This window comes from Cryobacterium sp. M91 (assembly GCF_002929615.1).
Classification (GTDB): Bacteria; Actinomycetota; Actinomycetes; order Actinomycetales; family Microbacteriaceae; genus Cryobacterium; species Cryobacterium levicorallinum.
In genome coordinates, this window is sequence record NZ_PJJT01000083.1 from 1 (window position 1) to 57,671 (window position 57,671).

Consider the following 57,671-nt stretch of genomic DNA (forward strand, 5'->3'; position numbering starts at 1 on the left):
GCTTAACCGCTGCCGGCATCTTGTTCGGTGCAAATCTGACCATTGGTTTCTCCCTGCTCGGGATTCGCAACGACCAGTAGAAACTGCCCACCCTATGGAGAGGTATTTATGACTACGACCGCCACGCGATCGCCTGACGAACCGATGCAGCCCCCTGCTGCACATCCGAGCAGCACGGCCGCGCGCCTCATCGACCAGCACCTGCTCACACGCCGCATCACCGTTGCATTGTCGCTCGCCGTCATCGGGGCGATTCACATCCTCGACCTCCCCGGCAAATTCGCCGAGACTCCATATCTGGCCTTCGCGTACATCGGCATCATCATCGCTGTGGCCGTATTGATCGAACGCGTTCTCGTCGTCGGATCGAGAATCGACTTCCTCGGCGCTGCTGCGCTGTCTGCGGCCGTCATCGTCGGCTTCGTCATCAATCGCACCGTCGGCATGCCGATGGCCATGGGCGACATCGGAAACTGGCTGGAACCGCTCGGTCTGCTGTCACTCGTCGTCGAGTTTTTCGCCATCTGGCAAGCGCTCGTCGCCGCTCTGGTTTACCACCGCCGGGCACGCTGAACGCCTCGTTTCGCAGCCGTCCAGGGCTCGTACTCCGCCCCCGGTCCATCCCCGAACGCGGGCCCAGTCTAAAAACTGGGCCCGCGTTCAATGGTTCCGGGTGTCCGCTCGGCTAGAGCCGGGTGCGCCGGCGGCGGCATCCGCTCCGGAGGCGAGAGCGAACGAGGTCGTCGTGGCGGGGTTTGCGCCGAGCGGGGTCGTGGCGGGAACGAGCTGCCGACCAGGTTGAAGCCGCTGGCGGCGAAGCTGCCCCGAGCGAACTCCGAGTCGTTCCAGGCCGCCAGGGTGACGGCGGCGCCGAGGCCCAGTACGAGGCCTCCGGCCAGAACGGCGCGAATTCGGCGGTTGCGCTTTTGGCGGCTGTCGACGAACTGCTCCGGTGCCTGGTGCGCCATGGTGGCACTCCTATATATCGGCGCGATCGTGTCGCACTTTTGGACGGACTCAATGGACGCTTCGTGAAAGTGCTCAGCGTTTACCACGAGCCAAACAGGGACTCCTGCCCTACACCGGTGCGCTTCAAGTGTCGTTGACCTCAAGGCCAGTAGTTCCGGGTGTGCGGTTCGATAGCAAGTTCGTATCGACCCAGTGTCGTGTCAGTGGGCCCCAGTAGGTCTCGGCAGAGCACTGGGATTCATTGGCAATCCCTACCACGCACCCCTAAACGATGTAAACATTGTGGCATTTGCCGTATAAAAGGTCTAACGGCTAAATGTGCCAGTACAAACGAGGGTGTGCACGATTGGAACGAACGTTCGGAAGTAGACAACGCGCTGCCGCTACCCCCCGCCTGATCGGCCGAACAGCCCACGGCATTGTTGAAACCCTCAGCGGCAACCAGAGTGTGGTGATCTTCGCCCCGCTCGGCTACGGAAAAAGCGTGCTGTTCGAGTCCATCGCCCTCACCCTGCGCGCGCTCGGCAGAGAACCCTTCAATATTGCGGTAAATCCCCTCGTGCACTCCGTTCCGTTCGGGTCGATCCGGTCACAGCTCGGCCTCGCAATGTCCCCCACCGATGGCGAGTTCAGCACGGCGACTCTGCTGAGCTCGGCCCAGGCCCAAACAGGGAGCAGCCACCCGGTCATCATGGTCGACGATGCCCACCTGGTCGACCCGCAATCGATGGACAGCCTGTACCAGCTTGCCGCCGCGCGGTCGGTCGTCTTGCTCGTCACTAGCGATCTGGTACCCGCGATCGATACCCCCACGACCGACGCAGCCACCATTCGTCTGCTGGACGAGCTCTGGATCAGGGGCGGCGCCGAACGCATCGACCTCGAGCCGCTCAGCCCCGTGCAAACCGGGCAGCTCGTGCGGGAATTCGCCCCGACGACCCAGTTCGATCGGGTCACGCTGGCGTTGCTGCATTCCCGCAGCGGTGGATCCCGGCTGCTACTGAGGGAATTGACCAGCGAGGCCGTGCGCCAGCAGCCCCGGCCCGATGACCGCGATCGCACCGCCTTTGCCCTGCACACACCGTCGCAGCGCATCCTCGACCTCCTCGCGCATCAGCTGCGCGGCCTGACCGCGAACCAGCTGGTCACTCTCGCTCTGATCGGCTCCCTGACCGGCATCTCCACCGGCCGTGCGTCAATGATCTGTGGCGCCGGTGAACTCCGCGACTTGATTCGTCGCGGATACGTGTATCCGTGTGTCGAACGTTCCGGTCAGTTGCAGGCGCGCACACTGCTCGCCGACGTGGCACTGACTATCTGCGATGCCGAGCAGCTGCGCACCCAGCAAGCCCTGGTCGTGTCGATTTTGCTGACCGACCGACACTACGGCTTCACCACCACCCCGGCCGAGTGCATGACCATTGCCGACAGCTGGACGGCGTCAGGAAATCTGCCTCCGAGCGTGGTCGACGAGTGGGGAAGCAGCGTCGTTGCCGACGTGTTGCTGGTGGCGGCGCGGCGCAGCCGTCGTCTCGGCCTGACCGAGAAGGCTCTCCTCTATTCGGCATTCACCCTGTGCCTGGAACCCGGCCTCAAGGCCACGATCGAGTATTCGCGTGCTCTCGCCAGCAACGAGCGCTATTCGGCCGCGCTGGCCGTTCTCGCGAACACCGAGGAGTTGCTGCACACCCCCGCCGATGGCGTCAAGCTCGCGCGCTGGCACATGTCGCTGGCCAAGTTCACCACCATGACAGCGGATGATTTCACCGCGTTGCGCACCCGGGCCGCCAGTTGGTTTCCCACCAGCACGATGATGCACGGTGAGGTGGATTTCGTTCGTCTGACCCAGTCTGTGCAGGACGTGGACTGGCCACGCGTGGCCGTTGACGGGGAAAGCATTGCGCGCAATGAGGACTACGACGTCATCACACGCATTCGTGCCGCCTGCCTGAGTGGTGTAGGCCACGCCTACGACGGCCGCACGGCGCAGGGGCTCGGCATGTTTGACCTCGCGACCACCCTCAATCGGCGCGACCTAGCGCAGCGCGACGCCGACATCTATTCCGGTGAGGGGCTGGCGCTCGAGATCTTCTACTGCAACGCCGCCGTGCGTTGCCTGAGCGGGTTCGGGGTGCCGGTCGTCGCTGACGAGCTTGACGAGTGGATCAGCCGATCGATCATCAATCACGATCTCGGCAACCTCGGCTTTCTCGGCTTTGTCGCGGCCGAACTCTCGCAATTTCGTGGTGACGTGGCCGGCACCGAAGCCGACCTGCGTGCCGCCGACGCTCACTTCGCACGCTCGGACCCCGACGCGTGGCGCACGTGGATTCAGTGCCTGCATGCCAGCTCCCTAGCCCGAATGGGTTTAATGGATGCCGCCCGCGCCAAGATTTCAAAAATACGCGTGCTGCATGAAGAAATGACTGCCCGCTATCAATTCGAGACCACCCGCTCGACCCTCAAGGGCCTGCTGACCGCGGGCAGCACGGATGGTGCTCGCCTGGTCGCCTCTCAGCTGTATGAATCGGCGGAGGCGCAGACTCCCGTGATGCGGGCCTGGCTGCTCGACGTTCTCGTGGGGCTCGGCGAGCCCCCCAATGATCTTGTGCACATTCTCGACCGCGCGGTGGCAACGAACGACGCGCCGATAGTCGCCGCACTGGCCCAGCGCACGCGCGCTGTGGCCGCCCAGGACGCCGCAGCACTCGACCTCGCGGCCGGACAGTTGGCCGACCTCGGCGCCTACGGAATTGCCATGACGGCGAGCAACGAGGCCGCAGCATTGCACGAGCTGCACGGCCAGAGCGACTCCGCCGACCTCAGCCGCTTACGGGCCGACGGCTTCTCGCTGGCCAGCCGCCAGCTGCCGGTGAACGTGCCGGCGTCGCTCCTGATCGAGCCGGTGCTGCTGACCGAGCGCGAGCGGGAAGTCACGTCGCTCGCCACCCAGGGCCTGAGTAACCGGGACATCGCCAAGAGTCTGTTTCTCTCGGTGCGCACGGTCGAATCGCACCTCTACCAGGCGCGCATCAAGACCGGGCAAAACTCTCGCGGAGACCTCACGAGCGTGTAGCGGGGGCTGAGGCCGCCACGGCGGCATCCACTCACCGCGTTGATGATCGGCTCTGCGGCATTACCAGTGCCAGTAGTGCGACATGAGCACATCTCATCCCTGATGCGCAGGAATCCCAGTAGTCGGTTTATCGATCCCAGTAGCCCACGGAGTCACCGCCGGATCGATACCCCTCGAAAGTGGGTACTATAACGTTCAACATCATTTTTGACAGGTCATGGCGCAAGGCGGTATGCATCGGCCGAACCGGGGGAGACGTGGACGGCCAAAAGCACCAGGATGGGCAGCGGATGCCGGTCGACGCTCCCGCGACTGTTGGTCGCAATGCTCGGGGAATCGCCGACATCGTGCAGTCGGGGCGCAGCGTCGTCATCTTCGGGCCGCCCGGTTACGGCAAATCCCAGTTGCTCGGGTCGGTGACGACGATTCTGCGCACGGATGGCGGCGACCCGGTCGAGATCGCGGCCACCGCGCTCTCACACACGGTGCCGTTCGGGTCGATCAGTAACGGCTCCAACCTTCGTCTGGCCCTCGCGCTCGGCGGAACCGAGCCGGTCACCGCTACTCGGCTGCTGAAGTACGCCCGCGATCACGGCCAGTGTGAGCGGCCGGTGATCAGCGTGGACGATGCGCACCTGCTGGATGCCCAGACCATGGACTGCCTCTACCGGCTGGCCGCCGGGGGCGAAGTGGTCTTGCTCGTGGCGAGCGATCTGCTGGCGACCGGCTTGACCACCGAAACCGACAGCATCACGGTTCGGTTGGTCGACGAGCTCTGGGTCAAGGGCTGCGCCGACCGCGTCGATATGGAGGCACTCACCCCCGCTGAATCGTCGGCTCTCGTGACCCACTTCGCTCCGACCGGTCAATTCGAACGCGGCGCTCGTGCGCTGCTGCACGCACGCAGCGGCGGGTCTCGAATGCTGCTGCGTGAGCTCACGGCCGAAGTCATGCGCCAGCAGCAGCCGCCCGACGACCAGGAACTGGTCTCCTTCTCGCGATTCCCGCCGTCGCGGCGAATTCTCGATGTGGTGTCGCATCAGTTGCGCGGTCTGACACCCCACCAATTCGCCGTGCTCGCCCTAATCGGCCGGCTGGACGGCATTTCCTACTCGCACGCGACCCGGCTGTGCCGCCCGGTAGCCCTGCGAGACCTGCTGCGTCGGGGGTTTCTGCATCGGCTGCCGGCCGGTCTGCTGCATGCCCCAACCATGTTCTCCGACGGAGCGCTGGCCGACTGTGAACCCGACCTGCTGCGGAACATGACGGCCCAGATCGTCGACCTGCTGCTGTTGGATCGCACGCACGGCGGCGTGACGACCCCGGCCGAGAGCCTCGTCATCGCCGATAGCTGGACGACCTCAGTCGCCCTGCGTCCCGAAGTGCTCGACGCGGTGCCCGCCGAAACCGTCGCCGACATTCTGCTCGTTGCGGCCCGGCGCAGCCGCACGCGGGGGCTCACCGACCAGTCGGTGCTGTTGGCGGGACTTGCCCGGCAGCTCGAACCGGCGCTATCGTCGATGATCGAGTACTCCCGGGCACTGGCCGGCGATGGTCGTCCGGCCGCAGCGCGGGCAGAATTGGTCGACGCGGAACAGTATCTGCGCACGCCGGCCGACGGCGCACTGCTACTGCGCTGGTTGCGGGAACTGGCCACGTTCGGCGTCATGACCGGTGCCGACTTTGCCAAATTGCGTGCCAGGGCGGCTGGCTGGTTTGTCGGCGACCCCATAATGGTCGGCGAGTTGGCCTTCATCGGACTCACCGAAACGGTGCAGAATCGGCAGTGGGCGATCGCGGCCGCGCGCGGCGAGCGCCTCGCCCGCACGGCCGACTACGACACCGTCACCCGCATTCACGCGGCCTGCCTCACCGGTCTGAGCCTGGCCCACCAGGGGCGTCCCGCTGACGCGCTGCGCCTGGTCGATCTCGCCACCAGCCTCAATGAGCGCGACCGGGTGCCGCGCGCATCAGACGTGTATTCCGCCGAGGGGCTGGCCCTGGAGATTTTCCATACCGGTGCCGCCATTCGTTGCCTGACCGGGTCAGACCGGACCGTGGCCCTCGGCGAGGTGAACGAGTGGATCGCCAGCGCCATCCAGATGGGGGACCTCGGCAGCCTGGCCCTGCTGGGCTTCGTCGGCGGGGAATTGGACCGGCCGGCCGGCAATGGTTCGGCGCAGCCGAATCGCTGGCAGCCCTGGCTGCAGTGCCTGCGCGCGAGTTCGCTCGCCCGGCTGGGTCTGATGGCAGCGGCATCCGCTGCCCGCCGGTCGAGCGCCGACCGCTTCGATCTAGGGTTTCTACTGAGCTCCGGCACCGACAGCGCCCAGCTGCTGGCCGTCTACCTGTACGAAACCGCCGGTAATCGTTCCCCTGTGATTCGCTCCTGGCTGATCGAAATCCTCGTGCAGCTTGGGCAGCCCGCCGGCCACGTGACGCGACTGCTCGCCGAGCGAGACGGTGAAACGGATGCCCGCGACGCGTCGATCTCGTCCGCTCCGGTCGCGACTGCTCACGTTGGGGGAACGCCGGTCACGGGTGCTGCGGTCTCGGACGCTCCGGTTGGTACGACGAGCGTTTCACACGTGGGCTCGAGCATTCCGAACGGCGCAGCGACCCAGCCGGCTTCAGTTCCAACCGACAGCGGGGAACGCGCTGAGTCGTTCGTGGCCTTCGCCGGCGCTTACCTGTTGACCGGGAGGGAGAAGGAAATCACCATACTGGCCGAGCGAGGCCTGACCAACCGACAGATCGCGACTGCACTGTATGTCTCGGTGCGCACGGTTGAGTCCCACCTCTACCAGGCGCGAGTCAAGACCGGGCAGAGCCCGCGAGCCGGGCGCGCGCCCCTTGCCGTGTTGATCCCCGAGGACTCATCCACCGATCTGAACGACGAGATCACCGACTCCGTAGCCTGACCCCGCAATCCGTTCCGGGCCGGCGCATCCGCTTGACTAGAGCCGGGCGAGCCGCTCGATGTCTTCGAGGAACTCGGCGGCGACCTCGGCGGATACGGTGCGGCGGGTTTCGGAGATCGCGAGGGCATAGTCTGCGGTACTGGGTCCGTTGATGACCGGTCCGTCACCGGTCTGGTACAACGCCTTTTCCAGGGCATGCTGGGACGCCCGATGCGCGGCATACTCAACGTCAGCGGGCGAGAATCCCTCGCTCTTTTCGACCAGCACCGCGAGGTCGACCTCGTCCGTCACGCCTTGCGGAATGTACCGCTCCCAGATAGCTTGGCGAGCGGCAACATCCGGCAGCCCGATCGGCACGACGTAGTCGAAGCGGCCGTGGCGGAGAAAGGCGGAGTCGAGCGCACGAATGAAGTTGGTCGCACAGACCAGCAGGCGCCCGGGCTGGTCACGGAACGCCGGGATGATCTTGAGCAGTTCGTTGGTCACGCCCTGCATCGCCGACGGGGGTTCGCCCGAGCGCTGGGACGCGATCTCTTCGACCTCGTCAATGAACACCACCGCGTGTTCCAATTCGGAAATCTTGAGGAAGGTTTCGCGCAGCGCCCCGGCCAGACCTTGCGGGTCGGCAGCCAGGCGCGACGGGAACACCTCGATGAATGACCATTCCAGGCGAGAAGCGATCGCCTTGGCGAAGGTGGTCTTTCCCGTGCCGGGAGGGCCGAACAGAACGACCGCCTTGGGCGGAGAAACACCGTACTGCTCGGCCAGTTCCGGCTTGGCCAGGGGCATAACCAGGCGGCGTTCGAGCAATTCCTTCTCGCGCGCCATGCCGCCGACCTTCTGCCAGAGGTCGCGCGGCAGCACCCGGCCGCCGAGTTCGCCGAGCAGCTTGAGTTCCTCGCGTTGCACGGGAATATGCCGTTCGAAGTAGCGCAGGTTCTTCTTGACCTCGAAGCCGCGGTTGATAAAAGCGTCGACCTTGGTCTCGGATTCGGGCATGAGCGCCGACAGCTTGGTCATGCCGTGCGGGGCCATGCGGGCCTCGAGCGCGGCGAGCATTGCCGTACCGATGCCCTGACTCTGCCACTTTTCCGCGGTCGCCAGAAAGACGATCCAGCCCTGAGCGTGCGCGGCGCGGCCGACGGCGGCACCGATCACCTCATCTCCGTGCAGGGCCACGATGGCATGGTCCTTCTGGCAGGAGGTGAGCACCTCCGACAGGCCGTAAACCGGCTCGGTGTCGGCGGCCTTGATCTCGTCCCACAGGCGCAGAATGCCGTCCAGATCGTCGGAGTGAAAATCGCGCAGTCGCCAGCCAGTCATCGTGAACCTCGCATTGTTGGGTGTGCTGCCACACTATTGCACCCGCTCCCCTAACCCCTCCCGGCGAGGTGCCCGGCATCTCTCCGGAACCGTCCGCGCATAACTCCTGCAATCTGTGTCAGCAATTCCTCCAAAGCCCGAAAATACGCCCAACTTTTATTCACCGATTCCAAATTGCAGGAGTTATGCGCGCCAAGCACCCGGACTGCAGTCACGAAGTGGCCGAAGGGACAGGGTCAGGCGCGAAAGGCGGCGGCAAGGATGCCCGGCAGCCTGCGCACTGAGGGACGCGCGGCGAATTCGGTCAGCAGGCGAGCGGTCAGGGCGCCACTTCGGGCCGAGACGAACCACGGAGGCTTCGGCAGCAGCGCCCACTCCCCGTGCACGACCGAGCGTGGAAACGGCCGAAAGGGCCCCCGCACGACGGTGCGCTCCACGTCGTCGAGCAGCAGGGCGTTGTGCACCACGCCGATGCCGCTCTGCACGTCGCTGAGGGCATGCCCCGGGAACGCGCCCCACGGCGCCGCCGCTGAGAGAAACCCGACGCCGGTCCAGGCGTTGATCGCGATGGTTCCATAGCGCAGGCGCGCCACTGCCTGCTCGAACCCGGCACCGAGCCGGCGGATCGTGCTCGGCACTCCGAGAATATTCGCGCCGAGCGTGCCGAGAAAGTCGCGGTTTACCGTCTCGACGGCTGCGTCGAGAAACGCCAGGCCGGTGCCGGGAAGTTCGACAACGCCGAGCACCGGCGCGAAGTATTCCGTTCTGAGCATATCTTCCGGCACAGCGGATGCCCACGCCTCGGGCGAGTCCACACCGCCCGTTTGCGGCGCTTCACGACTCGCGCCGGCTGGCACGAGCAGGCGCCCGCCGGGAATCGAACGCGCGGCCGGGTAGGCGGCGCGGGCCGCGCGCATCCGCTCATCGCTGCCGGGGTACCAGGCTGGCCGAGCCGGTGCGGACGCGAGGGCCGCCGCGACCGCGTCCAGAAACACGCGCTTCTGCGGCCAGGTGGCGCTGAGCACGAGCACCTGCCCGGCGATGCAGTTGTAGCCGCCGTTGTGCAGCCGCATGGTGGCGACGTGTTCGGCCTGATAGCGCAGGTCGCGGGTACTCCACCGGCCCGGCAGCACGATGATCGGTGAGACACCGCCGAGTTCGCTGGTGATCGGTTTGGTGAGGCGCGGAGCATCCGTTTTCGAGCCGGCGAACACGATGGCGTCGTGGGTGGCCGCGCTGCCGGTAATGTGCACGTGGCCGATGCCGGCGTGGTGCGCGAGATAGTCGCCCACATCGGCGCCGCCGGTGACGATGCAGAGCAGGCCGGCCTCGATGAGTGGGGCGAGCGCCGCGCGATAGACCGGCAGCAGGCCGTCGAAGGTGGGGTTGAGCTTGAGGATGGAGACCCGATTGTGTGCCACGAGTTCGTAGAGCACGTCGAGCGGCGCGATCGAACTGATGTTTCCGGCGCCGAGCACGAGGCCTATTCCACGGTCGGGCCTGGGCCCAGAGTCCTCACTGGGTGCCCTGCCGGAAACGTGCTGCCCCAGTCCGGCCCGGGATCGGGCCTGCGCCGCTGTGACGCCCGGTCGCAGCCAGGCCTGGGCGGTGAATCCGTGCAGCAGGAGCCCGTCCCAGGCGTTGTGTGGAAGCACGAAAACCGTGACCCGACCGCCCGGTGCCCTCCCCAGCCGCCGGCCGGCGAGCGGGCTGTGTCCCGCGTCGAGCACCCGAAGTGTGCGCTGCAGCGCGGTCAGTGACGTGAGCACGCCGTACGGCCCGGTCAGCCATTCCTCCCCGATCAGCGGCGACGCCTGGTCGAGCCCCTTGGCGTGCGCGGCAGCGAGCACCCAGCGCTCGGCTTCGACGCCGACGGATGCTGCGACACTCGCCAGCAGATCGGCTCGCGCCGCTAAGGTGGTCGCCGCCCACCCCTCGCTCCCCCGTGCCAGCGCTGCGATGGAGAGGTCGAGCCCCGCCTGATCCACCGTCATTGATCTCCCCTGATTGCCGACCAGCCTAGTGCTGCAGTTCAGGGTACGACGACGGGGCAGTGCAGCTGGGTACGCTCGCCGGTTCGATCGATCTCGTGCTGATCCATCGGCTGGGCGCAGACTGGGCAGCCCCGAACCGGCGCGGGAACGGCAGGCAACAGATCCGACCCGTTTAATCCGACCGGCGGCGGTCCCAGAATGGGAAACAGACGACCGTTGAGCCAAGCCGTCATTCCGCCAGGTCCCTTGATTCGCGGTTGGGAGTCCTTACCGTGTGTCACAACTCTTAGTGTACTGACCAGCCCGCGACCGCTCAGGCGATCGCGTCGGCGACGCTCAGCAGCTCGGCCTGAAACGCCGCAGCGACGTGCGCGTTGGTGATGCGCCCGTTGTGCACATTGAGGCCCTGGGCGAGGGCGGCGTCTTCGGCAATGGCCTTCTTCCAGCCCTTCTGGGCCAGCGCGATCACGTAGGGCAGGGTCGCGTTGGTCAGCGCACGGGTCGAGGTGGCCGGCACTGCGCCGGGCATGTTGGCGACGCAGTAGTAGACGCTGTCGTGCACGGCGAAGGTGGGGTTGTCGTGCGTCGTGGCGTGCGAGCCCTCGAAGCAGCCGCCCTGATCGATCGCGATATCCACCAATACGGAACCCGGCTTCATCGACGCGACCATGGCGTCGGTGACGAGTTTGGGTGCCTGCGCTCCCGGAATCAGCACGGAGCCGATCACGAGGTCGGCTTCCCGAACCTGCTCGGCGATCTCGTACTGGGTCGACGCACGCGTCTGAATTTCGCCGTTGAACCGCGCCTCGAGCTGGCGCAGGCGGGCCAGAGATAGGTCGATGATGGTCACGTCGGCGCCCATACCGAGGGCGTTGGCCGCGGCATGCTCGCCGGCGACGCCGCCGCCGATCACGACGACCTTGGCCTTGGGGGTTCCAGGAACGCCGCCGAGCAGAATCCCGCTGCCGCCGTTGGCACTCAGCAGGTGGTAGGCGCCAACCTGCACCGAGAGCCGGCCGGCCACCTCGCTCATCGGCGAGAGCAGCGGCAGCGTGCGGTCGCTCAGCTGCACGGTCTCGTAGGCGATCGCGGTGGTGCCCGACTCGATCAGTGCTTCAGTGCAGGCAGCGGATGCCGCCAGGTGCAGATAGGTGAACAGCACCTGCCCCTGGCGCATCAGCGGGTATTCGCTCGCGATGGGCTCCTTGACCTTGAGCAGCAATTCGGCCGCCGCCCAGACGTCGGCGGCGGTGGCAACGATGGATGCCCCGGCGAGGCGAAAAGTGTCATCGGTGATGCCAGAGCCGAGCCCGGCACCCTGTTCGATGATGACCTCGTGACCGCGACGGGTGAGCTCATTCACACCGGCCGGCGTGATCGCGACGCGGTTCTCATTGTTCTTAATCTCGGTGGGAATGCCGACCAACATAGGGGCTCCGTTTCGCAGTCGCCAGTGCCGAATGCATCGGCTTTGATAGGAGTTAGACTGCTATTGATTCGTTTCCGCTAGGTAAAATCCGTGGAATCTGCCAGACTTCAAGAATATTTCACGAATTATGCGGTGACGAGGAGAAGCAACATGGCCGAAGCGAAGAGGATTCGATCGCTCGAACCCCTTGACGAGGTCGATCGCATTCTGGTCGCGGCGCTGCAGGCGGATTCCCGCACCACCAACAGCCGTCTGGCTGCGGCGGCCGGAATCGCCGAGTCCACCTGTGTTTCCCGGGTGCGCTCACTGGTCAGCCGCGGAATCGTCACCGATTTCACGGCCATGGTCGATCCCAAGGCGATCGGCCTCGGGCTGCAGGCGCTGATCAGCGTCAGCATTCGCGCCGGGGCCCGCACGCACATTCCGGCATTTCGCGACTCGATCCGGGTGATGCCCCGGGTCGTCCAGCTGTTCTTTCTCGGCGGCTCCGAGGACTTCATTATTCATCTGGCGGCCCGCGACACCGACGATGTCCGCGATTTCGTGCTTGAGCATCTCTCCGCCAATCCGGCCGTGGCGTCAACCCGCACGAGCATGGTGTTCGAGCACTTCTACAACGGTGTCGCCCCCGAATAGTGCGCCCTAAACTGAGCAGGAAATGAACCTCGCCGATACGCTCCTGCCCGCCCTGTTCGGCTTCGGCACCGGACTCGCCCTGATCATCGCGATCGGCGCCCAGAATGCGTATATTCTGCGGCTCGGCATCGCGGGCAAAAACCGCACCGTGCTCGCGGCCGTGCTGATCTGCTCCCTGTCCGACGCCGTGCTCATCTTCGCCGGAATCGTCGGAATCGGCGTGCTCATTCAGGCCGCCCCGGCCGCGCTCGTCGTCGTGCAGGTGCTCGGCGTCGGCTTTCTGCTGAGCTACGGCGTGTTCGCCGCCGTGCGCGCTTTTCGCCCCGGCGTCCTCGTCGCCGCGGCCACCACCCAGGTGAGCACCAGGGCCGCCGTCGCGACGACCCTCGCGCTGACCTGGCTCAACCCGCATGTCTACCTCGACACCCTCATTTTTCTCGGCTCGGTGGCCAATCAACAGGGCGCGAACGAACGCTGGTGGTGGGGCGTCGGCGCGATCACGGGAAGCTTCGTCTGGTTCTTCGCGCTCGGCTTTGGCGCCCGGATGCTGCGGCCCCTGTTTGCCAAACGCTCGTCCTGGCGAGTACTCGACGGCTTCATTGCCGTGGTCATGATCGCCCTCGGGGTGCGGATGGCCTTCGGGGTATAGCGAAGCTATGCGCCCCAGTAACCGGCCCTGCCGAGAAGCTGAACCTCGTGGTTGGCGCCCGCGGGCACCGGCACCTCGGGCGGGAACACCCCGAAGCCGCGCCACATTTCGATGTCGGGCGCGTGGAACCACCAAGAGCCAGAAGGCCGCCCTGAAACAGATGCAGACCGTCGCCGACGGCCGCCGTATCCGCAGGGCACACGCCGCCCCGCAACCCGCGCCCGAGCTCGCCCGCTATCTGGTCCGGGCCCGGGCCCTGGTCAGCGCACGAGCGCGCCCGATACTGGTGCGCGCTACGCCGTTACCGTAGCGCGCACCCAGATCGGGCGCGCTCACGCGGATCCCCGACCAGGCACCGCGGCCGCCACCCTCGGGGGTTCGCCCGCGCACTACCGGGACACGATGCTGGTTGGATAGGAAGCACGTGCCGACCGACGAGTTGGGCGAACCGTTCGGGAGGCCACGAGTGCGACTGCTCTATGCGCTGCTCCTGAGCGGGGTGATCCTGTTTGTGGGACTGTCGGTCGCGCTGCCAGACGCGACGCTCGTGGCGGGCGGGCTCACCATCGCCGCGGCGGCGGTCGGGCTGGTTCTGGTCAACCGCACCCAGCGCATCATTGCAATGCTGCTGATCGGTCTTGGGATCGCATCCGTTCTGATCGGGGTTGCACTCGGAGGCACAGTCAACGGCCGGGACCTGCTCTCTGTCAATCAAGACCTCATCGGCATGCTCACGGCCGTGTCGTTTCTGCGGCTCATCACACCCAGCGAACCGACGACCCGCACCCGCTTGCACGGCCGGCTCGCAGTGCTGCGCACCGCGCTCGCCACCCACGCGCTCGGCGCCATCATCAATATCGGTGCGGTTGGAATCGTCGGCGACCACCTGCGCGGTCGCACCGCGCTGCGACTACCCGATGCCGCGCTGTTGTCCCGGTCGTTTTCGGCTGCGGCGTTCTGGTCACCGTTCTGGGCGGCCGCCGCCGCGGCGACCACGCTCGTGCCCGGCGCCAACTCGCTCGTGTTGCTGCTCGTCGGCTTGGGCCTCGCGCTCGCGGCAATCGGGCTGAGTGTCTGGGACATTTTTCGGCTCTGGGGCCGCGACCTGCCGGCCTATACCGGCTACTCGCTGAGCTGGGCGCTCGTGCGGGTTCCGCTCGCCCTGGTCGCTCTCGTGATCATCGCCCACCAGCTCTTTTCGGCCGTGCCGGTGCCGCGCATTGTGCTGATCGCCGGCCTTGGCGTGACGCTGCTCGGCTTGCTCATCGTCAACGGTCGCGGTGCGGTGCGGTCGCTGGCCCGGCATGCCAAACACGACCTGCCGCAACTGCGGGGTGAGGTCACGCTCTTCGCCTCAGCCGGGGTCCTCGCGGTCGGTCTGCGGATGCTGTTTCCCCTGTTCGAGCTGCAGCTCCCGGTCAGCGAGTTCACCGTTCCCGTCGCCTGGGCCATGATGCTGGCGATGATTCTGCTCGCGCTCGTGGGCGTGCACCCGGTCGTGTCGGTCGCGGTGGTCGCGGCCCTCATGCATCCGCTGGGACCCGACCCGACCCTGTTTGTGCTGGCCGCCTGCATCGGCTGGGGAGTCTCGACCGCTGTGGGACCGATCACCGGGCTGACCATGCTGCTCAGCTCGCGCTACAGCATCGATAGCGTTGCGCTCACCCGCCGCAATCTGGTCTATCTGGCTGTCGTGCTCGTCGCGTCGTGGCCGGCCCTGCTGCTGTGTGCCGCCTTGGTCTAGCGCCTGGACGATGCGCGGGGCGAACGCCAGTGCGCGGTCCCCTGCCCCACCGGCGCACGAGCGCGCCCGATACTGGTGGCCGCTACGCCGGTTACCGTAGCGCGCGCCAGTACCGGGCGCGCTCAAGCGGACGCCCGGCGCGGCTGGGTTAAACAGGTGTGCACCCTCGTTCGCGCGGCGAACGAGGGTGCACGGTCAGGCAGACTAGACGGCTACTTCAACCGGCTCGTCGCTGACGACGTAGTTCTGAATTTCGATGAGCAGCAGGTCGCCGGCTTCCTGGTCGGTCAGGCCCTGGGCCAGAGCGAGCTCGGAGACGAGGATCTGACGAGCCTTTTCGAGCATCCGCTTTTCGCCGGCCGAAACGCCCTTGTCTTGGTCGCGACGCCACAGGTCGCGCACGACCTCGCTGACCCGGTAGACACTGCCGCTGGCCATTTTCTCCTGGTTGGCCTTGTAGCGGCGTGACCAGTTGCCCGGCTCCTCGGTGAAGGCGTTCTGCAGAATTTCGTAGACGGCGCTCACCCCGGCGGCGTCGATGACGTCGCGCACCCCGACGAGCTCGACGTTGTCGACCGGCAGCTGAATGGTCAGCGCGCTGGTGTGCACGTTGAGGGTCATGAACTGCTTTTCGACGCCCTTGATGGTGCGGGTTGCGAGGGCCGTGATGGTGACCGCTCCGTGGTGCGGGTAGACCAGAGTTTCGCCGATTTCAATCTTCATGGAATGCGCCTTCAGTGTTGTGTGGGTGATGCAACGCGTAAGGGCGTTGCGCTTGAGGTCTGGGGGTCCTGCAGCCAACCGGGCAGGAGCGCCACGAGCTGGTCGACAAGTTCGTCGTCGGATACGTCGAGGTGGCCGCGCATCCAGGAGCCGATCAGGGTGAGCGCACCGCCAGCCACATAGGTCGTCACCAGTTCGGCGTTCACGGTCTCGTCGAAGACGAGCACCGACTCAAGCATGCGAGTGGCGTAGGCCTCGATGATCTGGTCGTGCGCGCTGCGGGTCAACGGCAGCTCGAGCACGCTCGCGTAGAGGGGAAAATTCTCGACCATATGCGCGACGAGCCGGCCGTACCCGAATCGGGCAGCGCTCTCGCCCGCTCTTAATGGGCGCAGATCCAGGCCGGCCGAGCCAATGTCGGCAAACTGGGCCTGCAGCAGCTCGGCGGCGAGAACGTCGAGGCTCGCGAAATGCGCGTAGAAGGAGCTGCGGCTGATTCCGGCCAGGCGCACGATTTCGGCCACTGAAACGGATGCCGCCGGCTGAGCAATCAGCGTACGGATCGCCGTGAGAATGAGCCCCCGGGTGCGCTCGGCCCGCGGATCGTGCGTGAGCTTGAACTCTGGGATAACGTCGACCGGCACCTCGACCACGAGGCCGGGGTCAGTCAACGAAGTCATCTATTTACTATAGCACTTTTCGGACACGTGTCCGAGACCCGGGCGCGTCCTCACGGCGGACTCGCGGAAACCGGCCGACGCTACCGCCCGCGGTACTTGTCGAGGAGCTGCGCGCAGCGGATGAAGCCGAGGTGTGAGTACGCCTGCGGGTGATTGCCGAGGTGTTTCTCGGTGGCCGGGTCAAATTCCTCCGACAGCAGCCCGGTCGGGCCCACGAGGATGACCAGCTGGTTGAACAGCGCCTCGGCCTCGTCGAGACGCCCAGCCAGGACGTAGGCCTCGATCAGCCAGGTCGTGCAAATGTGGAAGCCACCCTCGAGCCCGGGCAGCCCGTCGTCATAGCGGTAGCGGAACACGGTCGGACCAACGCGCAGCTCGCGCTCGACGGCGCTGACCGTCTTCTGAAAGCGCTCGTCGTTGACGTCGAGCAGGCCGGACAGCCCGATGTGCAGCACGGCGGCGTCCAGATCCGGGCTGTCGTAGGCGACGGTGTAAGACTGGGCTTCCTCGCTCCAGCCCTCAACCAGAACTTCGTCGCGAATCGTGGTGGCGAGCTCGTGCCACCCGGCACCGACCTCGCGACCGTGCCGTTCCGCGGTACGAATGGCACGATCCACCGTCACCCAGCACATCGTCTTCGTGTAAGTGTGGTGCCGCGGCGAGCGCCGGGCCTCCCAGATGCCGTGGTCGGGTTCCTGCCGGCGACTCGTAACAGCCTCAACCATCTCGGTGAGCAGGTGCCACTGAAAGTCCGAGAGCGTTCCCTGCCGGGCGCTGAGCGTGTCGATGAGTTCGGCGACCGGTCCGAACACGTCGATCTGCACCTGGTTGTCGGCAGCGTTTCCGATGCGCACCGGGCGAGATCCGGCATAGCCGGGCAGAGATTCGAGGCTCGCCTCCGTCGACAGCGACGAGCCGGTGACCGAATAGAGCGGATGCAGCCACTGCGCGCCGGGACTGTCCGCCACGACTCCGGCCAGCCAGTGCAAAAAGCCATCGGCTTCGTCGGTCGATCCGAGGTCGACGAGCGCCTTGACCGTCATCGATCCGTCGCGCAGCCAGCAGTAGCGGTAGTCCCAGTTGCGGGTTCCACCGATGCCCTCGGGCAGGGACGTCGTCGATGCGGCGAGCACCGCACCGGTTGGTTCGTAGCAGAGGGCACGCAGCACGAGCGCGGAGCGGCTCACGAGCGACGGCTTCACGCTCGGCAGGGTGAGTGTGTTCACCCAAGCACGGGAGTCATTCATGACCGCGCCGCGTCTGGCTGCTTCGCCGGCAGCATCCGGAATATAGGGCTCGGTGTCGCCGCAGCGCAGGTTAAGCATGACAGCCCCGGCAGACAGGTCGACGATGGCCGTGGCCGTTTCGTTGCGGCCGTCGGAGGTCACCTCGAACTCGACGCCCGGCGCCGACAGCGCGATGGGGTCCGGGGTTCCGGTGATGGTGACGACCCCGTCGGCCGCGTGCATGTTGAAGTGGGCGACGGCGTAGTCGGGTCGGGGCGCGAACACGATGCGGGCCAGACCGGTACCGGTGAGTTTGCGCACGAGGTTGGTGATCCCGAGCGGTGAAGGCTCGATGTAGTCGGTCACGGTGACGTCGGCCCAGCGGGTTTCGACGATCATGGTGTTGTCCACATAACGCTGGCCGAGAACGCGGCTTTTCTTGACCGGTTCGATCGAGAAGTGACCGGCCTCTTCACTGCCCAAAATGCTCGCGAACAGCGAGCCAGAATCGGGCAGCGGATGCGTCATCCAGCAGATGCGCGCTTCCGGCGTCACGAGGGCGGTCGACGTGCCATCGCCGATCATGGAGTGGCGTTCGATGGCAACGACGTGCTGGCCGAACAGCCAGTCCTTGCGCAGTTCAAAGAGCAGGGCCAGCAGTTGCGCGAGCTTCTCTGGGCCGCTGACCCGGTGCGCGGCGACGGATTCGCCGTCGCCGATGCGAATTCCCAGGTCGGGGCCGTGCAGGGTGTTCATCGCCATCTCGTCGCTCGCACCGTCGCCGGCGAAGAAGGCGGCACTGACGCCCAGTCGGGAGCGCAAGCGGTCAAGGGCCGCGCCGGAATCCTGCCTGCTCGCGTCACCGTCGTCGGTGTCGAAGAACTCCGAGTCGAACTCGGCGCCGTTCGAGCCGACCAGGTGCACCTCGCGGGGCAGTCGGGAGTCAGCGGCGAGGTCGCGCAGGGTGCGCCCGCTCATCACGGCCGTGTGCGTGTTGGGCAACGCGGCGAGCGCCCGCAGTGCGAGCGCCGACTCGACGAGCAGCTTCGAGGGCACATCCGACGCGCCGTGATACGACAGGGTGCCACCGTAGTTACAGGCCACGAGGAGGGAGGGCGTGCGCGCCAACTGCTGCAAGTCCTGCAGGATCTCGCGCGACAACCCGGCCAGGCTGCGCGGTAGGTTCTTGGTCAAGTTCAGGCGTTGGGGCATGGGGGAGTTCCTAGCAGAGGAGCAAACAGAGGGGCACCGCTGCCAATCGCTGGGCAGACCTAGGCGACGTTACCATCGGCGCTGGGCTGCACGCACTTCTGGCACGAGGTTGCCAGCGTCGGCCGGCCATCGCGCGCTAGATCGCGGCACTCCTAAGCGCTCGCGGCCCTCTCACCACGGGGTGCCCCGAGTTTGAAAGGGTGCCGCGGCAGCTTCACATCCTGGTCCGCGGGCCCGGGCGGCACGTGCTTGAGAGGTTCGTCTCGGTTGGAACACGGGACAACTTCTCAAACACGTGCCACGAAACGTTTAGGCGCGCGGATGCCTCGCACAGTGCCGACGAACGAGCCGTCAGTTCGTCCAAGTCAGGCCCAGTGTCGCGAAGGCCGCAACGAGCTCGGGAGTCTCCGGGGCCAGATCGATCGCGGTGACAGCACTCAGCAATGGCGAGGAATTTGATTCGGCCGACGGACGCTCAAAGATTGCCCAGAGTTTGAGGTCGTCGCCGTGCCTGGAGGCGAACTCGATGCCGTCTACCGATGGCTCGGTCTGCTGGTACAGCCAGCTGGCGATTGTGCGAGTCAGATCTCGTGGCACTGAGTTTTTCATCGCTGACGCATCGAAATCGACGGCTCCGTAAGGATGGGCGATGTCGATGAACCGTGGCCAGAGCGATGCGATGGTGCCAGCGGCAGCGACCGCACAGAATGTGCCTTGCAATGTCGCCCTTGATGCGCAGCGATCCTCCAGCCAGCGGTAGCTGACGGCGGCCGGCGCTCGAGCGGGGAACTCGATCGCGTCGGCTGGGTCCTCCACAATGTCTTCGAGGGTGACGCCCAGATGCGGATCACAACGGCATTTGGCGAACACCTCGATTAAACAGGCGAGGAGCGATTCACCTGCATACACGGTCCTGAATTGACCGTTGATGTCATCCCACCGCCCGTTGAAACAGCCGGCGTCGGTTGCGTGTTTCCAATCGCTCCAAGACCACGGTTCGGGGCGAAAGCCCACCCGCCAGACCGTCCCTGGGTTGACGCTCAGAACGAGCTCCAGCTCAGGCACGCCGACGATCACCCAAACGCCACAAACGAACGAGCGGCAGCCAGGACTGCAGGGCCCCCGGTAGCAAGGTCCTGCTCGAGCAGCACCCGCGCCGGTGCCGTATCGCCCAGCTCAGGGTTCATGCCTTGAAACCAGCTCGATACCGTCGAAGCCGCCTCGCGCTCACGCAGCAACGCCATCACATAAAAAGCCGTACGCAGCCGCTGCATAGTCTCAGCCGACGGCGTCCGTGTACCTTCAGCCCACTCTCTTACTGCGCGCGTCTCACGCACGCCACCGAGATAAGCGACCAGTTTCGCTCCGAGCGTCTCGCGGAGACCCGCCACGATCTCCGCCGGCGGCAGGCGAAGAGAATCTTCATACGCGCGCAGACCGGGCCGTGCAGTCGTAGTGCTCATAAGTCCATTTCACACCGTCGCCAAACAAATCGCAAGCAAAACACTGAAATCCGACACTAGCATTTACACCCGAGATCACGTCCAAAATCCCAAGGCTGCGGTTCTCCGCAACCCCCGGGGCGCTCGCGGCACGTGCTTGAGAGGTTCGCCCCGGTTTGAACACGTGACAACTTCTCAAGCACCAGCTGAGCGGATGCCGCAGCGCGGCATCCGCTCAGCGCAGTTAGACGACCTCGCCCATCGGGAGGTTGCCCTTACGGGCATCCAGCTTGCCGAAGTGGCTCTCCAGCAGGCTCTTCATCTTGTGCAGGGCACCGGTCAGGGCTTCCTCCACGGCGTTGGCGTTTTCGGTGACGACGACGGGCGTGCCGCCGGCTGGGCGGGCCTCGAGGGTGCACTTGATGTCGTCGGCGCTGCTGCGGCCGGCGCTGCCGTCGGAGAGGTGAACCTCAACCCGGGTCAGGCGTTCGCCGTAGCGCGAAAGGGACTCTTCGACAATCGTTTCGAGCGCGCCAGAAACCCGCTCGGTGCCATCAATATTGCTGTCGGTATTCACGATGACCTGCATAATTACTCCTCCAGTTGCTTACAACTTCAGGCTACCGCTCCCGCATGTGAGCGCCGGTTGGTGACGCGTGGTGTGCGCACAGCTGCGTCTGAGGCTTGAGTCGTTCGTGTTCCCAACGTGAGGTTGCACCAGTGAAGATTCTCGTCGCTTTCGCGCCGCAGTCCCTGCGCTGACCCTCGCCAGTTCGGTTCCGGTGCAAGTGCCTTCAACACCTCTGAGGACCTCGGATTCAGCGCCGCCGACCTCGACCGACCTGTCGGCACCGACGAACCCAGCAACAATCTCGACCGGTAGAGCGTCGACCAGCTCGTCGACGCCCTGCTCGGCTACCGGGGAGCGCTCATCGTGGTCAGACACGACGACGCGTTCCTCGCCCGACTGCACGTGACGACGTCGCTCGCACTTGATCTGACCGGCGCGCTGGCGGAAAGCGCGAACCCGACTGCGTGATGCCGCAAGAACCCGTAGCCTATTCTCATGCAGACGAGGCCTGATCGGGGCGAACGGGTCGTTGCCATCGACATCACCCGCGGGCTGGCGATCATCGGCATGTTCGTGGCCCATGCCATTCCGCGCGCGGGTGACGCCGAATTGCTCGTCGATGGGCGCTCCTCCATTCTGTTCGCGACCCTGGCCGGGGTATCGCTCGGAATCATGACCGGATCGGCGCATCCGCTCGGTCGCGGCCAACGTTCGGATCGCGTCGTCGGCATCGTGGTGCGCGCGCTGTTTTTGTTTCTGCTCGGCCTGGTGCTGTCCAGCCTGCACAGCGGCATCGCCATCATTCTGCACTTCTACGCCCTGATGTTCCTGCTGCTTCTGCCGCTGTTGTTTCTGCGTCGGTGGCTGCTCTGCCTGATCGGCGTCGCGTTTCTGCTGGGGGCGCCCATGCTCGGCGCCGCCCAGGCCGACGTGGATGTCGACCAGCCCACGCTCGCCTATTTCGTCGACTATTTCTTTCTCAACGGCACCTACCCGGTGCTGATCTGGATGCCGTTTCTTCTGGCCGGCCTGATCGTCGCACGGTCCGATCTGCGGCGTGCGAAAACCCAGGTCGCCCTCGTCGGTGTCGGCGCGTCAGCGGCGGTGGCCGGTTACGGCGCGGCCATCGTGCTCCCCGGGGTCAGCGCCGAGGCGCACTCCGGATCGATCGCCGAAGTGACCGGCTCTGGCGGGCTCGCCATCGCACTGATCGGCGCGCTGCTCTGGCTCACGGCGGTGGAACGTGGCCAGCTGGGTCGGATGCTGCGCGGCATCCTCTCGCCGGTCGGAGCGACCGGATCGATGGCCCTGACCGTCTACACCCTGCAGATTATGGTCCTGGCCATCGTGGTCGCCGGCGGCCGGGAGGTTGACTACCCCGGCTGGCCGTTGCTGATCTGGATGCTGCTGCTCACGTTCATCCTGGCCAGTCTGTGGCGCTATCTTCTGGGCCAGGGTCCGCTCGAGCGTCTGCTCGCCGCGCTGACCCGTGCGCCGCGAATGAGCTGACTCAGCTGATGCCGCCCATGCGCTCGAGCGCCGCGCGCATGATCTGCGCCTCGGGTGTCGGGGCCACGTGGTGGTTGGTGTAGATGCCGACGAGCCACTGCAGCACCTCGTCTTCGCTCATGGCGACGGCGGTCCAATCCACCCCGGGCTCCGCCGCGGTGCGGGGCTCCCCGGTTTGCGGGTCGAGCCAGGCGCGCGCGATCGGCACGTCGGGGTCAGCGTTGTTCATGTTCCAGAGCAGCGCGATCGGGTGGTTGTCGCCGTCGATGTGTTCGTGGTCGACCCGCCCGGACCCCAGCCACGGCAGGGTCAGCAGCTCGCCGATAATGTCGACCTCGATCAGTTCGAGCTGGGTCGGGTCCGTCTCGGGAACATAGAGCGTGAAGCCCTGCTCGAACCACTCGGCGGCCTCATAGATCGAGTCGAGCAGCTCATCGAGTCCACCGATCTCCTGCACCAGAATGAGCGCCCATTCGAGCAGAATGGCGGTTTGATCCTCCGGCCACGGGCTCTCGTACGGGTCGGCGGTGCCGTGATAGTGAAAGCTGGGGCCGGCTTCATCGAGCAGCACGTGCAGTTGACCGCTGTCGTAATCGATCGACAGGTTGAGGGCCTCTCCCTCGTCGTCGCGGTCGGCGAACAGGTCGGGATGGGCCAGCTTCGGCGGCAGCGTGATCGCTGCAGCGAGCCGGGCGCCCAGATCGAGAACGACGCGAAACTGAAGGGTGGGAAGGCGCAGGGTTTCATCCTGCTCGTAGTGCTGGTCTGACATATCCAAAGTTTATCGATCAGGCGCGGGCGTGGTCGCCGGTCCGTGACCATTCACCGATGCTGCCAGCGGATGCTACGGCCTACCGCACATCGGCGGCAGCATGGCAGACTGCGCCGTATGAATATCGAACTGTGGTGGCCCAAGCTGACGCCGTCGACTGGATCGAGACGGTCACCAACAAGGAAGAGCCCTCCTGATACCCGACCGCGGAACGCGTCGCACCCGAAACAGCAAGGTATGAGCTCCAGACACGGTAACGAGGACGATATAAGCGCGCCCGATCCGGGTGGCAGCTGCGCCCGTTCGTTACCGTAGCGGCTACCCACTTCGAGCGCGGTCGCGCGTTTCAGCTGGCGCACTCGTCAGCAGAGCCGATATAGGCCCTGCTGAGCTGAGGGACGGACCGATGCTCGATGCGCTGTTCGAGTCGCTGGTAACGCTGAGCGTGCTCGGCCCTGCCGTCGAACGAGTCTGAGACGCAGCCTGCGAGAATGGGGACCAACTATGACATTCCTCAACGTCGTCTGGCTCGTGCTCCCAGTCATCTGGCTGCTCCTCGGTTATCTGCTGGCCGCGCTCATCATCGCCATCCCGGTCGCACTCATGCCCCTCGGCAAACAAATCATGGTCACGCAGTAAGCGATGGGGACTCCTCCGACCAACCCTGCGGTCAGCGACAGCAAGCTTCGTCGACGGATGCTCCGCGCGACCGGCCTCGCTGCGGCAGCCCTCTTGATTTGCGGCGGCACGCTGTTCACCCTCCGTGCCACCGCTTGGGCCGACTACACGTCGACCTCTGCCTCCCTCGCCACTCGCCAGGCGGCCACCGCTGACCTGGCTGGCGCGACCGTGACGGCGATCGATGACGCTCGGCACCTGCTCGCGGACAGCGCCGGGAAGGTACTCACCGAGGAGCCGCGCGTTGCGCTTCGCACGGCCATCGAAAACGCGACCGTGCGCATCCGCCCCACCACCGAAGCGCTGAAAGTGGCGACGGATGCTGCGGCTCACGCTCCGAACGACGACCTGCTGTCGGCGGGCATCGCACTGCGCCAGGCCGCAGCTCGGCTCGCCGCGCTCGGCTTCCCGGCCGCCGACACGCTAACGAGCGTCGACCAGGACCTGGCCGAAGCCAGGCAGGTCGTTACCGACGCCGTCGCAGCCTGGAGCATCGAACAGGAGCGCATCATCCGCGATCGGTACACGAACCACGTGCACGCCGCCGGTTGGTACCCGGAACTTGACGCATGCCTCGGCTCCGTGGACCTCACCGCCAGCTACGGTGTGGCTACGATCGCCGAACACTGGTCGTGCGGCGGGCGCGACTTTCCCGAAGAGCCGGGCACACTCATCACCCTGACCGGGCTGCGCGCGGGCACCTACCGGGTCGAGGGCATCGTGGCGATGCTCAACCAGGCCACCGCCACCACCACCGATCTGCCGCGCGGCTTCGACCTGCTGTACCAGACCTGCCAGAACGGTCAATCCTCGTCGATGTCAATGACCGCACTGACGAAGCTGGGCTGACCCGGGCATCCGCTTCGATCAGTCTGCAGCGCTCACGCGAAGCCGAACACCGGCGCGAATATCACCAGGACGACAGCAGCCCACACCCCGTAAACCGTCAGGCCGGCCTTGACGGCCAGCCCCGACCCCAGGGCGATGCCGCGCACCACGGCAAGTTCGCGCCAGGCCGGCGCGCGGGTGGCGTCGGCGTCGTCTGGCACGAGCACTAGCTGCGTCCCGAGCCGATCGGAGTGTTCCCGGGCGAATTCCCGGGAGATGGCGTCGAGGTTGCCCAGCCGCTTGATCGCCACGAGGAACGCGTGGTCGTGGTCGTGGTCGAGCCCGTTGGCTAGCGGGTCTTCGATCTGCTCACGCAGGTGGTCTTCCAGCTCCTCCACCTCAGCGGATGCGATGGCGTGGCGTCGCAGCGGGTAGCCGCGCCACCGGTCGATCTCGGACGACCTGCCCACTATCCCGGGCGTCGCAGAGGCCTGGGTCGCAGAGGCCTGGGGCCTGGGGCCTGGGGCCTGGGGCCTGGGGCCTGGGGCCTGGGGCCACAGCGTGCTGCACTGCCCGTTTTGCCACCGTTGGGAGCTGCGCGACCAGCGCATCGCAGCGATCCAGGCCTACCCATGGGCGGTGGCGGTCGACGCACTCGAGCTGGGTTAGCCATCGTGGGTGACGCTCGCCCCGCCCCAGGCGAGCGGGAGGACCGGAAGGATAATCAATCCTCGTTGATCACTTCGCGGGTCACTTGCGCGTGGCGCTCCCAGCGGGTCGCACGAAGACCGTGTTGAAAAAGCCCTTGCTCGTGTAGGAGATGGATCCGTATCGGAAGAGGCGTGCGGCGATTTGGAGCACGACTGGGCTGAGTAGGAAGAGTTCGATGATGACAATGGCGGCTTCCCAGCCGGAGAGGGAGCCGAACGCGTTGCGCAGCATCGCGGTGATCGGCGCCGAGTACGGGAAATACGTGAAGATCTGAACGACGGGACTGTGTGGGTCTGACAGGACCAATGACAGGGAGTAGAGCGGGACGATCATGAGCACGATCAGAGGAAAGGATGCCTGGACAAGCTGGCAACGGGACTCGTCTTCGCCGACCGATTCGGAAACCACCTCATGGGCACCCGGGTAAGCCTCGGCACGCGGATCAAAGCGGTGCAACGAATGCTCGGTCATGCCGCCTCGGCGATGACCCTCGACACGTACGCAGACCTCTTCGATGACGACCTCGACGCCGTTGCAGACCGTTGCAGACCGTTGCAGACCGTTGCAGACCGTTGCAGACCGTTGCAGACCGTTTATGTTGCCACGCACCGGCGTCGCGTTTCAAGATTTCGAATCGTCTTGTTCGAGAAGAGGTCCCGCAGCCGCGTCTGCGGCTGCGGGACCTCCACTAGCAGACGGTCCGGTTTCGGCGGCGGATCAAGACGGCACCGAGCCCAAGCAGTATCAGTGCGAGAAGTCCAAGCGGTCCTGCATCCACACCAGTGGCTGCAAGGTCACCAGTCTCGGCCTCGATGGTTGAGACGTAGATCGCTGTTCCTTCGGCACCGACGGTGATGTAGACGACGCGGCTACGCGCAACCCCATCGACACCAACTGCGTCAAGCGTGAGCGTGTGCTGACCTGGGGTCACGCCTGCAGGCATAAACACGGTCGTGTTGAACATCCCTGAGCTGCCGACAGTGCCTCGAAGAAGCACGACAGGATTTGACCGCAAAGTCACGGTGTACGTAGATCCTTCAAGCAAGTCGTATCCGGAGACATATGCCGGCGCTCCTCCGACACGGTCACCCGCCACGAGATCCAAATTCAGCGAGATCTTGATATCAGGACTCTCATCGACCGGCCCTGAAGCAGGGGTCCACTGTGCGTACAAAGTGGTGTTCGAGGTGAAGGGGAAGTGGGTGCCGTCGGCGAAGGGGACACCAGACCCGTCGGCCGCCGTATTCCAGCCGCTAAAAAGGTATCCGGCACGCGTGAACGTGTTCAGCATGAGCGTGCCCGAAGCCGACCCCGACTGTGCTGTCATCGACCCGATGCCGTCGTTCGAATTGAACATTGCGGTGAAAGTTGCAGGCGGATCGACGATCGAGACCACCGTCCACTGCGCGAACAGAGTGGTGTCACCCGTGATCGGAGTCGTGAAATCCCACTCACTGCCACCCGCAGCAGCCGTGAACCACCCATCGAAGGTATAGCCGGCGCGCGAAGGCTCCCCCGGGTTCGTCGCCAGGTCACCCTCAACCACAGTCTCATCCGCAACCGGGCTACCCACAGCAGAGCTGAAACTCACCGTGTAGCTGCCCACCGGAGCCGGCTCAGCTGCGACAGGACCCACCAGAATCGCCCCGCCCGTTGCTGTGCGGGTCGCGGAGAAAGGAGTGTCGGTGCCGCTTCCAGACTGCGCTGATACGAGTGTGTAGTTTGCTCCAACGTCACCGGCGCTCGGCGTTACCGATGCGGTGAACGTCGCAGTGACGGTCTGTCCGGGCAGAAGGCTACCTATCGTCCAGACGAGCGGCGAGCCTGTGATTGATCCGACTCCTGTCGACGGCGAGGTTACGGTCACCCCTGATGGAACAGGAATCGTCACAGCAGCATTGCTGAGCGCTCCTCCGCCGGGGTTCGAGGCGGACACGGTCACGGAGTATGAGCTGGTGGCACCCTCAGTGGGCGGGTTGCTGCCAGATGCAATTACTGCTCCCGCGGACACGGCCAGTGAAGCGGGCGAAAACGACACCGTCGACAGGTTTGCAAAGTTGACTGCACTTCCGGTCATGAAGTCCTTATTGATGACCGAGAGGTTTGCTGCCGCCGAGGAGCCGTAAAAGAGTTTAATCGGCGTCGACGCCGTGATGGTGTTGCCCGAGATCGCCGTGATATAGCTCAACGGTACCTGGTAGTCGAGGAAATACTGTCCTGAGCCGTCTCCCGCCGGGACCACGCGCATCCCGCCGGAGGTTTGCCCCCCGGCATTGTCGAAGGGGTAGGTGTAGACGGTCGAGATTGTTCCTCCAACCGAGTCCGTGACATACACGAAGTCCTTTGCTGATTCCTTGCCGTTCACGCCGACGACGGCCTTGACGACGTCGTTGACGGCCAGGACAGTCAGGAAGGCTCCGCCAAACAGGCCGCCTTTGGTGTTGTCGGCGGGATTGGTCGCCAGTCGGGTGCGAAAGAAAGCTGTCGTGCCCGTCGCGGCATACTGCACCGTTGCTTCAGACCCCACGCAGGCACCAGTGCACGCTCCGCTGGCAAGATCAGTGTAAGGAGGGTTTTGGTCGGTGTTCGTATCGCGAACAGACGTACCGTCGCTGAAGCGATAGCTGTTCCAACTAGCGGGCCACGCATCCGCAACAGCGCCCGTGGGCGACCCGGCTGCAAAGACCGGCGTCACCGGTACGAACACGAGCAGGCTCACCAGAGCAATGATCAGGCCAAAGGGCAGGGCAATACGCGCGGAGGATCTCGTAAAACCCCGCAGAGGTAGGTCGCTCATATGTTTATAGTAAAGTTCGCCGCCCCGTTTGGAACCCAATTGCCCATATATTTTGTAACCCAGATGGGTCGATCGTTTGAAAAAAAATGCCCCAGTAGGTACTGCCCTAAATCAGTCTGAAATTGTCCGCTCATCTACCCTCTTGCAAAGAGTTGCAAGTAGCGGTGAGAACGTGGACTCATTTTTCTAGGCCTGGACACCTCGAAGTCTCTGCCGGCGGAATCATAGGGTCGAATGAACGAGGGACGGCCCGGCTGACAGCCCGCAACTCGGACTTGGTGCCTTCCAACGTGGTAGTCGTGACCACGTCAGCGTCCATTATTCCGCCACATCCCGCGCACTCCGGTGTCCCGTTGGCGTACACGTGTTTCGGCAGCCGAATGCTACACGTGAACCAGAAATGGGTCGAAGCACTGATTCTGTCGAAGAACCCCGCCCAAAGCTTCCCCGCTATTGTCGAACCGAAACCAGTAAGAGCCCAGTAGTCGCCCCCGTAGTCGACCAGTGCCCGTGGCGGTGTGACAGCAGCAATGTATGAGGTGCATTTTGCCCGCACTACTGCTGTAGTAGCACCGCACGCCGCATCCCGGTGGGCTTGATTTTCAACCATCACTCTCAAATTTCGACTGGTTTGCTCGAGCTTCACGCTCCGAGTTCGGAGATTCTGCGATACAGAGTTGCGCGCGACATGTTCAGATCGCGCGCGACCAGAGTGGCGGACTGCAGCGCCCGTCTTCAGCCTGTCAGGGGAACCCTCAGCGGGACGCACTGGGCGTCAAACAATAGTCGACTAGTTCCAGCCCGCGCACGATGGTGTGTTCGGGGTCGCTCGGGCTACGGCCGAAGAGACCTCCAAGGTCGGTGCTCGTGCGAGAGAGAAAACCGTACGCCGCGCTCGAGTAGATCGATAGGAGCATCGCCGGTTGGAAGGGCCGCAGTCCGCTCTCGTCAAAAGCAGCGCGCGGTAACGACCAAGAGAAGCTGGCTTATAGACCAGACCGGCCGCCCTGGCGATCTGGTCGGCCGTGACGTCGCGCGCCCCGACCAGGTTGTACACACGATTGATGTGGCGATCCGGGTCGGATGCCACATTGGCCGCTGCCTCCGCCAAGTCAGCGCGAGTCACCACAGCCGCGGCACCGGAACCAAATGGCGCCGTGATCACACCTTCGGCCGGCGCCAGCAGCGATCCGAAGAACTCGGCGTAAAGGCCATGGCGCAAAATCGTCCAACGCAGTGCGTAGCCCTGAATACGTCGATCTGTCCACCGATGTGCCAGGGCAAAGCCCAGGTGATCCCTGTCCGTGGCAACGCTGGTGCAGATCAGGTGCTGCACGCCGTCGCGTTCCGCGGCCGCCACATCGTTCTCATGCTGAAATCATGGGCAAGCCCTCTCGGTGGTTCTGAACAATCGTTCGCGAGACAGGACGCACGCCACAGCTGGAGAAATGGCCAGCCTCATCCCGGTTTTTTCTCTTCGAACCCGATAGTGGATTCGGCGGTGCCAAGATGTCCTCAAGGGCACTAGCCCCCACGAACGAAGGAGCCGTCTCATGTCCAAAAGGGTCTACTCACCGAACGAGCAAATCGATCGGCTGCGGATCTATAACGTTGTTGCCGGAAGTCTGCACCTGCTCCAAGCCGCCGGATTTGCGGTGATTCTCACCATGCTGAGCTCGCAGGTTCTGTTCGCCGTGACGGCGGACTACCTGGCTGGCCCTCCCGGAGTTCCGATTCCACCGGAACGGGTCACGCTCTTCGAAGTGAACATCGGTGTCGGCGTCGTCGCGTTCTTGGCCCTCAGTGCCTTCTTCCACTTCCTCATCTCAAGTCCCTGGTTCTTTGCGCGCTACAAGAATGGGTTGCAGAACAACCACAACTACTTTCGATGGGTCGAGTACTTTCTCAGCTCGTCGATCATGATCTGGCTGATCCTGGCAATCAACGGGGCCACCGACATCGGTGCGTTGTTCGCCGTTTTCGCCGTCAACGCGGCCATGATCCTGTTCGGTGCGCTGCAGGAGAAATACGAACAGCCCGGCTCGGGCGGGCTGCTGCCCTTCATCTTCGGGTCGATGGTCGGCATCGTGCCGTGGATCCTGATTCTGATCTACTTCCTGCGTCCAGGCAGCGTCAGTGACGTCGCGGCCCCCGGCTTCGTCGTCGGCATCGTGATTTCGCTGTTCCTGTTTTTCAATACCTTCGCTATTAATCAGTGGCTGCAGTACAAGCAGGTCGGCAAATGGAAAAGTTACCTCCAAGGCGAACGCACTTACATCACCTTGAGCCTGGTGGCGAAGACCGCGCTGGCCTGGCAAGTCTTCTCGGGTGCCATCATCCCGGCGATCGCTAGCTAGGGGCCATGCCCACCGCGGGATCCACGTCACTCATCGGAACGATCCTTTGTGCTACCGACAGGCACTCGTCCACTGCGGCGGAAGACCGGCTCGGCCGCGGCAAGTTCCTCGTCGGTGGCGATCCGGAACACCCCTGCCGCCTCGGCATGCACTTCGCGTCGGCCTTGACCGCGGGTAGCGCGGAGGCTGGCCACGATGGACACCGTAATGATGGTCACGACCACTGCCAGGCTCATCGTGGTCGGGATATAGAAGACATCCAGGAGCAGCATCTTGATACCCACCCAGATCAGAACGAACGCCAGTCCGATCTTGAGGTAAATGAACCGATGGATCAGGTCCGCCAGCAAGAAGTACATAGCCCGAAGGCCCAGGATGGCAAACGCGTTCGCGGTGAAGACCAGGAAGGGTTCGCTCGTGACGGCGAAGATAGCCGGGATCGAGTCAACGGCGAAAATGATGTCCGTGATTTCCACCAGCACCAGCACGGCCAGCAGCGGGGTCGCCACCAGCATTCCTGCCTTGCGGATCAGGAACTTCTGCCCCTGGTATGCGTCGGTCGTCGGCACGAACCGACGAAACACCTTGAGGATGCGGGATTTCTCGGGGTGGACGTGGTCGTTACGGGAGTGGAACATCCGCCACCCGGTGTAGATCAGGAACGCGGCGAATACGCACAGGATCCAAGAGAAGTTCTCGATCAGCGCGGCGCCGGCGGCGATGAAAATCCCGCGGAAGATCAGGGCGTTCAGGACGCCGAGGAACAGCACTCGGTGCTGGTACTCACGCGGGACCGCGAAAGCGGCGAAGATAATCGCCCAGACGAACACGTTGTCCACCGCGAGGGATTTCTCGATCAGGTAGCCAGCGAAGTACTGCTGCCCGATTTCCGCCCCCCACAGCATCCACACCAGCACGCCGAACGCGACACCGAGAGTCACCCACACGATCGACCAGACGGCGGCTTCCCGCACACCGATCACGTGAGCTTTGCGGTGGGCGACCAGGTCGACGGCGAGCATCAGCAGGATCACACCCAGAACAGCGAACCACGCCCACAGGGGGACAGTCATGACAAAGACCTCCACGAAATTTTCGTGAAGGTCTTATCTACCTTGCGGCCCTGCGCACCGGAACCCGCGGCGGGAACGTATTGACGATGCGAAGCGAGGATTACTCCCCTTCTGAAGTCATTCAACAGGAGAGTGAGCTTCACGTCAACTGGGCAAGCCGAGGAATGTTTGAGCGAAGCAAGGAAGATGCTGGTTTGAGGCGCGCCGGTCATCCCGCTCGATTAGGCTCATCTCGCGGTTCAGCGGGCAATACAGGAACGTTTGATGCGGTGAAGGCTTCGAGACTCGACTTGGATTCCCGGTTGAGGCGCTACCCGCGGGTGTCGCGGACGATGAACGCGGAGGCATGAACGCCAACTCATCGTCGAACGCCTCAATGCCGGCATCGTCGTAGCACGCTCGACATCATCGAGGGGTAGACACATCCATCTGCCATCTCGCAGGTGAGAGACGATGCCGGGACGAAGCATCGGGCATGTAGATTCGCCGCGCCGATTACGTGAGCCGCGAGAACGTGAGCCGAGCGGTGCCAACAAATGGCCATCGCTTGGATGCTACCCGAAGAAGGATCGCGGTCCGATGGCTGGCCGTCAATCACCATGATTTCGGTGAATTGTGGGCAAACAGCACGCCTTAGCGTGCAAACATAACAGTCGCGACCTCTCATTTTCCCAGAGGCGGCTCAGCGAGCGATGGCCGCGACCACCTGGGCTGCACGGATGGGCGTGCGTTCGACGAACCGCGCGACGATGTCGGTCTGCAAATGCGACAGCAACGACGACGCAGCAGCGGCGATCAGTTGTGGTACGGAATCCGCGACCGCGCTCGCCCAGTCAGTAACCAGTACGCGGCTGAGGTCGGCTTCACGGGCGACGGAGCCCCACTCGAACCAGGATTGCCGACCAGCGGGATAGTCCGCAACAATGCGCATCGAGAGGTTCGTGTTGCGGAAGGCCGAGTCGGTCCGGGGGCGTCCGTCATCTGCTCGCCGGGCATACGGGATGAAGCTGCTCACGTCGTACAACGGAGTGAGGTCGACACCGTCAGGGCCGATGAAGACGGAATAGTTCTTGGAGTGGGCGTCGGTATTCAAAACCATCCAGGAGAACACGAGGGCTTGGACGAATGTCAGCTTCGAGGCGGCTTTGCGTTCGTCCGGCACGTGCGCATCAAGGAGACGCAGCACGTCCCTGTACGCGGGGCCGCCGCGGTTCTCGTGCTTCTGTAGTCGGGTGACACCCGTAGCCTGGGCGAGATCCTCCTGATGAACGCGGACGATAGTCGGGACTGCGCCCGGGCTAGCACCAGCATCGACAGCCAGCCGGTCGAAGCGTTCAACGACGAGGGAGTGCTCACCGTCGAACATGCCGAGTTCCACAGTGGCAGTGTTGATCTCGGCCATCCGGGCGACTGTCATGGTGATGAACTCGACAAGCTCGCCCTCTTTCTGGCCACGTACCAGGGGCTTGAAAATGTGGGTGGTCGGGTGGCTGCCAGTCGGCTCGTACCAGCCCCGCCCGGCGTTGCCGAGCGAGAACTTTCCCTGGGCGCCGCCGAGCGGGAAATAGCCGGTATCCCGGTCCGGATCTTGCCAGCTGGTGTCGTCCTCTCAGATCGCGCGGATTCGCGCAGCGATCTCGGCATCGCTGATCGGTTCACCGGTGCTAGTGCTGCTCTGGTTTGGATCACTGCCCGGGTCGGCGAATTGGATGGCTCCGGCCACGTCGGTGCCATATGCGCGCAGCAGCTCGAACGGCTCAGCTGTGGCCAGCCCTGCCCGGACAGCCCACCGCTCACAAACGTCGGCATTGTCGGGGAGCAGGTTGTCGGGAACGACGTGAGCGTCGCTCCCGAGAACGGCGCAGCTCCAACCGGCAGCGACAGACTGACCCGCATCGTGTTTGGGTCGTCCAGCCACGCTGCGTTGTAGGTGAGGCGGTACTGCAAGGGGGCGAGCATCTCGAGCTCGGCTACGTGGGCGCCGTAAAGATACACGTCGAGGCTAGGCATTGTCGGGGTCTGGCTTCGTGTTGGTGTGAGTATTTGGAATCGTGTTCGCGGCGGCACGACGCTGCGTAAGTTTCAGGCTTGCCTCGAGGATGCGTCGACGCCCTGCTGCCAACCCTTCGGGTTCGACGCTGGCTGTGCGAGCAAATCCGCCCGTGGAGTCTTCGCGCATCTGAAGAATCACGCCGACCGTATCCGAGGCGATCAGCGACTGCCGCCAGATGCCTTCACCGACAAGCTTCGGCGCGCTGTCGAGCCGCGGCGGCCGGATCTCGAGGTTTAGTTCTAAGCCGTCGAGGACCGCGAGCAGGCGGGCGGTGCCGATGTCGTTCTTGCCCTTCTCCAGGCGCGATATCCACTGCCTGGTGGTGCCGGTCTGCTCGGCAGCGTCGGTCTGCGAAAGACTGAGTTCGGCTCGGCGCAGGCGGATGAGCTCGACCAGGTCATTGATGAGCATATCGACCTCAATGGAATAAAGGCGTTCCATGCCTTTTGAATGGGATGCAGTTGTTCCGTAGCACTAAGAAACTCAGCAATGGAACAGCAAGGTTCCAGAACTTCTGGAGGCCGTCATGCTCTTGAAGACACTGGTCAGCGAGCGTTCGAGCTGTAGTGTGTGGCGACATGAAACGGAGGGTTCGCCGCTCTGCGCGGAATGGACGACGAAATCGACGGCCGGGTCACTGACCGCGACGATGTCCCTGTGTCACGCCGCATCACGGTGCCCGCGTCCGGATTAGGTAGTCGCTACGGTAACGGGCGTAGCGACTACCCAATCCGGGCGCACTCATCTCGAAGACCCCGTTGAGCCGCACGTCGGGCACCGTGTGGGCAAACGGCCATTTGGGCAAAACTGAACCCCCTACTCCCCAGTGAAACACTGGGATGTAGGGGGTTTTTCGTGGCGGTACCGGTGGGATTTGAACCCACGGTGGAGTCTCCCCCACACGACTTTTCGAGAGTCGCACCTTCGGCCGCTCGGACACGGTACCGCCGTTGATTCTAGTAGAGACTGAGGTTCGACGCGAATCGGCAAACATGCAGCAGACACACGGATGCCGCGGAGTACCCTCAGCGGGTGACCTCACCGACCCTACGCATCCGCTCTGCTATTGCTACCACAGCCGCCGTTTTTGCCGGCGGCGTCGTGCTGGCCACGACTTTGTGGCGCCGCGACCTGGAACAGCAGAAGGCCATTCTCAACGAGACCCTGCCGGTGCACTCGGCCTGGTGGCGCGACCACGCGAAGCAGTCGGGCGAGCTGCTCTACGTCGCGATCGGCGACAGTGCCGCCCAGGGAATCGGGGCGTCGAGCCCAAGCAAGAGCTACGTCGGCGTGCTCGCCGATCATGTGCGCCTGGCGACCGGCCAGACGGTACGCGTTGTGAATCTCAGCGTCTCCGGCGCGACCGTGGCATTGGCCGTGCGCGATCAGCTTCCCCGCTTCGCCAGGCTGGAGGCCGACCTGGTTACGGTCGCGATCGGCGCCAACGATATCGCCGCATGGAACCCGGCGGCGTTTGAAGCCGGCATCCGAACCGTGTTCGCCGCACTGCCGCCGCACGCCCTCGTCGCCGACCTGCCCTGCTTTCACCTGCCACACAACGAGGTCAAGGTCGCCGCGGCCAACGAGATCATTCGCCGGATCGCCGACGAGCACGAGCTGACCGTGGTTCCGCTGCACGCAACGACGAAGCGGGCCGGCTTTCGCAGCATTCTGACCCACGTAGCCCGGGATCTGTTCCACCCCAACGACCGCGGCTACCGCTCCTGGGCCGAGGCGTTCCTGCCGGCGATCAGCGCCGATGTCGCCCACCGGTTCTCGGCGGTCAATCAGGTGTCGGAGGACGCCGACTAGCGCCGGAACCGCGCGCAGAGTCGACTGTCGGTGGCCCCGGCTAGGCTCGAAACATGGCAAAATCCGTCTCCTCTTTCCGCTGCTCCGAATGCGGCTGGACCACCCTGAAATGGGCGGGCCGCTGCGGCGAATGCCAGCAGTGGGGCACCGTCGTCGATGCCGGCCAGACCGCTGGCATCACCCGCAAGCTCAAGGCCATCACGCTCGTCGGCGATGGTATCGCCCGACCCATCACCCACGTTGAAACGGATGCCGCCGCTCACTGGCCGACCGGAATCAACGAGTTCGACCGGGTGCTCGGCGGCGGCATCGTGCCCGGCTCGGTGATTCTGCTCAGCGGTGAGCCCGGCGTCGGCAAGTCCACGCTGCTGCTCGAGGTCGCGTCGAAGGCGGCGGCTGCCAAGAGCCGCGTGCTCTATGTCAGCGCTGAAGAGTCGGTGAGCCAGGTGCGACTGCGCGCCGAACGCACCAATGCGCTCGAACCCGAGCTCTTTATCGCGGCCGAAACTGACCTCGGCGTCATCCTCGGGCAGATCGACGCTGTGAAGCCCGACCTGATCATCATCGACTCGGTGCAGACGGTGTCGAGTGCGCTCTCCGACGGCTCGCCGGGCATGCCCAGTCAGGTGCGGGAGGTTGCATCCACTCTCATTCGCGTGGCCAAAGATCGCAACCTGCCGGTGCTGCTCGTCGGCCACGTCACCAAGGACGGCTCGATTGCGGGCCCGCGGGTGCTGGAGCACCTGGTCGACGTGGTCTGCCAGTTCGAGGGCGACCGGCAGACCTCGCTGCGGTTCATTCGCGCGCTCAAGAACCGATTCGGGCCCACCGACGAGGTCGGCTGCTTCGAGATGACCGGCGACGGCATCGCCGAGGTGCCCGACCCGAGCGGGCTGTTCCTAAGCCGGGCCACTGAACCGGTCGACGGCACCTGCGTCACCGTCGCCCTCGAAGGCCGTCGGGCAATGCCGGTCGAGGTGCAGGCGCTCGTCACCGACACCCAGGCACCGAACCCGCGCCGCGTCACGAGCGGTGTGGACGCAGCCCGTGTGGCCATGTTGCTCGCGGTGCTGCAGGAGCGCGCCGGCATGAAACTCTCCGCCAAAGATGTCTACGTGTCGACGGTCGGCGGAATCCGTCTGACCGAACCGGCCGCCGACCTCGCGATTGCGCTGGCCATCGCGTCGGCCTTCACCGGGCTTGCCGTGGCCCACAACGTGGTCGCCTTCGGTGAGATCAGCCTGGCCGGCGAAGTGCGCGGGGCACTCATGTCGAAGCAGCGCGTGAACGAGGCCGTGCGCCTCGGGTTCACCACCCAGATCGACGCCGCCTGCGGGTCGATCCACGCGGCGGTTGCTCTCGCGCTCGGAACCAGCCGCAGCCCCCGCGACGCCGAACTCGATCGGGCGTTCTAGACTCCGCCGCCACCCCGCCCTATATTCGGCCGCAGCTAAGCGCTTTCCCGAAAAAAGGATGCACGCTCGGCGCACTGACCGGCGCGCCGAGCCTGCACCTGGACCCGGCGATCTATCGGGCAGTTGCTCGAAGCTGCCCGGGCGAGGACTCAGTCGCCGTCGCTCTGGCCAAGTTCGGGGCTCAGCGCCTTGAGCAGATCGGCAGGAGCTGCCTGCATCACGTTCGGCCCGGCGATGTCGAAGAACACCATCTCCAGGGTCGCGGCGTGCACGGTGAGAAATTCCCGCAGCCACTGCCCGTCGCAGACCATGACCTGCGGGTTCGGGTCGTCGGGTACCACGCGCACGTAGTTTTCGGCGGCCGAGAAGAGCAGCAGCATCCGCTTGTCGGAGCCTTCGCGGCCGAAGACCCGCACCTGCGCCGCCTCCCCGTTGACGACGAGTTGCGGCACGATCATGTAATCGTTGCGCAGCGCATAGGCGACGGCGACGACGTCTTGCGCCGCTAGTGCGGCGGCGAGCGCCTCGGAACGGGTGTTGGCAGTCGTATCGGTCACCCATTCATTCAATCAGGCGCGGCCGTACACGCCCAGCCGGCAGCGCATGCCACGAGCGAACGCGCGCTCGAGCCGAGGCCCCAGATAGCCGCCCACCTGTTCCACCCCAGCCCCAGCCAGACCCGCCTCCGTGAGGGGTCTCAAGTCGCTCTAAAACCGGCCCCGGAAGAGCAACAGGCTACCCCTCACCCGCGCACTCTCCCCAGTTCAACGGGAAATAGTGTTCGGCACCACCGGGCGGGGCGTCAGATTGAGCAGCCAGCCCTAGTTCAGAATCATCAAGGCCGGGTCGGCCGCTTCGATACCGTCCACGGTCACGTACAGGTAGTACGACGCCCCGCCGGCCGGAACTGCGGTGCGGGACTCGGTCTGGCAGGTGTCAACGGCCGAGCGGGTGCGATCCCAGCTGATCGGGGTTGCGAGCGGCATGACCACGCCGGGCTTGAGCGTCACCTCGGCGTCGATCGGGTTGGTCTGACAGTCGGTCGAGGTCCAGTAGACGTCTTCACCACTCATCACGGTGAACACCTGCTGCTTGTTGCCGGCGTTGATCACGCAGTCCGTGGTGCCGATGTTGGTCAGGCTCAGCGACAGCTGCGGCAGCACGTCGGCCGCATAATTCGTGGCGTCGGTGATGGCCGCAACCTGCACCGCTGACGGGTCGCAGGCCGAGCCATCGACGGCGGTGCCCGTCTCGGGAATGACGGTGGCGGCATCCGTCGGCGTGGCCGACTCGGTCGTGGCCGCGGCGGGCGTTTTCGGGGAGTCTGCGTCGCCCTTGCTCACCCCCGGTTGCACGATGATGAGAAAGAGGATCACGAGCACGGCGAGCAGACCGAGCCCCACTACGAAACGCCGGCGCCGGTACACCTTGCTGGACTGGCGGCCGACCGGTTGCTTGATCGTCGACATGCCCCAAGGTTATTGATGTTCGACGCCAGAAGGCGGTAATGGCGTGCGTGTCGGCAGCAATTGCCGCCGGAACAGGCCGGGGCCCGCCCGCAACCGAAACGGTGCGAGCGGGCCCCGGCACAAACCATGGCTTAGCGGTGCCCTGGTTTCGGCGGCTTCGGTGCCTTCTTGGAGTGGTCGACCGTGACGTTGGTCCAGCCGATTACGTCACCGTCAGCGTTCTGCGCGGACACGCTGTACTTGCCGTGCTTGAGGCCGTCAGCGAGTGTGACACTCACCGTGCCCTCTGCGCTGACGAGCAACCAGCCGCCGAGGTTGGCGGCCTTCTTCTTGTCGTAGGCCCACACCGACACGTACTCGCCGGCGTGCGAGGCACCAACCTCGACAGCGACCGTGTCACCGGCCCGATAGGAGTTCCGGTCGGTGTCGATCGCGTTCCGCAGCTTTTTGGTGAGATCCTTCGCTGGGGCTGCGGTCGGCGCATCTCCCGGTTCGGTGCTCACGGTTACCGCAACGGCGAGGCGTACAATCGTGCCCGATTCAACCGCGGTCATCTCGAGGACACTGCTCGCGACGGCATCGGCCGGCACCGTGACGGTGACGATGGCTGCGCCCGTCGAATCAACGGATGCCGTACCGACGTCGGTGCCCGACCAGCTCAGCGTGAGCTGGGTGTTTTTCGGGGCGCCGAGCGAGGTGAGATTGAGGCTGCCGACCGTGAAGGTGATCGTGTCACCCGGGCTGACCGCGGCCGTGGGGGCGCCGGTGATCGAAGCCTGGCTGGCCTTGAACGACGGGGACAGCGGGCTGTTGGCCTGAATGTAAGAGATCCAGGCGTCGCGGTCGACGAGTCCCGAGTCGCGGGTATCCGTTCCCTTCGTGAACTCTCGGAAGTTGTCGCCACCGGTGAGCAGGAAGTTGAACGAACCGATGCGGTAGGACTGCGCCGGGTCGATCTGGGCACCGTCGATCCAGATGCCCGTGATGCGGCTTCCGGCATCTCGTGACGCGTCGAAGGTGTAGTTCACGTTGTCGCTCAAGCCGAGTTGCAGGAACGGCCGGCTCGGAATCGTGCCATCGGCGTTGGTCTGCCACTGCTGCTCGAGAACGGTCTTGAACTGTGCGCCGGTCAGGCTCGTCGTCCAGAGATTGTTCAGGAACGGCAGCACCGCGTTCGCCTCGGCGTAGGTCACCACGCCGTCAGGAGACAGCGAGAGGTCTGCACGCATTCCACCGGGGTTGACGACGCCGATCTCGGCACCGCCGATGGTGGGGTCGGCCAGCGACGCGCGCAGCGAGTTGGCCACGAGCGTCCCCAGAGTGGATGGCGCCATCCGGTTTTCGGCGCACGGCGCGACTCCACCGAGGCACGCCCGGGTGATGTCGGCGGTGACCGAACCCACGGGCACGTTGCCCTGAATCGCGGCCTCGGCCAACGCGGCGTTGGTGATGGCCTGAACCTCGGCGACGCGCGGGTACGCGGCCACGAGGTCGGCATCGGCAACGGTCGAGCGGGCCACGTTGCGGTTCTTCACCGTGGTCGTGTCACCGGAGGCCACGTCATAGCTGAGCACAACCTGACCGATGTTCTCGCCGTAGCTGCCCGTCTGCAGCACCGGGCGCGTGACGCCATCGGCCGCGCCGGGAACCTGGGCGTCCCAGGCGTACTGCTTGTGAGTGTGCCCCGTGAAGATCGCGTCGACCTCGGCCGAAGTGTCATTCACGATGCTCGCGAAGGCCCCGCCGGCGGCGAGTTCCTGCTCGAGCGTGGCGCCATCCGGAATTCCGGCGCCGGCACCCTCGTGGTACTCGGCGATCAGGACATCCGCTTCGCCGTTGGCGGGGTCGCCGTCGGTGAGCTGCGCGGCAACGCGGTTGACTGCGGCAACAGGGTCCCCGAAGCTGAGGCTCGCGATACCGTTCGGCGAGACGAGGGAGGGGGTCTCTTCCGTCACCGCGCCGATAACGCCAACCATCACGCCGGTAACATCAATGAGGGCGTATTCCTGCATCGCGGGCGTTTCCGTGCCCGCGTTGTAGACGTTGGCTCCGAGGTAGTCGAAGTTGGCAGCATCGGCCACTCTTGCCCCGAGGACAGCGAAGCCCTGATCGAATTCGTGGTTGCCCACGCCAGAGGCGGCCAGATCGAGGGCGTTCAGCACGTCGATCGTCGGCTGATCGTTCTGCGATGCCGATGCGAACAGCGAGGCACCGATATTGTCGCCGTCCGAGAGGAACAGCGAATTCGCGTCGCCGTACTCGGCCCGCAGTTGCTCGATGGTTCCCGCGAACTTGACGGTGTTGGCGTCGATGCGTCCGTGGAAGTCATTGATGTTCAGCAGGTTGAGCTCCACCGAGGTGGGCGCGACGAGGTTGAGTCCGAGCACGACCGGGTCATGATCGGAGGAGCGGTACGCGTCGGCAATGTAGAAGTCGGTCACGTTGTTGTTGTACCGGCTGTACTCCAGGGCCACCGATTCAACGGAGTTGATGTTCCAAATGTCGACGTCGTTGACCGTGGCATCCGCTTCTGGCGAAGCGAACACGTGGTCGAGCGAGCCGACCGTGCCACCGAAGGCATAGCTGTATTCGCCGGTCTTGGCGCCCTGGTTAATGTACCCGGCGTCGGTGATAACCCTGATCGGGTCTTCCAGGTCGTAGGCGTTGAAATCGCCCGTGAGGAACACCCGGTCGATACCGGTGCTGGCCGTGAGATCGTCGGCGAAGGCCACGAGGGCCGTGGCCTGGTTCACCCGGGAAGCGTTCGAGGCCCCCTGGCCGTCATTCATGTCGGCGTCGACCCCGGTTCCGGAGCCCTTCGACTTGAAGTGGTTGACGATGGCAAGGAACGAGCTGTTTGTGTCGCCGACCAGCTGGAACGCCTGGGCGAGCGGCTGGCGGGCATTGCTGAACGCGGCGGAACCGGTGAGAATTTTGGACCCACCCACGGTTTCGACCGTACCGACCTTGTAGATGAAAGCGGTGCGGATGACGTCTTCGTTGGCGGGGAGCTCGGTGGGCGAGGCCGCGAAGGCCCAGGCCGTGCTGCCGACCGCTGCGTTCAGCGCGTTCACCAGGTTGGCGAGGGCGTCGTCGCGGTCCTTGCCGAAGGCTGCCGAGTTCTCGATCTCCTCGAGCGAGACAACGTCGGCGTCGAGGGCGTTGATGGCCGCGACGATCTTCGCCTGCTGGCGTTCGAAGTTGACAGTGTTTGCGGCGCCGCGGGCGTCGCATCCGCTGCGCACGGTTATCGGGTTCCCGGCCCGGTCGCTGTAGTACGAGCAGCCAACGAGGGAATCACCGACGGTGGAGAAGTAGTTCAAGACGTTGAAGCTTGCCAGACGGATGTCCCCTCCCACGTCTTCGGGAGCCTCCGTGCGGGTATTGGCGAACGTGGCCGGCTGGACCGTGGCGGCGTTTGCCGCGGTGAGCGCCGTGGTGGGCTGGAATTTCCACGCGGAGTTGCGGTAGTCCAAGATCACGGGCTTGGTGAAGGTCACGGCCGCACCGATGCGCAGCGGGTCAGCGACGGTGAGGTACGGAACTGGGGTTCCCTGGTTGGTGTTGGAGAGGTAGTTCGTGCTCGCACCGTCGTCGAGGGTCACGGCGCGTGCGGCGTTGGCCGCGATGGCCGCCGTGTACTCGGCCGAGCCGGGCAGTGCTGTCACGGTCGGGTTCACCAGCGGCGTCGTTCCGGCGGCGAGGCCGATCTCGGCGTACTGGTTGGTTGTGTAGTTGTTGGTGACGGTGTAATCACCCTGGGGCGCGATGAGCATGCCCTCGAGGGTTTCCCGCTGCGCCTCGCTGGTCGGCAGCGACACCGTGACCGGTGTCGGCAAGGCTACGTCGGTGCCCGCGAGCTGGGTGACATCGTCAACGGTGCTGAAGGTGACCTCGGTCAGGCCGAAGAACTCCACGACGGTTCCGACGACCTGCACGTGGTCGCCGATCTTCACGTCGGCGGTGGCCGAGTTGGAGTACGCGAAGACGCCGTGCGAAGCGGTGTGGCTGGCGAAGTCGATATCGCCGCCGGTCCCTGAGGTCTGCAGGTAGAAGCCGTTGAAGCCGCCAGTCGGGTAGGCGGCCGTCACGACGCCGGACGTCTTGACGACCGTTCCGGCCAGCGGGCTCGTATCGGTCGTTCCCTGGATCGCGTTGATCGCAGTCAGCTCGGCGGGCACCGGGGTTGGGTCAGGGTCGGGTTCTGGGTCGACCGGGCTGCCGGTCTCGCCCGCCGTGTTTGTCGGCGTTGGAGTGGCCGAGCTGAAGTCGGCGGCGTTGACATCGGTGTCAATGAAGTTCGTGCGGTTCACCGAGGTGGTGACGGATGCGTTGGCTGCGGCCGTTCCCTCGTAGGTGTTCGAGCTGCCGTAACCGATCAGGTCGAGTATCTCGGGCTGCCCGGTGAGCGAGCCGATGGCGGGCGCAGACAGCGCTGCGGACTGGTTGGCGAAGAAGATCGTGCCGGAGCCGGCGGCAAAGGAGATGCCGGAGGCGGCATCCGCTTCTGGGAGCGACGCGCCATTTGTCGCGTTCGAGCCGCCCTGTACGAGGTAGTAGCCTCCGGCGGCGATGGTGCCGGTCAAAGCGAGGACCGAGGTCGGATTCGACGTCGAGCCCGACGCGCGATACTGAATCGACGTGCCGTCGAGCGAGACGTCGGCGTTGGTCGGGTTGTACAGCTCGACGAACTTGTTCAGGTAGGTCGCACCCGAGCTGCCCCCGTTCAGGTAGGCCTCGTTGATGACGACTCCGGTGCCGGCGGTGTTGGCGCTGGCCGGTATGGCAATGATCGGAGCGGCCGCGAGGCTTACCCCCAGAAGTGTGGCGAAAACCAGCCTCGAACGGCTGCGAACGGCGGATGACATGGATCTCCTCATTCATTGAACGATGGTCGTCTCATTGCACCCAGGGTCTTGCTCCCCGTGGAGTGGTTCCGGCCGGTGCAATAGTTCGCAGCCTAGTGACGGGCGGTGTCCGGGGGGTGAACTCCGCTCATTTCGCTCGTATGCGCAGCAGAAATCGGCGCCCCGCAGCACAGATAGCCGCGATCGAGCCGGTCACGCAGAATTCCGCCGGTTCAGGAACGAGTCAGGCGCTTCACCATGCGGGTGTTGCCGAGTGTGTTCGGCTTCACCCGTGCCAGGTCGAGAAACTCCGCGACGCCCTCATCGGGAGACCGCACGAGCTCGGCGTAGATGGCCGGATCGACGGTTTCGGTACCCATGTCGCTGAAGCCGTTGCGGGTGAAGAAGCCCACCTCGAACGTCAGGCAGAACAGTCGGCTCAAGCCGAGGTCGCGGGCATCCGCTTCGAGGCGTTGCATCATGGTGTAGCCGACGCCGTGGCCGAGCCAGTTTGCGTCGACGGCGAGGGTGCGCACCTCGCCAAGGTCTTCCCACATGACGTGCAGGGCGCCGCAGCCGATCAGCTTCCCTGAGGAGTCAACGGCCACCCGAAATTCCTGCACCGCCTCGTAGAACACGACGCGGTCCTTGCCGAGCAGGATGCGCTGCTGCACGAGCGGTTCGACCAGCGCTTCAATGCCGGGAACGTCACTGGTGCGGGCGCGGCGCACCGAATACTCCAGTTCGGGTTGTTCCGGCTCCCTCTGCTGCAATACGGTCACGCCTATCGGCCCCTCTCGTGGCTAAATCAGGATCAAACCACCAGTCTAGGGATCGTGCCGCGGGATTCCGCCGCCGCCGCCGCCCGCCACCCCCGTCCTTTCTGAATTGGCCCCCACTTTTCGCCCCCACCAGAACGGATGCCCCGTCCAGCCGCCCTCTCCCCGCGCATAACTCCTGCAAATTGTGGCGGCCCCGGCCGGCCACCCCCGGAAAGACGCGGAAGTTGGCTGGAAGCCACAGAAATTGCAGGAGTTATGCACGCCAGCCGGTGCTGGGGGAACGGAAAAGGCCCGGCAGACGAATCTGCCGGGCCTTCTGCCGCTGAACTAGCGCGGGGTGAAACCTAGTCGCTCGTGATCGCCAAGTCGGGGGTGGCCGGACCGGTGCCGACGGCGGCTGCGGTGTTCACTCCGACGCCGACCGAATCTGCCCGGGTCGTCGTGGTGAAGACGAGCTTGCCCTCGACGAAGTCCACGTGCACGTGGTCTCCGGCGTTGAGCTCGCCCTGAAGGATCTTCTCCGACAGGCGGTCCTCCACCTCGCGCTGGATGGCGCGGCGCAGCGGACGAGCACCGAGCGTCGGGTCGAATCCGACCTCGATCAGGTGTTCCTTGGCCGCAAGGGCGACTTCGACGGTCATGTCGCGGTCGAGCAGACGCACGCCGAGACGTTTGATGAACAGGTCGACGATCTGCAGCAGCTCGGGCTTGGTCAGCTGCGGGAACACGATGATCTCGTCCACGCGGTTGAGGAACTCGGGCTTGAAGTGCTTCTTCAGCTCGTCCTTGACCTTGCCGGCCATGCGCTCGTACCCGGTGGTGGTGTCGCCTTCCAGTTGGAAGCCGACCGGTCCGCCCGAGATGTCCTTGGTGCCGAGGTTGGTAGTCATGATGATGACGGTGTTCTTGAAGTCGACGACGCGACCCTGACCATCCGTCAACCGGCCCTCTTCCAGAATCTGGAGCAGGGAGTTGAAGATGTCAGGGTGAGCCTTTTCGATCTCGTCGAACAGCACCACGGAGAACGGCTTGCGCCGCACCTTCTCGGTGAGCTGGCCACCCTCTTCGAAGCCGACGAATCCGGGAGGCGCACCGAACAGTCGCGACACGGTGTGCTTCTCGCCGTACTCACTCATGTCGAGCGAGATCATGGCGGCCTCGTCGTCGAACAAGAACTCGGCGAGCGCCTTGGCGAGCTCGGTCTTGCCGACACCGGTGGGACCGGCGAAGACGAAGGATCCGGAGGGACGCTTCGGGTCCTTCAGGCCGGCACGGGTACGACGGATGGTCTTGGCGAGCGCCGAGATGGCCTCTTCCTGACCGATGACGCGCTGGTGCAGTGCCTTTTCCATGAAGACGAGCCGCGAGGACTCTTCCTCGGTGAGCTTAAACACCGGAATGCCGGTGGCCTGGGCCAGAACCTCGGCGATCAGGCCTTCGTCGACCACCGCGGTGGTCTTGACGTCGCCGGACTTCCACTTCTTCTCCAGGCGCAGACGCTCGCCGAGGAGGTTCTTCTCCTCGTCGCGCAGGCCGGCGGCCTTCTCGAAGTCCTGCTCCTCAATGGCGAGTTCCTTGGCGGCACGAACCACGGCGATTTTCTCGTCGAATTCCCGCAGCTCCGGCGGGCTCGACAGGATTGACAGGCGCAGGCGAGCGCCAGCCTCGTCGATCAGGTCGATGGCTTTGTCGGGCAGGAACCGGTCGGAGACGTAGCGGTCGGCGAGGTTCGCCGCGGCTACGAGGGCACCGTCGGTGATGGATACCTTGTGGTGCGCTTCATAGCGGTCGCGCAGTCCCTTGAGGATGTTGATGGTGTGCGGCAGCGACGGTTCGTTCACCTGGATGGACTGGAAGCGGCGCTCGAGGGCGGCATCCTTCTCGAAGTGCTTGCGGTACTCGTCGAGGGTGGTCGCGCCGATGGTCTGCAGCTCACCACGGGCCAGTAACGGCTTGAGAATGGATGCGGCATCGATGGCGCCCTCGGCGGCACCCGCACCAACCAGGGTGTGGATCTCGTCGATGAAGACGATAATGTCGCCGCGGGTGCGGATCTCCTTGGTGACCTTTTTCAGGCGCTCTTCGAAGTCACCGCGGTAGCGGCTGCCGGCGATGAGCGAGCCGAGGTCGAGCGAGTAGAGCTGCTTGTCCTTGAGTGTCTCGGGCACATCGCCCTTGACGATCGCTTGGGCGAGCCCCTCGACGACGGCGGTCTTGCCGACGCCGGGCTCACCGATCAGCACGGGGTTGTTCTTGGTGCGACGCGAGAGGATCTGCATGACCCGCTCGATTTCTTTCTCGCGCCCGATGACCGGGTCGAGTTTGTTGTCGCGGGCCATCTGGGTGAGGTTGCGGCCGAACTGGTCGAGCACCTGGCTGCCGGCCGTGTTGGCCGCCTGCTCGTTGGCGCCGACCGCGACCTGCTCCTTGCCCTGGTAACCGGAGAGGAGCTGGATGACCTGCTGGCGCACGCGGTTGAGGTCGGCGCCGAGCTTGACGAGAACCTGGGCGGCAACGCCCTCGCCCTCGCGAATGAGGCCGAGCAGGATGTGCTCCGTGCCGATGTAGTTGTGGCCGAGCTGCAGCGCTTCGCGCAGGCTCAGCTCGAGAACCTTCTTCGCCCGCGGCGTGAAGGGAATGTGGCCGGTGGGCTGCTGCTGCCCCTGGCCAATGATGTCTTGTACCTGCTCGCGCACGGCATCCAGCGAGATGCCGAGGCTCTCCAGAGCCTTCGCGGCGACGCCTTCACCCTCGTGAATCAGCCCGAGCAGAATGTGCTCGGTGCCGATGTAGTTGTGGTTGAGCATCTTGGCCTCTTCCTGGGCCAAAACGACGACGCGACGAGCTCGGTCGGTAAATCTCTCAAACATATGATCGCTCCCTTGGCGCCAGGGCAGTTGGTGCCGTTACATCGAGAATAACCAGCCTGCGCCGCCCGCGGGCGTTTGTTCGCCGTAGGCGTGATACGCGCAGCGTGACGGATGCTGCGCGCTGGGCCCGCGCGCAGCATCCGCTTGACCGGGCGCTACTGCACGGCGGAAGTGAGCCGGGCGAGGTTGTCGAGGATGGTAGAGCGCAGCGGCTGCTTGCGCCACTCCTCGAGGGTCAACTCGCGACTGTTCAAACGGTTCTCATCCTCCATCGCCCGGAGGTTGCGCACGAACGACCGGCCGCGCACCATGAGCGAGACCTCCATGTTGAGGCTGAAGGAGCGCTGGTCCATATTGCTCGAGCCGACGACGGCGACCTCATCGTCGATCGTGAAGTGCTTGGCGTGCAGAATGTACGGCGCCTTGTACATGTAGATGTGCACGCCGGCGGTCAGCAATTCCTCATAGTACGAGCGCTGGGCGTGATAAACCACGGCCTGGTCGCCGATCTCCGAGACGAACAGCTCAACGCGAAGCCCTCGCTGCACGGCGGTCGTGATGGCGTACATGATCGATTCGTCCGGCACGAAGTACGGGCTCGTGATGATGATGCGGTCCTGCGCGTAGTAGAGCAACGCGAGAAACAGGCGCAGGTTGTTCTCACCCTTGAACCCCGGGCCGCTCGGCACGACCTGGCAGTCGAGGGCATCGGTCACCGGCCGCGGATGCACCGGCTCAATGTCACGAGTGAGCAGCTCATTGGTTTCGCTGTACCAGTCGGTAATGAAGATGGCGTTGAGCCCCGACACGATCGGGCCTTCCAGCCGGGTCATGAAGTCTTTCCACTTCAGACCCCGACGAATGTTCTTACGCATGTTGTAGGTGCGGTCGATGATGTTCTGCGACCCCATGAAGCCGACCAGGCCGTCGACGATGAGCAGCTTGCGGTGGTTGCGCAGGTCGGGTCGCTGCCATTTACCCTTGAACGGCTGCACCGGAAGCATGAGTTCCCAGTCGATACCGGCATCCGTCAGCCGTTTCTTGGTCTGGCGAAAACCCGGCTTGCGCATTGATTGGATATGGTCCATTAGCACGCGCACGCTGACCCCGCGCCGGTGCGCCCGCTCGAGGGCGTCGAAGAACGGCGCGGTGGTGTGGTCGAGCGAGAGAATGTAGAACTCGACGTGCACGTATTTCTTGGCCAGGTCGATGTCGGCAATCATCGTGTCGAACGACAGCTGATAGTCGTTGATCAGGCTCGCGGTGTTGTCGCCGACGAGCGGCATCGCCCCGAGGTTGCGGTTGAGTTCAACGACCGATTCTAGCCAGCTGGGCCACGGGTGGTCGCGGCGCACGAGCTCCATGCCCTCGGTGCTGCCCTGGATGAACTGGTTGATCTCATCCTGCATCAATCGGCGCTTCTTCGGCAGGGTGCGGTAGCCGATCAGCAGAAAGAGCACCACGCCGAGGTACGGGATGAAGAAAATGGTCAGCAACCAGGCCATGCCCGACATCGGGCGGCGGTTGCGAGGGACCACGATGATGGCCACGACGCGCACGGAAAAGTCGACGATCAGGGCCAGCAGAACGGTGATGGTCAGGCCGTCGATGCCGAACATTGGTACTTAGGTGGTCGGTTTGTCGAGACCGAGCCGGGCGCGTTCTTCGGCTTCGATTTGGGCGTACACCTTACGTTCGGTGCGGTCGGCGCGCAGGATTGAGCGCATCAGCATCCAGAAGATGAGGCCAAGCGCAATGGTGGGCACGACCGAAAAGAGCGCGTTACCCCAGAAGTTCTCAATCACACCCCCAGACTACGCGTAAAGGCTGGTGAAGCCCCTACTTGGTCAGGATGCCGTAGATTCCGCTGCCGAGAAAATACACGCCGACGCCGCCGACGATCACCCAGATCGCGATGCGGTTCATCGACGGCGGTTTGCGCCCGCCCTTGTCGGGCTCTAATTCGTCTTTGGGGAGATAGCTCATGAGTACCTACTAACTACTTGACCAGCGGGAAGAGGATTGTCTCGCGAATGCCGAGGCCGGTCAGGGCCATCAGCATACGGTCGATACCCATGCCCATGCCACCGGTTGGCGGCATGCCGTATTCGAGAGCGCGGAGGAATTCTTCGTCGAGGCGCATCGCTTCCGGGTCTCCCCCGGCGGCCAGGCTGGCCTGCTCGATGAAGCGTTCCCGCTGCACCACCGGGTCGACGAGCTCGGAGTAGCCGGTGGCCAGTTCGAAGCCGCGCACGTACAGGTCCCACTTCTCGACCACCCCGGCCACCGAGCGGTGGCCGCGCACGAGCGGGCTCGTGTCGATGGGAAAATCCATCACGAAGGTCGGGCGCACCAGGTCGCCCTTAACGAAGTGCTCCCAGAGCTCTTCGACGTACTTGCCGTGAATCGGGTGGTCGATCTCGATGCCTTCGCGATCGGCGATCGCGACGAGGTCGGCGAGCGGCGTCTCGGGCGTGATCGTGATACCGGCCGCCGTGGACAGGCTGTCGTACATGCCGATGCGGTCCCAGTCGCCGCCGAGGTCGAACAAAGTACCGTCGGCCCAGGTGACCACGTGCGATCCGGCAATCGCGAACGCGGCATCCTGAATCAGCTTCTGGGTGAGGTCGGCGATGGAGTTGTAATCGCCGTACGCCTCATAGGCCTCGAGCATCGCGAACTCGGGCGAGTGGGTGGAGTCGGCGCCCTCATTGCGAAAGTTGCGGTTGATCTCGTAGACCCGGTCGATGCCGCCGACCACGGCCCGCTTCAAAAACAGCTCCGGCGCGATGCGCAGAAACAGTTCGGTGTCGAAGGCGTTGCTGTGGGTCTGAAATGGGCGAGCGGATGCCCCACCGTGCATGACCTGCAGCATCGGGGTCTCGATCTCGATGAACTCGAGGTCAGTGAACGTCTTGCGCAGGCTCGCGACGGCCTTCGAACGGGACAGCACGTTGGTGCGGGCCTGCTCGCGGCTGATCAGGTCGAGGTAGCGGCTGCGCACCCGCGTTTCTTCGCTGAGCTCGGAGTGCAGGTTCGGCAGCGGCAACAGCGCCTTCGCGGCGACCTGCCAATCGGTGACCATGATCGACAGTTCGCCGCGGCGGCTGGAGATGACCTCGCCGGTAACGAACAGGTGGTCGCCGAGGTCGACCAGGTCTTTCCAGGCGGCGAGTGACTCATCGCCGACGGCGGCGAGCGAAACCATGGCCTGAATGCGGGTGCCGTCGCCCGACTGCAGGCTGGCGAAGCACAGCTTGCCGGTATTGCGCAGGTGCACGATGCGGCCGGCCAGGCCGACGATGACGCCGGTGACGGCATCCGCTTCGAGCGTGCCGAATTCGGCGCGCACGGCCGGAATGGTGTGGGTCACCGGAACCGACACCGGGTACGCGCCGCCGGCCGGGCTGGCGGCCGCCGCGTTCAGGCGGTCGCGTTTGCCGAGGCGCACGGCCTTCTGCTCGTTCATTTCCGCGTCGGAGAAGCCCTCGTCGTCGGTCGAGATGGGCGGGGTGTTCTGGCTCATACGGTTCTCCGTTGGTGCTGTCAGTTCAGAAATAAAGCGGATGCTGCCTACCCGAGGGCAAGCGGCACGTTGTCAATCAGCCGGGTGGTACCGACCCGCGCGGCCACGAGCATCCGGGCCGGTCCGCGATAGGCGTCGTCGACCGGTACAAAGGTCTGCGGGTGCACGATCACGAGATAGTCCAGTTTAACCAGCGGCTGGGCGGCAATGCGTGCGTGTGCGGCAGCGAGGGCGGCGGCGGGTCCGGCCGGCGCCGCCTGCACGGCCGCGCGGAGCCCGGCGAACAGGGCTTGCGCCGCCGTATTCTGGGCGTCGTCGAGGTAGCGATTGCGGCTCGAGAGGGCCAGCCCGCTCGGCTCGCGCACCGTCTCGACGACCTCGATCGCGGTGCGCAGGTTGAGGTCGGCAACCATGCTCTGCACGAGAAAAACCTGCTGGCCGTCTTTTTGACCGAACACCGCCGTGTCCGGTGCCACGATGCCCAGCAGTTTCGCGACGACCGTGAGCATGCCGTCGAAGTGGCCCGGGCGCGCAGCTCCCTCGTAGGCGCTGCCGATCGGGCCGGCGGTCACCCGCGTGCCGTTCGCGCTGTCTGGATACATTTCGCTGGCCGTGGGCGCAAACACGACCGAAACGTTCTCGTCGGCAAGGGTGGCCAGGTCGGCATCGAGGGTGCGCGGGTACCGCTCGAGGTCTTCGCCGGCGCCGAACTGCAGCGGGTTCACGAAGATCGACACCACCACGATGTCGCCCAGAGCGTGCGCCCGCCGCACCAGCGCGAGGTGCCCGGCGTGCAGGGCCCCCATGGTCGGTACGAGCACGATGCGGGTGTCCCCGCCGACCAGCGCCGAACGGCCCCGGGCCTGACCGAGCCGGTGTTGCAGGGCGGTGATGGTGCTGATCACTTCGGTCGTGCTCATTCGATTGTCCGGTCGTCGTCAAGCGGATGCTGCCTGGGCGCGATTTCGTCCAGCCCGGTCAGGTCGAGGCGTTCCGGGCTCGTGCGCCCGAGGGCGTTCTCCATCGCGGAGCGAAGCAGCGGCCCCAGCACGGCTCCCGGCTGCTCCATCCCGATTCCGGCGAGCAGCCGCGTGGCCTGCTCGACGATCGACGTGGAGAATGCGGTGGCGATCTCGATGGCTTCAGCGTAGCTGGCGCGGTCGGCCTCGGCGACGATGAGCGGTTCGCCGCCCATCTCCACCGCGAGCGCCTGCCCGATCGGCAGCACCGGGCCGGGCGCGGTCACCGCGAAATAGCTGTCCGCGAGCCGGGCCAAATCGAGGCTCGTGCCGGTGAAGGCCATGGCTGGGTGGATGGCGAGTGGGATCGCTCCGGCTGCCTGGGCGGGCGCGAGCACCGCGGTGCCGAAGCGGGCGGAGGTGTGCAGCACAAGCTGGCCTGGCTGCCAGGTGTTCGTCACGGCGAGGCCCTGCACCAGACTCTCCAGCTGGGCATCGGGTACCGCGATGATGACCAGCTCACTGCGTTCGACCACCTCGGGCACGGTGAGGATCGGCACGAGCGGCAGGATGGCTTCGGCCCGATCACGGCTGGCCTGCGAGATCGCTGAGATGCCCACGATCGCGTGGCCGGCACCCGCGAGTGCGGCGCCGAGAATGGGGCCGACGTGGCCGGCTCCGATGATTCCGACGCCGAGGCGGCCGGGCTTGGCGTTCATTCTGTCTCTCCGTATTGATCTGCGGCTGGCTTCGGGGCCTCGTCGGCCCGGCTCCAGCGGTGGCTGGTGTCGGCGAGCGCCGAGCTGACCGCGCCGGTGGACATCCATTGGAAAAGCACGAGCGCTTCATCGACGTCGATGACGCTGAGCGACGCCGTGACCGGGCCGGCGACCGCGAGCAGGTCGGCCGAGGCGAGGCGCAGCAGACGCTTGATCGGGCCCTGCCTCACGCTCACACCCTGCATGCGGGCGAGCGGCACGAGGATCAGGTCGCGGGAGAGCACCCCGCGGCGGATCAGGGCGACATTGCCCGAGACCGCCCAGCCGGTGCGCCACCAGGAGAAGGGTCGCAGCCAGACAGCTCGCGATGGCGCATTGCTGTAGAAATCGGCGACTCCGGAATCAGCTTTGCGGCCGCCGAGCATGCCGTTTTCGACCAGCGCCCCATGGGTATCGGTGGTGAAGCCGGGGAGGGCCAGTTCGAGCACCTTCTCGACGTCGGCGAGGGTGCCGACCGGCAGAAGCACCGTGCTCGTTGGATTACCCGCGCTCGCCCCGGCAGCGTGCCCCGCTGTGTTGATGTTGATCTGCCACCAGCCGAAACGACGCCACAGAATGGGTTGGGACACCTTGATGGCGTGGATACGCCCGGGCGGCAGGGTCTGGCTGCTCGTGGAGAGCAGGCCGAACCCGACCCGCACGCCGTCAGCCGTGCCCGCGATCGTGAACCGCAGCTGCTTGGTGATGCGCGAGAAGTAGTAGCCGACGCTGCCGATCAGGCCGGGAAGCACGGCCACGAGCACCCAGCCGCTGCTGCCGGCGATCACGCTGACGATCAGCCCGATGCCGGCCAGGAGCAGAAAGACGGTGAAGCCGCTGAGCACGACCGACCCGATCAGCCGTCCGGGCGGAATGCGCACGACCGACTCCGGTGGGGCGGCGTCGGGGCCCCGTTCCGGGGCCACAAACTCGTTGTAGCGCGCCGCGGCGAAATCGCCGAGGGCCGAGTGCGCCGTGGGCGGGCCGATCAGGGTGGGGGCGGCGTCACCGCCGAGCACGGCCGGGACGGTTAGTGGTGGCGCGGCGTCCGCCGCTCTGCTCTGCCGCAGGCCGGAGGCGAGGTGCAGAATGTCGCGGCGTAGGTCATCCGCTAATTTCGAGCCGAGGTAGGCCAACTGCACGTTGCCGTCCTGACCCGCGACAGCGATGTCGAGCCGGGCGGCTCCGAACAGTCGGGGAATCAACGGCCGAGCCAGGTTCACCCCCTGCACCCGGTCGAGGCGCGCCTTGCGGTTGCTGCGAAAAACGAGGCCGCTGCGCACCTCGACGACTTCTCCGTTGATGCGAAAGGTGTGCATGCGCCAGGACAGGTAGAACGCGACAATTATGACCAGCAGCACGCCGGCGATGATGAGCAGCGCCCACCCGGTGCCGCCCCGCTGGTAGATCTCATCGATCGGGTCGCCGCCGTAGTTCTCCTCGCCCAGGAACAGGTCGATGAGCCGTTCGCGCAGGTTGGCGATCACGAAGCCGAGCACGGCCACCATGAAAATGCCGCCGCGCAGCAGTGGTGTCGCAGGGTGCAGTCGGTGCCACTGCCCGTCGGTGAGGTCGGTGCGCGGTGCAGCGAGTGGCGCCGGAACGGCGGGCTCGCTCACAGCCCCGCCCGGCGGATCTCGGCGAGCTCCACCAAACGGTCGCGCAGACTTTCGGCATCCGCTTCGGCCAGCCCGGGGATCGAGACCCCGGCGGTCGCCGCCGCGGTCACGAATTTGAGGTCGGCCAGACCGAGCCAGCGCGCCACCGGGCCGCGGGTGATATCGATGAGCTGCATGCGTCCGTAGGGCACCGCCACAAAGCGCTGAAAGAGGATGCCGCGGCGAAAGAGCAAATCATCCTCGCGCAGCAGATAGCCGATGGAGCGCACCCGGCGCGGTTCGAACACCAGGTTGATAATGGTCATCAGGAGCACCGCGAGGCCGACCCACAAGGCCCAGGTCTGCTCGAGCAGCAGCCAGAGCACGCTGGCGCCGCCGCAGACCACGACGCCGAACAAAATGGTGCCGACGATCTCGACCAGCACGTACTTCGGGGAAACCCGCTTCCACTCGCCGACGCCGACCAGGTCAAGCCGTTCCGACGGTTCGACCCGCGCGTGTTCGGGTGGGTTCACATCGTCGGAATCAGGCACGCGTACCTCCGGGCTCGTCGGTATCGGTGTCGTCGTCGGGCGGAAGGGTGCAGAAGTGTTCGGCCACGAGGCCGGCCGCCAGCATGACGGCCGCGCCGATCGCCGTACCAATCGCGAGCCAGAGCGAAGTGACCGCCGGCACCACGGATCGGGTCAGGATGTACAGCACGATGCCGAGGGAACCGCCGAACAGCAGGGACGCCGAGAGTGAGGTCGCCTTCGACAGCACGGCCACCCGCATCGCCCAGAACGGGTCGATGCGGCGCAGCGCCTTGCGTCGGCTGCCCTGACGTACCCGCCAGGCCAGACTGACGACGACGGCCGCCAACAGGATGAGCGTTAGCGGCAGGGTAACCGGTGGAACGACGATGGGGGCACCGGATGCCGCGAACGCGATCTCGAGCAGAAAGCCGATCACGAGTCCGATGAGCAGCACCGCGAGCAGCCCGGTCGCGTGCGAGCGCTTCATCGCGGTGTTCCCGGTGCCGGGTGGAGGGTGGCGGCATCCGTTGCCCGGCGCACTGTCTGGCCGGTCGCGGCGAGCAGGTCGCGCACCAGGCCCCGGCCGGGAACGGTGGCTTGCTCATCGAGGTCGAGCCAGGGGGCGAGCACGAAGTCGCGTTCCGCCGCGCGCGGGTGCGGCACGGTGAGGCGCGCGTCGTCGATGCTCAGCTGGCCAAAGGCGATGATGTCGATGTCGAGTGTGCGGTCGCCCCAGCGCTCGGCGCGCACCCGGCCGTGCTCGGCCTCGATGGCGTTGACGGCGTCGAGCAGCGCGTAGGCGCCGCCGGTGTAATCGATCGTGAGCACCGCGTTGAGATAGCGGGGGGCGCGCTCGTCAACACCGTCGAGTTTTACGGCTGCCGATTCGTAGCTCGGCGACACTGCGACGAGCGTCGCGCCGGGCAGGTCGGCGAGATCCCGCACGGCGCTCGCGAGCGTCGTTTCCCGGTCTCCGAGGTTGCTACCGAGGGCCAGAACGACTCGATCACCGGTCATGGCCGTACCCGGGTGATCTGCACAGCCACGTCGGTGAAGGGCACGGAGATGGGAGCCTGCGGCTTGTGCACCGTGACCTGCACCTTGAGCGCCGGTGGATGGGCCAGCACGACGGAGGCGATGCGTTCGGCGACGGTTTCGATGAGGTCGACGGGGTTGTGCTTGGCTGCGTCGGTGATTTGCTCGGCGAGTTCGCCATAGTGGATGGTCTGGGTCACGTCATCGCTCGCCGCCGCCGCGAGCAGATCGAGCCAGACGGTGACGTCAATGACGAAGTCCTGGCCGTTTTCTTTCTCGAAGTCGTGGACGCCATGGTGGGCGTTCACCCGCAGGCCGGTGAGGGTGATCGAATCAGTCATGGTTCCATTGTGTCGGACTCGAACGACCCGCCCGACAATTCATTGGTGGCCGGTGACGTCGATTGCCGGGCGTTGGACAGTACGTTGAGCGCCGCGCGGGTGCCGGCGACGTCGTGCACGCGCACCGCCCAGGCGCCCGCCTGTGCGGCCAGCACACTCACCACGGCGGTCGGCAGGTCACGGTCCTGCACGGGAGCGCCGTCCGGCAGAACCGCCGCCAGAAAGCGTTTGCGCGAGGCTCCGACGAGGATCGGAAGCCCCAGCGAGGCGAAGGCATCTAGCCGGTTGATTAGCTGCCAATTGTGTTCGGTCTTCTTGGAGAAGCCGAGGCCAGGGTCGAGCACGATGCGCTCGCGCGCCACGCCGGCGGCGGTCAACGCGTCCACCCGGGCGGTGAGCGCGACCATAACCTCGGTGACGACGTTGTCGTACTCCGTGAGGGCGTCCATCTGCTGGGCATGGGCACGCCAGTGCATGGCCACAAAGTTCAGGCCCGTGTCGGCGACGACAGCAGCCATGTCGGGGTCGGCCAACCCGCCGGAAACATCGTTGATGATGCTCGCTCCGGCTTTCGCTGCCGCGCGGGCCGTCGAGGCGTTGAGCGTGTCGATGCTCAGGCGCAGTCCCTGCCGGGCGAGTTCGGTGACGACCGGAATGACCCGGTTTTGTTCCTCGGCCGGAGTGACGCGGGTGGCACCCGGGCGAGTGGATTCACCGCCCACGTCGATCAGGTCGGCGCCCTGGGCGCGCAGCAGCAGTCCGTGCTCGATGGCGGCATCCGTTGCTGCCCACCGTCCGCCATCGCTGAAAGAGTCAGGTGTGACGTTGAGCACCCCCATGATGAGCGTCACTGGCCTGATCAGAGTCACTGGCCTGATCAGAGTCATTGGCCCGCGGCGATCAGGGCAATGATCTCGGCGCGGGCGGTCGGCTCGGTCAGCACGCCGCGGGAAGCCATGGTCACGGTCGAACTCGCGCTCTGGCGTGGGCCGCGGGTGCCGACACAGCCGTGCACGGCATCGAGCACGACGAGCACGCCGAGCGGGTCGAGGCCGTCCTGCAATGCGCCGGCGATCTCCTCGGTCAGGCGCTCCTGCAGCTGGGGCCGGGCTGCGATGGTTTCAACAACGGCGGGCAACCGGCCGAGGCCGACGACCCGGCCCCGTGGCAGGTAGGCCACGTGGGCGGTGCCCAGGAACGGCAGCAGGTGGTGTTCACAGATGGACCGAAAGGCGATGTCGCGCAGCAGCACGAGTTCCCCGGTGCTGTCCCCGACCGGAACGAAGTCCTGCAGGAGCTCCTGCGGGTCCTGGTCCAGGCCGGCGAAGAACTCGGCGTAGGCATCCGCTACTCGTCGCGGCGTGCTCTCCAGGCCGACTCGTTCCGGATTCTCGCCGATTGCGGCGAGAATCTCTGAAACGGCCGCCTCGATGCGTGCCCTGTCCACCGCCACGGGCGCCTAAGCGGTCGCGGGGCGGGGGTTGCGGGCCGGCGCGCGTTTTGGTTTGGCGGGGGCGGCGTCACCGCTCGTGATGCCACCGTCGACGGCGGCACCGTCGATGGGAGCCTTCGGAGCCGGCATCGCGATCGGCGGCACGTCAGACACGGGGCGCTTGTCGCTCGACAGCCACTGCGGGCGCGACGGGAGCTTTTCGACGTTGGCGAAGATCTCGGCGAGAGCGGTCTGGTCGAGCGTTTCGTGCTCGAGCAGTGCAGTGGCGAGGTCGTCCAGGATCACGCGGTTCTTGATCAAAACCTCGTAGGCCTCGTCGTGGGCGTCCTCGAGCAGCTGGCGCACCTCGCGGTCGACGCTCTCGGCCACGCGCTCCGAGTAGTCGCGCTGGTGGCCCATGTCGCGGCCGAGAAACACCTCACCGGAACCCTGGCCGAGCTTGAGCGGACCGACGACCGCGCTCATGCCGAACTCGGTGACCATCTTGCGGGCCGTCGCGGTGGCCTTCTCGATGTCGTTGGACGCGCCGCTGGTCGGGTCGTGAAAGATGATCTCCTCGGCGACACGGCCACCCATGGCGTAGGCCAGCTGGTCCAGCAGTTCGTTGCGGGTGACCGAATAGCGGTCTTCAAGCGGCATGACCATCGTGTAGCCGAGGGCCCGGCCGCGCGGCAGAATTGTGATCTTGGTGACCGGGTCGGTGAAGTTCATGGCGGTCGCGACGAGGGCGTGGCCACCCTCATGGTACGCCGTGATGAGCTTTTCCTTGTCGCGCATCACGCGGGTGCGGCGCTGCGGTCCGGCCATGACCCGGTCGACGGCCTCGTCCAGGGCCCGGTTGTCGATGAGCTGGGCGTTCGAGCGAGCGGTCAGCAGAGCGGCCTCGTTGAGCACATT

Annotated in this window: 49 protein-coding genes, 1 tRNA gene and 3 pseudogenes (1 of these 53 running past the window's edge); 14 read left to right on the forward strand and 39 right to left on the reverse strand. The window is 65.1% G+C overall.

What is annotated here, in order from left to right:
- Positions 1-108 precede the first annotated feature (108 nt).
- A complete protein-coding gene (locus tag CXY80_RS08785; RefSeq protein ID WP_092452014.1) occupies positions 109-573 on the forward strand; it encodes a hypothetical protein in 465 nt (154 codons plus the stop codon).
- A 68-nt stretch (positions 574-641) separates the two neighbouring features.
- Here CXY80_RS08785 and CXY80_RS20725 read toward each other — a convergent pair whose 3' ends face one another.
- Complete coding sequence (locus tag CXY80_RS20725; RefSeq protein ID WP_104132271.1) at positions 642-968, reverse strand: SipW-dependent-type signal peptide-containing protein; 327 nt, start codon at positions 966-968, stop codon at positions 642-644.
- Positions 969-1,315: 347 nt separating this feature from the next.
- Here CXY80_RS20725 and CXY80_RS08795 point away from each other — a divergent pair, with 347 nt between their 5' ends.
- Both CXY80_RS08795 and CXY80_RS08800 read left to right on the forward strand, forming a co-directional pair.
- Positions 1,316-4,045, forward strand: coding sequence for a LuxR C-terminal-related transcriptional regulator (locus CXY80_RS08795; RefSeq protein ID WP_158251618.1), 2,730 nt, complete (start codon positions 1,316-1,318; stop codon positions 4,043-4,045).
- Positions 4,046-4,302: 257 nt separating this feature from the next.
- Entirely contained in the window at positions 4,303-6,966 is a 2,664-nt protein-coding gene (locus CXY80_RS08800) for a helix-turn-helix transcriptional regulator (protein ID WP_146070709.1), read from the forward strand.
- 36 nt (positions 6,967-7,002) lie between these two features.
- On the opposite strand, the gene CXY80_RS08805 is transcribed toward CXY80_RS08800, so the two are convergent.
- The 3 genes from CXY80_RS08805 to ald all read right to left on the reverse strand — a co-directional run bounded on the left by CXY80_RS08805 (position 7,003) and on the right by ald (position 11,712).
- On the reverse strand, positions 7,003-8,289 hold the full coding sequence (locus CXY80_RS08805; protein ID WP_104132274.1) for an ATP-binding protein: 1,287 nt from the start codon (positions 8,287-8,289) through the stop codon (positions 7,003-7,005).
- A 236-nt stretch (positions 8,290-8,525) separates the two neighbouring features.
- Positions 8,526-10,283, reverse strand: coding sequence for an aldehyde dehydrogenase family protein (locus CXY80_RS08810; RefSeq protein WP_104132275.1), 1,758 nt, complete (start codon positions 10,281-10,283; stop codon positions 8,526-8,528).
- Positions 10,284-10,596: 313 nt separating this feature from the next.
- Complete coding sequence (gene ald, locus CXY80_RS08820; RefSeq protein WP_092452025.1) at positions 10,597-11,712, reverse strand: alanine dehydrogenase; 1,116 nt, start codon at positions 11,710-11,712, stop codon at positions 10,597-10,599.
- A 150-nt stretch (positions 11,713-11,862) separates the two neighbouring features.
- On the opposite strand from ald, the gene CXY80_RS08825 reads away from it, so the two are divergent.
- The 3 genes from CXY80_RS08825 (at position 11,863) to CXY80_RS08835 (ending at position 14,741) form a co-directional block, all read left to right on the forward strand.
- Positions 11,863-12,348, forward strand: a complete 486-nt coding sequence (locus CXY80_RS08825; RefSeq protein ID WP_092452027.1) for an Lrp/AsnC family transcriptional regulator — start codon at positions 11,863-11,865, stop codon at positions 12,346-12,348.
- Positions 12,349-12,370: 22 nt separating this feature from the next.
- Positions 12,371-12,997, forward strand: coding sequence for a LysE/ArgO family amino acid transporter (locus CXY80_RS08830; protein ID WP_092452029.1), 627 nt, complete (start codon positions 12,371-12,373; stop codon positions 12,995-12,997).
- Between the two features lie 424 nt (positions 12,998-13,421).
- Positions 13,422-14,741, forward strand: a complete 1,320-nt coding sequence (locus tag CXY80_RS08835) for a hypothetical protein (RefSeq protein WP_104132276.1) — start codon at positions 13,422-13,424, stop codon at positions 14,739-14,741.
- Positions 14,742-14,945: 204 nt separating this feature from the next.
- Here CXY80_RS08835 and CXY80_RS08840 read toward each other — a convergent pair whose 3' ends face one another.
- The 6 genes from CXY80_RS08840 to CXY80_RS08865 all read right to left on the reverse strand — a co-directional run bounded on the left by CXY80_RS08840 (position 14,946) and on the right by CXY80_RS08865 (position 20,613).
- Complete coding sequence (locus CXY80_RS08840; protein WP_092107039.1) at positions 14,946-15,464, reverse strand: CarD family transcriptional regulator; 519 nt, start codon at positions 15,462-15,464, stop codon at positions 14,946-14,948.
- A gap of 11 nt (positions 15,465-15,475) precedes the next feature.
- Entirely contained in the window at positions 15,476-16,144 is a 669-nt protein-coding gene (locus CXY80_RS08845) for a TetR/AcrR family transcriptional regulator (protein WP_104132277.1), read from the reverse strand.
- An 80-nt stretch (positions 16,145-16,224) separates the two neighbouring features.
- Entirely contained in the window at positions 16,225-18,582 is a 2,358-nt protein-coding gene (locus CXY80_RS08850) for a trehalase-like domain-containing protein (RefSeq protein ID WP_104132278.1), read from the reverse strand.
- Positions 18,583-18,933: 351 nt separating this feature from the next.
- The gene (locus CXY80_RS08855; protein WP_104132279.1) at positions 18,934-19,659 is read right to left on the reverse strand and encodes an RES domain-containing protein; all 726 of its coding nucleotides are present in this window, start codon (positions 19,657-19,659) and stop codon (positions 18,934-18,936) included.
- The gene (locus CXY80_RS08860) at positions 19,656-20,045 is read right to left on the reverse strand and encodes a hypothetical protein (RefSeq protein WP_104132280.1); all 390 of its coding nucleotides are present in this window, start codon (positions 20,043-20,045) and stop codon (positions 19,656-19,658) included. The genes CXY80_RS08855 and CXY80_RS08860 overlap by 4 nt, the downstream gene beginning before the upstream one ends.
- A gap of 223 nt (positions 20,046-20,268) precedes the next feature.
- A complete protein-coding gene (locus CXY80_RS08865) occupies positions 20,269-20,613 on the reverse strand; it encodes an HPF/RaiA family ribosome-associated protein (RefSeq protein WP_104132281.1) in 345 nt (114 codons plus the stop codon).
- A gap of 477 nt (positions 20,614-21,090) precedes the next feature.
- Here CXY80_RS08865 and CXY80_RS08875 point away from each other — a divergent pair, with 477 nt between their 5' ends.
- The gene (locus CXY80_RS08875; RefSeq protein WP_104132282.1) at positions 21,091-22,104 is read left to right on the forward strand and encodes an acyltransferase family protein; all 1,014 of its coding nucleotides are present in this window, start codon (positions 21,091-21,093) and stop codon (positions 22,102-22,104) included.
- A gap of 1 nt (position 22,105) precedes the next feature.
- On the opposite strand, the gene CXY80_RS08880 is transcribed toward CXY80_RS08875, so the two are convergent.
- On the reverse strand, positions 22,106-22,876 hold the full coding sequence (locus CXY80_RS08880; protein WP_104132283.1) for a hypothetical protein: 771 nt from the start codon (positions 22,874-22,876) through the stop codon (positions 22,106-22,108).
- Positions 22,877-22,932: 56 nt separating this feature from the next.
- Between CXY80_RS08880 and CXY80_RS19460 the strand changes: the two genes are divergently transcribed.
- The 3 genes from CXY80_RS19460 (at position 22,933) to CXY80_RS08885 (ending at position 24,403) form a co-directional block, all read left to right on the forward strand.
- Positions 22,933-23,073 carry a hypothetical protein gene (locus CXY80_RS19460; protein ID WP_158251619.1) on the forward strand — a complete coding sequence of 47 codons (141 nt, stop codon included), beginning with the start codon at positions 22,933-22,935 and terminating at the stop codon, positions 23,071-23,073.
- A 307-nt stretch (positions 23,074-23,380) separates the two neighbouring features.
- Entirely contained in the window at positions 23,381-23,515 is a 135-nt protein-coding gene (locus CXY80_RS20455; RefSeq protein WP_255411841.1) for a hypothetical protein, read from the forward strand.
- A 3-nt stretch (positions 23,516-23,518) separates the two neighbouring features.
- Positions 23,519-24,403 carry a hypothetical protein gene (locus CXY80_RS08885; protein WP_104132284.1) on the forward strand — a complete coding sequence of 295 codons (885 nt, stop codon included), beginning with the start codon at positions 23,519-23,521 and terminating at the stop codon, positions 24,401-24,403.
- Positions 24,404-24,435: 32 nt separating this feature from the next.
- On the opposite strand, the gene CXY80_RS08890 is transcribed toward CXY80_RS08885, so the two are convergent.
- Both CXY80_RS08890 and CXY80_RS20130 read right to left on the reverse strand, forming a co-directional pair.
- Entirely contained in the window at positions 24,436-24,852 is a 417-nt protein-coding gene (locus tag CXY80_RS08890) for a permease prefix domain 1-containing protein (RefSeq protein WP_104132285.1), read from the reverse strand.
- Positions 24,853-25,132: 280 nt separating this feature from the next.
- Complete coding sequence (locus tag CXY80_RS20130) at positions 25,133-25,564, reverse strand: ABC transporter permease (RefSeq protein WP_369828666.1); 432 nt, start codon at positions 25,562-25,564, stop codon at positions 25,133-25,135.
- Here CXY80_RS20130 and CXY80_RS20135 point away from each other — a divergent pair.
- Positions 25,526-25,636: pseudogene (locus CXY80_RS20135) on the forward strand (integrase); the annotation flags it as partial. The gene CXY80_RS20130 and the pseudogene CXY80_RS20135 overlap by 39 nt on opposite strands.
- Positions 25,637-25,781: 145 nt before the next feature.
- Here the strand turns inward: CXY80_RS20135 and CXY80_RS08905 are convergent.
- Positions 25,782-27,890 carry an InlB B-repeat-containing protein gene (locus tag CXY80_RS08905; RefSeq protein ID WP_104132287.1) on the reverse strand — a complete coding sequence of 703 codons (2,109 nt, stop codon included), beginning with the start codon at positions 27,888-27,890 and terminating at the stop codon, positions 25,782-25,784.
- Between the two features lie 790 nt (positions 27,891-28,680).
- Positions 28,681-29,250 carry a hypothetical protein gene (locus CXY80_RS19100; RefSeq protein ID WP_146070710.1) on the reverse strand — a complete coding sequence of 190 codons (570 nt, stop codon included), beginning with the start codon at positions 29,248-29,250 and terminating at the stop codon, positions 28,681-28,683.
- A gap of 193 nt (positions 29,251-29,443) precedes the next feature.
- Between CXY80_RS19100 and heR the strand changes: the two genes are divergently transcribed.
- Positions 29,444-30,247: a heliorhodopsin HeR gene (gene heR, locus CXY80_RS08910; protein ID WP_104132288.1), complete on the forward strand. Its 804-nt coding sequence runs from the start codon at positions 29,444-29,446 to the stop codon at positions 30,245-30,247.
- 26 nt (positions 30,248-30,273) lie between these two features.
- Here heR and CXY80_RS08915 read toward each other — a convergent pair whose 3' ends face one another.
- The 5 genes and pseudogenes from CXY80_RS08915 to CXY80_RS08940 all read right to left on the reverse strand — a co-directional run bounded on the left by CXY80_RS08915 (position 30,274) and on the right by CXY80_RS08940 (position 34,319).
- A complete protein-coding gene (locus tag CXY80_RS08915) occupies positions 30,274-31,320 on the reverse strand; it encodes a TerC family protein (RefSeq protein WP_104132350.1) in 1,047 nt (348 codons plus the stop codon).
- A gap of 682 nt (positions 31,321-32,002) precedes the next feature.
- A pseudogene (locus CXY80_RS08920) lies at positions 32,003-32,818 on the reverse strand (HipA domain-containing protein); the annotation flags it as partial.
- A gap of 111 nt (positions 32,819-32,929) precedes the next feature.
- A pseudogene (locus tag CXY80_RS20730) lies at positions 32,930-33,330 on the reverse strand (HipA N-terminal domain-containing protein).
- On the reverse strand, positions 33,323-33,814 hold the full coding sequence (locus tag CXY80_RS08935; RefSeq protein WP_104132291.1) for a helix-turn-helix domain-containing protein: 492 nt from the start codon (positions 33,812-33,814) through the stop codon (positions 33,323-33,325). The pseudogene CXY80_RS20730 and the gene CXY80_RS08935 overlap by 8 nt, the downstream one beginning before the upstream one ends.
- Before the next feature lie 415 nt (positions 33,815-34,229).
- A tRNA-Ser gene (locus tag CXY80_RS08940) sits at positions 34,230-34,319 on the reverse strand.
- Between the two features lie 86 nt (positions 34,320-34,405).
- On the opposite strand from CXY80_RS08940, the gene CXY80_RS08945 reads away from it, so the two are divergent.
- Both CXY80_RS08945 and radA read left to right on the forward strand, forming a co-directional pair.
- The gene (locus CXY80_RS08945; RefSeq protein WP_092451808.1) at positions 34,406-35,185 is read left to right on the forward strand and encodes an SGNH/GDSL hydrolase family protein; all 780 of its coding nucleotides are present in this window, start codon (positions 34,406-34,408) and stop codon (positions 35,183-35,185) included.
- Between the two features lie 53 nt (positions 35,186-35,238).
- Positions 35,239-36,600, forward strand: coding sequence for a DNA repair protein RadA (gene radA, locus CXY80_RS08950; protein WP_092451806.1), 1,362 nt, complete (start codon positions 35,239-35,241; stop codon positions 36,598-36,600).
- Positions 36,601-36,749: 149 nt separating this feature from the next.
- On the opposite strand, the gene CXY80_RS08955 is transcribed toward radA, so the two are convergent.
- The 19 genes from CXY80_RS08955 to ftsH all read right to left on the reverse strand — a co-directional run.
- Positions 36,750-37,157: a dehydrogenase gene (locus CXY80_RS08955; protein WP_233195193.1), complete on the reverse strand. Its 408-nt coding sequence runs from the start codon at positions 37,155-37,157 to the stop codon at positions 36,750-36,752.
- Between the two features lie 264 nt (positions 37,158-37,421).
- The gene (locus CXY80_RS08960; RefSeq protein WP_104132292.1) at positions 37,422-38,069 is read right to left on the reverse strand and encodes a hypothetical protein; all 648 of its coding nucleotides are present in this window, start codon (positions 38,067-38,069) and stop codon (positions 37,422-37,424) included.
- A 131-nt stretch (positions 38,070-38,200) separates the two neighbouring features.
- On the reverse strand, positions 38,201-42,937 hold the full coding sequence (locus CXY80_RS08965) for an ExeM/NucH family extracellular endonuclease (protein WP_104132293.1): 4,737 nt from the start codon (positions 42,935-42,937) through the stop codon (positions 38,201-38,203).
- Between the two features lie 212 nt (positions 42,938-43,149).
- A complete protein-coding gene (locus CXY80_RS08970; protein WP_233195194.1) occupies positions 43,150-43,698 on the reverse strand; it encodes an amino-acid N-acetyltransferase in 549 nt (182 codons plus the stop codon).
- 344 nt (positions 43,699-44,042) lie between these two features.
- Positions 44,043-46,568 (reverse strand): ATP-dependent Clp protease ATP-binding subunit, encoded by a 2,526-nt coding sequence (locus tag CXY80_RS08975; protein ID WP_104132294.1) that lies wholly within the window; start codon positions 46,566-46,568, stop codon positions 44,043-44,045.
- Between the two features lie 155 nt (positions 46,569-46,723).
- Positions 46,724-48,187 (reverse strand): cardiolipin synthase, encoded by a 1,464-nt coding sequence (gene cls / locus CXY80_RS08980; protein ID WP_104132295.1) that lies wholly within the window; start codon positions 48,185-48,187, stop codon positions 46,724-46,726.
- Between the two features lie 6 nt (positions 48,188-48,193).
- Positions 48,194-48,373, reverse strand: coding sequence for a hypothetical protein (locus tag CXY80_RS08985; RefSeq protein ID WP_092451794.1), 180 nt, complete (start codon positions 48,371-48,373; stop codon positions 48,194-48,196).
- Between the two features lie 34 nt (positions 48,374-48,407).
- Positions 48,408-48,554: a hypothetical protein gene (locus CXY80_RS19710; protein WP_166788352.1), complete on the reverse strand. Its 147-nt coding sequence runs from the start codon at positions 48,552-48,554 to the stop codon at positions 48,408-48,410.
- A 13-nt stretch (positions 48,555-48,567) separates the two neighbouring features.
- Positions 48,568-50,094 carry a lysine--tRNA ligase gene (lysS, locus tag CXY80_RS08990; RefSeq protein WP_104132296.1) on the reverse strand — a complete coding sequence of 509 codons (1,527 nt, stop codon included), beginning with the start codon at positions 50,092-50,094 and terminating at the stop codon, positions 48,568-48,570.
- Positions 50,095-50,141: 47 nt separating this feature from the next.
- Positions 50,142-51,014 carry a pantoate--beta-alanine ligase gene (gene panC, locus CXY80_RS08995; RefSeq protein WP_104132297.1) on the reverse strand — a complete coding sequence of 291 codons (873 nt, stop codon included), beginning with the start codon at positions 51,012-51,014 and terminating at the stop codon, positions 50,142-50,144.
- On the reverse strand, positions 51,011-51,772 hold the full coding sequence (locus CXY80_RS09000; protein WP_092451788.1) for a Rossmann-like and DUF2520 domain-containing protein: 762 nt from the start codon (positions 51,770-51,772) through the stop codon (positions 51,011-51,013). The genes panC and CXY80_RS09000 overlap by 4 nt, the downstream gene beginning before the upstream one ends.
- Entirely contained in the window at positions 51,769-53,430 is a 1,662-nt protein-coding gene (locus CXY80_RS09005) for a PH domain-containing protein (RefSeq protein ID WP_104132298.1), read from the reverse strand. The genes CXY80_RS09000 and CXY80_RS09005 overlap by 4 nt, the downstream gene beginning before the upstream one ends.
- Positions 53,427-53,963: a PH domain-containing protein gene (locus CXY80_RS09010; RefSeq protein WP_233195197.1), complete on the reverse strand. Its 537-nt coding sequence runs from the start codon at positions 53,961-53,963 to the stop codon at positions 53,427-53,429. The genes CXY80_RS09005 and CXY80_RS09010 overlap by 4 nt, the downstream gene beginning before the upstream one ends.
- Positions 53,956-54,432, reverse strand: coding sequence for a DUF3180 domain-containing protein (locus CXY80_RS09015; protein ID WP_092451784.1), 477 nt, complete (start codon positions 54,430-54,432; stop codon positions 53,956-53,958). The genes CXY80_RS09010 and CXY80_RS09015 overlap by 8 nt, the downstream gene beginning before the upstream one ends.
- Positions 54,429-54,962 (reverse strand): 2-amino-4-hydroxy-6-hydroxymethyldihydropteridine diphosphokinase, encoded by a 534-nt coding sequence (gene folK, locus CXY80_RS09020; RefSeq protein WP_104132299.1) that lies wholly within the window; start codon positions 54,960-54,962, stop codon positions 54,429-54,431. The genes CXY80_RS09015 and folK overlap by 4 nt, the downstream gene beginning before the upstream one ends.
- On the reverse strand, positions 54,959-55,321 hold the full coding sequence (folB, locus tag CXY80_RS09025) for a dihydroneopterin aldolase (protein ID WP_104132300.1): 363 nt from the start codon (positions 55,319-55,321) through the stop codon (positions 54,959-54,961). Before folB ends, folK begins: the two co-directional genes overlap by 4 nt.
- Complete coding sequence (folP, locus tag CXY80_RS09030; RefSeq protein WP_199182243.1) at positions 55,318-56,208, reverse strand: dihydropteroate synthase; 891 nt, start codon at positions 56,206-56,208, stop codon at positions 55,318-55,320. Before folP ends, folB begins: the two co-directional genes overlap by 4 nt.
- Positions 56,205-56,774 (reverse strand): GTP cyclohydrolase I FolE, encoded by a 570-nt coding sequence (gene folE, locus CXY80_RS09035; RefSeq protein ID WP_092451776.1) that lies wholly within the window; start codon positions 56,772-56,774, stop codon positions 56,205-56,207. Before folE ends, folP begins: the two co-directional genes overlap by 4 nt.
- A gap of 6 nt (positions 56,775-56,780) precedes the next feature.
- Positions 56,781-57,671, reverse strand: partial view of an ATP-dependent zinc metalloprotease FtsH gene (ftsH, locus tag CXY80_RS09040; RefSeq protein WP_104132302.1) — the 3' end only. Its footprint extends 1,119 nt past the window's final position; 891 of the gene's 2,010 nt are visible here — the last part of the coding sequence; its start codon lies beyond the right edge, outside the window — the gene reads right to left on this strand; the stop codon is at positions 56,781-56,783.

Coding starts and splice junctions, on each gene's coding strand:
- CXY80_RS08785 (WP_092452014.1), top strand. CDS start 109: ATGACTACGACCGCCACGCGATCGCCTGACGAACCGATGCAGCCCCCT.
- CXY80_RS20725 (WP_104132271.1), bottom strand. CDS start 968: ATGGCGCACCAGGCACCGGAGCAGTTCGTCGACAGCCGCCAAAAGCGC.
- CXY80_RS08805 (WP_104132274.1), bottom strand. CDS start 8,289: ATGACTGGCTGGCGACTGCGCGATTTTCACTCCGACGATCTGGACGGC.
- CXY80_RS08810 (WP_104132275.1), bottom strand. CDS start 10,283: ATGACGGTGGATCAGGCGGGGCTCGACCTCTCCATCGCAGCGCTGGCA.
- ald (WP_092452025.1), bottom strand. CDS start 11,712: ATGTTGGTCGGCATTCCCACCGAGATTAAGAACAATGAGAACCGCGTC.
- CXY80_RS08825 (WP_092452027.1), top strand. CDS start 11,863: ATGGCCGAAGCGAAGAGGATTCGATCGCTCGAACCCCTTGACGAGGTC.
- CXY80_RS08830 (WP_092452029.1), top strand. CDS start 12,371: ATGAACCTCGCCGATACGCTCCTGCCCGCCCTGTTCGGCTTCGGCACC.
- CXY80_RS08840 (WP_092107039.1), bottom strand. CDS start 15,464: ATGAAGATTGAAATCGGCGAAACTCTGGTCTACCCGCACCACGGAGCG.
- CXY80_RS08845 (WP_104132277.1), bottom strand. CDS start 16,144: ATGACTTCGTTGACTGACCCCGGCCTCGTGGTCGAGGTGCCGGTCGAC.
- CXY80_RS08850 (WP_104132278.1), bottom strand. CDS start 18,582: ATGCCCCAACGCCTGAACTTGACCAAGAACCTACCGCGCAGCCTGGCC.
- CXY80_RS08860 (WP_104132280.1), bottom strand. CDS start 20,045: ATGAGCACTACGACTGCACGGCCCGGTCTGCGCGCGTATGAAGATTCT.
- CXY80_RS08865 (WP_104132281.1), bottom strand. CDS start 20,613: ATGCAGGTCATCGTGAATACCGACAGCAATATTGATGGCACCGAGCGG.
- CXY80_RS08875 (WP_104132282.1), top strand. CDS start 21,091: ATGCAGACGAGGCCTGATCGGGGCGAACGGGTCGTTGCCATCGACATC.
- CXY80_RS08880 (WP_104132283.1), bottom strand. CDS start 22,876: ATGTCAGACCAGCACTACGAGCAGGATGAAACCCTGCGCCTTCCCACC.
- CXY80_RS19460 (WP_158251619.1), top strand. CDS start 22,933: ATGCTGCCAGCGGATGCTACGGCCTACCGCACATCGGCGGCAGCATGG.
- CXY80_RS20455 (WP_255411841.1), top strand. CDS start 23,381: ATGACATTCCTCAACGTCGTCTGGCTCGTGCTCCCAGTCATCTGGCTG.
- CXY80_RS08885 (WP_104132284.1), top strand. CDS start 23,519: ATGGGGACTCCTCCGACCAACCCTGCGGTCAGCGACAGCAAGCTTCGT.
- CXY80_RS20130 (WP_369828666.1), bottom strand. CDS start 25,564: ATGACCGAGCATTCGTTGCACCGCTTTGATCCGCGTGCCGAGGCTTAC.
- CXY80_RS08905 (WP_104132287.1), bottom strand. CDS start 27,890: ATGAGCGACCTACCTCTGCGGGGTTTTACGAGATCCTCCGCGCGTATT.
- heR (WP_104132288.1), top strand. CDS start 29,444: ATGTCCAAAAGGGTCTACTCACCGAACGAGCAAATCGATCGGCTGCGG.
- CXY80_RS08915 (WP_104132350.1), bottom strand. CDS start 31,320: ATGACTGTCCCCCTGTGGGCGTGGTTCGCTGTTCTGGGTGTGATCCTG.
- CXY80_RS08935 (WP_104132291.1), bottom strand. CDS start 33,814: ATGGAACGCCTTTATTCCATTGAGGTCGATATGCTCATCAATGACCTG.
- radA (WP_092451806.1), top strand. CDS start 35,239: ATGGCAAAATCCGTCTCCTCTTTCCGCTGCTCCGAATGCGGCTGGACC.
- CXY80_RS08960 (WP_104132292.1), bottom strand. CDS start 38,069: ATGTCGACGATCAAGCAACCGGTCGGCCGCCAGTCCAGCAAGGTGTAC.
- CXY80_RS08965 (WP_104132293.1), bottom strand. CDS start 42,937: ATGTCATCCGCCGTTCGCAGCCGTTCGAGGCTGGTTTTCGCCACACTT.
- CXY80_RS08975 (WP_104132294.1), bottom strand. CDS start 46,568: ATGTTTGAGAGATTTACCGACCGAGCTCGTCGCGTCGTCGTTTTGGCC.
- cls (WP_104132295.1), bottom strand. CDS start 48,187: ATGTTCGGCATCGACGGCCTGACCATCACCGTTCTGCTGGCCCTGATC.
- CXY80_RS19710 (WP_166788352.1), bottom strand. CDS start 48,554: ATGAGCTATCTCCCCAAAGACGAATTAGAGCCCGACAAGGGCGGGCGC.
- lysS (WP_104132296.1), bottom strand. CDS start 50,094: ATGAGCCAGAACACCCCGCCCATCTCGACCGACGACGAGGGCTTCTCC.
- panC (WP_104132297.1), bottom strand. CDS start 51,014: ATGAGCACGACCGAAGTGATCAGCACCATCACCGCCCTGCAACACCGG.
- CXY80_RS09000 (WP_092451788.1), bottom strand. CDS start 51,772: ATGAACGCCAAGCCCGGCCGCCTCGGCGTCGGAATCATCGGAGCCGGC.
- CXY80_RS09015 (WP_092451784.1), bottom strand. CDS start 54,432: ATGAAGCGCTCGCACGCGACCGGGCTGCTCGCGGTGCTGCTCATCGGA.
- folK (WP_104132299.1), bottom strand. CDS start 54,962: ATGACCGGTGATCGAGTCGTTCTGGCCCTCGGTAGCAACCTCGGAGAC.
- folB (WP_104132300.1), bottom strand. CDS start 55,321: ATGACTGATTCGATCACCCTCACCGGCCTGCGGGTGAACGCCCACCAT.
- folP (WP_199182243.1), bottom strand. CDS start 56,208: ATGACTCTGATCAGGCCAGTGACTCTGATCAGGCCAGTGACGCTCATC.